The sequence below is a fragment of the Neisseria sp. 19428wB4_WF04 genome, from assembly GCF_015235335.1.
Lineage (GTDB): Bacteria > Pseudomonadota > Gammaproteobacteria > Burkholderiales > Neisseriaceae > Neisseria > Neisseria musculi.
This window is the reverse complement of record NZ_JADGLG010000014.1, coordinates 1-46,615: the sequence shown is the minus strand read 5'-3', so window position 1 is coordinate 46,615 and position 46,615 is coordinate 1. Positions and strand designations below refer to the sequence as shown.

Sequence of the window (46,615 nt, the reverse complement as noted above, 5' to 3'; positions counted from 1 at the left end):
TGCCAAACGGCAGCGCGGTTTCCATGGCAAGTCAAAGCGTGGCAGAGGAACGCTTAAACAACCCGTCTTTGGTATTTTCGAAAGAGACGGCAGGGTTTATACCGAAATCGTTCCTGATTGTAAAAAGAAAACACTTCAAGCTGTTATATTGGGAAAGGTCTCTCTGGGGAGTGTTGTTTATTCTGATAGCCGGCGCGGTTACAGCGGCCTGGTCGATGCGGGCTACTCTAAACATTTGCGCGTTAATCACGGACAAAATGAGTTTGCAGATGGTACCGGGCACATCAATGGTATTGAAAGCTTCCGGAGTTTTACCAAACAAAGGCCCGCCAAATTAAACGGCGTAACCAAAAACTTTGATTTGCACCTGAGGGAATGCGGATGGCGATGGAATCGAAACTCTGATGAACTGAGTTACCAACTTTGGGGGCTTTTAAAGTAAATTTATATAAAGCTGCCAGTCTAGAGCCTTAATTATTAAGCAACTGAAACAGCCATAGAACCGGTTCCATGCTGCCTGTGCGGCAGGCGGTTTGCTGCCTTGTGGTGAAAATAAAGTGGGTTCGCGATATATCTTAACCGTTTTCGGAAAGCAATCAGATAACCAAACTTGTGTTTCTGTTTGTTTCGGCCGGCTGTCACGGCTCTGCGGCTGAAAGCCCCGGCGGTTAATGGTGTTCGCGGGCGTGGTTGATGGTGTATTTCGGAATTTCCACCACCAAATCTTCACCTGCTACTTTGGCCTGGCAGCTCAGGCGCGACTCGGCTTCCAAGCCCCATGCTTGGTCGAGCAGGTCTTCTTCGATTTCGCCGGGTTCTTCCAAACTGCCGAAGCCTTTGCGCACAATCACATGGCAGGTGGTGCAGGCACAGGATTTTTCACAGGCGTGGTCGATTTCGATGTCGTTGGCAAGCAGCAGGTCGCAGATGGTTTGCCCCTGCGGCGCGTTTTCTATGGTTTTGCCTTCGGGGCAGAGTTCGGCATGGGGGAGTATGGTTACTTTCGGCATGGTGTGTCGTTTCTTTCTGATAATAATGTTTTTGATTTCAATCGGGTAAAGTGGTGTTTTCAGACGGCCGGACGATTTGGCTGCACCGGCAATTTAAAATTTAAATTGACAGGCTTGCAAGGCCGTCTGAAACAGTCAGAGTTCTTCCACGTTTTTGCCCGCCAACGCCCGTTGGATGTTGCGGTTCATGCGTTTGGCGGCAAAATCATCGGTTGCCTGACCGAGCGCGGATACGGCGGCGCGGATGGTTTCGGCGCTGCCGGAGCGTATTTGGTTTTCCAATTCGGCAACGGCCGTCTGAACGGTTTGCAGGCTGTTTTTGTCGAGCAGATCGCCGTCAAGTTCGAGCGCGGCTTTCACGGCGGCAGCCAAGCCTTCGGCCTCCACCACGGCTTCGGCACGGGCGCGGGCGGCCATATCGTCCGAAGCGTTGGCCATGCTTTCTTTCAGCATGCGGGTGATGGTTTCATCGTCCAGCCCGTAAGAAGGCTTCACTTCGATTTGCGCCTGCACGCCGGTGGACTGTTCGCGGGCAGACACCGAAAGCAGGCCGTCTGCATCCACCTGGAAGGTAACGCGGATGCGCGCGGCGCCCGCTACCATCGGCGGAATGCCGCGCAGGGTAAATTTGGCGAGACTGCGGCAGTCGGCCACCAGCTCGCGCTCGCCCTGCACCACGTGAATGGTCATGGCGGTTTGGCCGTCTTTAAAGGTGGTGAAATCCTGTGCGCGGGCGGTGGGCAGGGTGCTGTTGCGCGGGATGATTTTTTCTGCCAGCCCGCCGTAGGTTTCCAACCCCAGCGACAATGGGGTTACATCGAGCAGCAGCCATTGGCCGTTGCTTTTGTTGCCTGCCAGCACATCGGCCTGCATGGCCGCGCCCAGTGCCACCACTTCGTCCGGGTTGAGATTATTGAGCGGCGTCTGCCCGAAAAAGGTGGCAACGGCCTGCTGGACATGTGGCATACGGGTGGCGCCGCCTACCATAATTACGCCTTTGATGTCGGATTTGGCTGCACCGGCATCTTTCAACGCCTGCTTCACCGGCTCTATGGTTTTAGCCACCAGGTGTTGGGTGAGATTTTGGAATTCTTGGCGGGTAACGGTATGCTCTATTTCGCGGCCGTCTGAAAGCGTGGTGCGGATGGTGGTGCTGTTGCTTGCGGTTAATGCTTCTTTGGCGGCGCGGGCAAGGCTTAACAGCAATTGGCTGTCCTGCTCGTTGAGCTGCGAAAGTTGGTTTTGTTCGAGCAGGTGGCAAAACAGGCGCTGGTCGAAATCATCGCCGCCCAGCGCGCTGTTGCCGCCGGTGGCTTTCACTTCAAACAATCCCTTCGATAATTGCAGCACGGATACGTCAAATGTGCCGCCGCCGAGATCGTACACCACAAACATACCTTCGGAGGCATTGTCCAAACCGTAGGCGATGGCGGCGGCAGTCGGCTCGTTCAGCAGGCGCAAAACATTCAAACCTGCCAGCCGCGCGGCATCTTTGGTGGCTTGACGTTGGGCATCATCAAAATAGGCAGGCACGGTAATCACTGCGCCGGTAAGTTGGCCGCCGAGTGCGTTTTCGGCGCGTGTTTTGAGGGTGCGCAGAATTTCGGCGGAAACGTCTATCGGTGTTTTTGCGCCTTGGCGGGTCTGCATCTCGATAATGCGCCCGTTGCTGCCGAAACGGTACGGCAGATAGTGGCTGCCCCGGCCGAGATCGGCCGGCGTGCGGCCGATTAAACGCTTGACCGATGAAATGGTGTTGAGCGGGTCGGTTTTCTGGGCTTTGAGCGCATCGTGGCCGGTTTCGGTGCGCGCTTCTTCGCAATAGCGCACCACCGAAGGCAAGGAAACCCGGCCTTGTTTGTCGGCAATGCAGGCGGCACTGCCGCTTTTTACAGTGGCAACCAGGCTGTTGGTGGTGCCCAAATCGATGCCTGCGGCCAAACGGTGCTGGTGCGGTGCGGCCGACATTCCGGGTTCGGCGATTTGCAGAAGTGCCATGTTTTGTTTGCCTTTTGGATAATCTGTTTTTTTAACCGGCGCATATTCTAGCAGATTTAGCGCAGGTAGTTGAGTGAATCTGTCAGGAATAGCCGGCCACTATTTTTCAGACGGCCACGGCTTCAAATATTTTTGAAATTTAACGATTGCCTAACCGCCAAAACTTTTCTATTTATAATTTACTTTCTTCATACATTACTGCGCATTTCTTTACACGAAACCCAAATAATCCCCAACAACTTTAGAATATCAAACAAACATTATTGTTTGGCAGCAAAAGCGGTGTAGCAAGCCGCGGCAACATATTGATATGAGTCAAGATTTATCCGTAGAAATACTACTATTATTTTTGTTGGAAAATTACTTATTTTACCCAGGAGAACCAATATGGCGGAACATCAAACCCCGTCTTCCAAACAAGGGCTGCCCGATCTCTCCAAAAGCATGATTTGGATGCTCAGCTTCGGTTTTTTGGGCGTTCAGACGGCCTTTACCCTGCAAAGCTCGCAAATGAGCCGCATCTTTCAAACACTTGGTGCAGACCCGCACGATTTGGGCTGGTTTTTTTTATTGCCCCCGCTGGCGGGCATGGTGGTGCAGCCCATTGTGGGCTATTACTCCGACCGTACATGGAACCCCAAACTGGGCGGCCGCCGCCTGCCTTATTTGATCTACGGCACCTTGATTGCCGTTATCGTGATGATTTTGATGCCCAATTCAGGCAGTTTCGGCTTCGGTTACGCTTCTTTGACGGCGCTACTGTTCGGTGCGCTGATGATTGCTTTGTTGGACGTTTCGTCAAATATGGCGATGCAGCCGTTTAAAATGATGGTCGGCGACATGGTTAACGACAAGCAGAAAAGCTATGCCTACGGTATTCAGAGCTTTTTATCCAATACCGGTGCGATTGTGGCGGCCATCCTGCCTTTTTTGTTTGCCTTTTGGGGCTTGGCCAATACGGCGCCCAAAGGCGTGGTGCCGCAAACGGTGGTGGTGTCGTTTTATGTGGGCGCGGTGCTGCTGGTGGTAACCAGTGCATTAACGGTATTCAAAGTAAAAGAATACGACCCTGAAACCTATGCGCGCTACCACGGCATCGACCCGCAGGCCAATCATGGGAAAGTGAGCTGGGTGCAACTGCTGAAAGAGGCACCTAAAGCGTTTTGGACGGTGTCGCTGGTGCAGTTTTTCTGCTGGTTTGCTTTCCAATATATGTGGACTTATTCCGCAGGCGCAATTGCCGAAAATGTGTGGCAGACCACCGATGCTTCTTCTTTGGGTTATCAGGAGGCGGGCAACTGGTACGGCGTTTTGGCGGCGGTTCAGTCTGTCGCTGCGGTAGTGTGTTCCTACGTTTTGGCCAAAGTGCCCAACCCATACCACAAACCGGCTTATTCGCTCTGCCTGGCACTGGGCGCTGCCGGCTTTTTCTCGGTGTTTGCGGTAACGAATCAATATGCACTGGTTTTGTCGTACATTTTGGTCGGCATCGCTTGGGCAGGCATCCTCACCTACCCGCTGACTATTGTTACCAATGCCTTGTCGGGCAAACACATGGGCACCTATCTGGGGCTGTTCAACGGCTCAATCTGCCTGCCGCAGATTGTTGCCTCCCTGCTGAGCTTCGCTTTGTTCCCCATGCTGGGCGGCCATCAGGCGAATATGTTTCTGGTGGCGGGCGCAATGTTGCTGGCCGGGGCGTTGTCGGTATTTCTGATTAAAGAAACGCACAGAGTCTAGGAAGCCGCCATGACTGCCGCACCTGTTTTTTTCGGCCGTGCCGGCGGCCGCGAGGTTTACAAATATGTGCTGCGCAACGCCCGGGGCACGCAGGCCGCCATTTTGACTCTGGGCGGGATTATTCAGGAATTTTCGATATGGCAAAACGGCGTGCGCCGCCAACTGGTAGTGTCGCTGGATAATGCCGAAAGCTATGTTTGCAACCCCTTTCAGATTAACAAGCAAATCGGGCGGGTGGCCGGACGCATTCAAAACGCATCTTTCGAAATCAACGGGCAGGTTTACCGGGTACCGGCCAACGAAGGCAGACACGCCCTGCACGGCGGCGCCAACGGCCTGGGGTCGCAAATATTGGAAGCAAGTGCCGCCGACCCGCAGGAGCTGGCGCTCTCTACCGTGCTGCAGGAGGCAGCAGACGGTTATCCGAACAACCTCAAACTGACTATCCGCTACCGCCTCACCGATGATAACCGTTTGGAAGTGCATTATCAGGCCGAAGCGGAAGGTGATACAGTTTTCGACCCCACCGTCCATATCTACTGGCAGCTTGCCGAAGGTTTGGGAAACGGCCGTCTGAACATACCGGCAGGCCGGCACATTCCCGCCGACAGCGAAAAATTACCCGCCTACCCGCCCTACCCCGAAAACGCGCTGTTTGATTTTTCAGACGGCCGCCAACTTGACGAAGCCGTTGCGCAACTGCGGGCAAACATGCCCCGGCAGGGGTTTGACGATATTTATCAGGTCGAGCCCAACCTAAACCGGCCGGCCGCTGTTTTAGAGATGGTCGATGGCTGCCGCATCAAAATTTTCAGCGACCGCAACGGTTTAGTGCTGTTTACCGCCTGCCCGGCCAATCCGGCCAAACACAACCAAGGCATTTACGATGCCTTGGCCACCGAAGCACAAACGCTGCCCAACAGCCTGCACCGCCCCGAATTCGGAGAAATCCGCATGCGCGGCGGCGAAACCAAACAAACTACCATTGTTTACCAAATCGAAACCCATTGAACGGAGAAAACCGCTATGTATACCCGAATCATGGACGTGCACCCTTGGAAAATCCAGTCTTCGCGCTTGGAAAAAGAACACAAACGCCTGCAGGAAAGCCTGACCAGCCTCGGCAACGGCTATATGGGCGTGCGCGGCAATTTTGAAGAAAGCTATTCCGGCGACAGCCACTTGGGCACCTATATCGCCGGTGTGTGGTTTCCCGACAAAACCCGTGTCGGCTGGTGGAAAAACGGCTATCCGAAATATTTCGGCAAAGCCATCAACGCCGTCAACTTCTTCAAAGCCAGAGTTTTCGTTGACGGGCAGGAAGTTGATTTGGCGGCAAACGATGTTCTGGATTTTTCTGTATGCCTCGATATGCAGACGGGCGTGCTGCGCCGCACGTTTACTGTGTCCGGCGTGAAATTTACCGTTACCAAATTCTTGTCGGTGGCGCAAAAAGAGCTGGCATTCATCAAATGGGAAGCAGTTTCCGCCGACGGCGGCAGCCATCAGGTGAAAATCCAAGCCCTGATTGATGCCGATGTCCGCAATGAAGACGCCAACTATGAAGAGCAATTCTGGCAGGTGCTCAACCACGCGGCAGAAACCGGCGGCGCGCATCTCGCCGCGCAAACCGTTGCCAACCCGTTCGGCGTGCCTCAGTTTATCGTGAACGCACAGCAATCGTTTGCCGGCAACTTTAACGAAACAGGCCGTCTGAAAACCGATTGGGAAGTGGGCAACACCTTTGAAGCGGAAGTCGGCACCGGCGTGAAAACTCTGGAAAAACGCGTAATCGTCACCACCAGCCGGGATTATGCCGGCCTGGCCGAAGCAGAAGCCGCCGCAGACAAATTGACCGCACAAATCCGCAACACTCCGTTCGAAGATTTGCTCAAAGCACACGAGCAAGGCTGGCTGCACCGCTGGGAAATCGCCGATGTGGTTATCGAGGGCAGCGATGAGGCGCAGCAAGGCATCCGTTTCAACCTGTTCCAATTATTCTCCACCTATTACGGTGAAGACGCGCGCCTGAACATCGGCCCCAAAGGCTTTACCGGCGAGAAATACGGCGGTGCCACCTATTGGGACACCGAAGCCTACGCCGTACCGCTCTATTTATCGCTGGCCGAGCCGGAAGTTACCCGCAACCTGCTCAAATACCGCCACAACCAACTGCCTCAGGCGCAGCACAATGCCCGCGAACAAGGCTTGGCCGGCGCACTGTATCCCATGGTTACCTTTACCGGCATCGAATGCCACAACGAATGGGAAATCACTTTTGAAGAAATCCACCGCAACGGCGCCATCCCCTACGCCATCTACAACTACACCAACTACACCGGAGACGAAAGCTACCTTGCTAAAGAAGGTTTGGAAGTGTTGGTGGAAGTGTCGCGTTTTTGGGCAGACCGGGTGCATTATTCAAAACGCAACGGCAAATACATGATACACGGCGTTACCGGCCCCAACGAATACGAAAACAACATCAACAACAACTGGTACACCAACACCTTGGCGGTTTGGGTACTCGACTACACTCTCAAAGCACTGGAAAAACACCCGCGCCCCGACTTGAACGTTACCGCCGCAGAAGTCGCCAAATGGCAGGACATTATCGCCAATATGTATTACCCCTACGATGAAGAGCTGGCCGTTTTCGTACAGCACGACGGCTTCCTCGACAAAGACATCCGCCCTGCGGCCGACCTGAAACCCGAAGATTTGCCGCTCAACCAAAAATGGTCGTGGGATAAAATCCTGCGTTCGCCGTTTATCAAACAGGCCGATGTTTTGCAGGGCATTTATTTCTTCGGCGACCGTTTCAGCCTTGATGAAAAACGGCGCAATTTCGAATTCTACGAACCGCTGACCGTGCACGAAAGTTCGCTTTCCCCGTCTGTCCACGCCATTCTGGCCGCCGAACTCGGCATGGAGGCCAAAGCGGTGGAAATGTACGGGCGCACGGCCCGCCTCGATCTCGACAACTATAACAACGATACCGGCGACGGCCTGCACATCACCTCCATGACCGGTTCGTGGCTGGCCATCGTGCAAGGTTTCGCCCAAATGAAAACTTGGAACGGCAAGCTCAGCTTTGCCCCCTTCCTGCCGGCCGCATGGAAAGGCTACGCCTTCCATATCAACTACCGCGGCCGCCTGTTGAAAGTCGAAGTCGGCGGCAGCGTTACCCTCACCCTGCTCAAAGGCGAACCCATCGAAATCGAAGTGTACGGCAGCAAAGTGCTGCTCGAACGCAGCCACACCGCCCCTTTGGGCAGGAAAGGATAAAGCAATGACCTTCAAAGCCGTTTTATTCGATTTGGACGGTGTCGTCACCGACACTGCCGAGTATCACTATCTTGCCTGGAAAAAACTGGCCGACAGCCTGGGAATCACCATCGACCGCCGTTTCAACGAGCAGCTCAAAGGCGTATCCCGCGAAGATTCGCTGAAAAAAATCCTCGCCCACGGCGGCCTGCAAAACGCCTTTACGCCCGAAAGATTCGCCGGACTTCTCACGCAGAAAAACGACCGCTATGTCGAAATGATACAGGCCATTACCCCGGCCGATGTGTATCCGGGCATACTGGTGCTGTTGCAGAGCCTGAAGGCTGCCGGCAAAAAAATCGCTTTGGCCTCTGCCAGCAAAAACGGCCCCTTCCTACTCGAAAAAATGGCGCTGACCCCATACTTCGATGCCATCGCCGACCCTGCCAAAGTCGCCCTGTCCAAACCTGCACCCGATATTTTTCTGGCCGCGGCCAAAGGCACGGGCACGGCCATCGGAGAGTGTATCGGCATCGAAGACGCTGCGGCGGGCATCGCGGCCATCAAAGCGGCCGGCGCCCTGCCGGTCGGCGTGGGCAGCCCCGAACATTTGGGCAGCGATATTGCCGTGGTTGCCGACACCCGCAGCCTGACTCTCGACTATCTGCAACAGGTATGGGATAGCGCCTGCAGATTATAAACCTGCCTGCATACCGCAGGCCGTCTGAACACTGTTTTCAGACGGCCTTTATGCATGGTACACAGCAGCCCATCCCTTGACATACAGAAATACAAACACCTTTATGGCAGCGGGTCAGGCCGTCTGAAACCGTTCACAAATTTGCATACCTTTGCCATATTGTATCTTTGCGGCATCAAAGCTTTTTGAGACAATAACCGCGTTCTTCGGAACGAAACCGAAAAACAACACAAACCGCACTATCAAAGGAAAACCTGTGAAACGCATCTTTCTGTTTTTGCTGACCAACATTGCCGTTTTGGTCGTTATCAGCATCATTCTGAGCATACTCGGGGTGAATGCCGCCTCCAACGACATGAGCAGCCTGCTGGTTTATTCGGCAGTTGTCGGCTTTACCGGTTCGATTATTTCGCTGTTGATGTCGAAAACCATTGCCAAACGCTCGGTCGGTGCCGAAGTCATCACCCAACCGCACAACGAAACCGAAGCATGGCTGCTGCAAACCGTTGAAAACCAAGCCCGCCAATGGAACCTGAAAAACCCCGAAGTAGCCATCTACCACTCGCCCGAACCCAACGCCTTTGCCACGGGCGCCAGTAAAAACCACTCTTTGGTAGCCGTGAGCACCGGCCTGCTCGACCATATGACCCGCAACGAAATAGAAGCCGTGCTCGCACACGAAATGGCGCACATCGGCAACGGCGATATGGTTACGCTCACGCTGATTCAGGGCGTAGTCAATACTTTCGTGGTATTTCTTGCCCGCGTGGTTTCCGGCATCGTGGCACGCAGCGGCAACGGCGAAACCTCGCAAGGCACTTATATGCTGGTGAGCATCGTTCTGCAAATCGTGTTCGGCTTTTTGGCCAACTTTATCGTTATGTGGTTCAGCCGCCAGCGTGAATACCGTGCCGATGCGGGAGCCGCCCGCCTGGTGGGCGCTCCCAAAATGATTGCCGCCCTGCAACGCCTGAAAGGCAATGCCGGCGACCTGCCCAAAGAAATGACCGCCATGGGCATCGCAGGCGGCACGCGCGATTCTTTGATGAGCACCCACCCCACTTTAGACAACCGCATCGCCCGTTTGAAACAGCTGTAACCCCAACCGCCCGCGCTTGGGCATGATAACCAAGCCCTTAAGTCCGACATTGAAATTTCAATGGGATGTGGAACTTAAGGGCTTTGTCATGACCCGTTCCGGCAATCAATAAAAGCCACGGTTTTTTTACTATACAGATGATTTATCCGGCTCAAACAGGTTTATCCGCCCCACGCCTGAAATACCCCAAATTACCCTTATTCTCCCGCCAACGTTTATCAAAGCAAACACACTTTTGATTGAATTTTTGATTGAATACAGCACGGGGCTGCAGGCTGTCTGAAAAACAGGTTTTCAGACGGCCTGTTTGAATACCGGCCGGATTAACCGTATTTTTATAACCGGCCAATCAAAATAGGTGTCAGACGGGAAGCCGAAGGCAGAAAAACGGTGCCACACAACACGGTGCCGTAATGAGTTTAAAGCGGATCAGCCATGCAGCGGATAATCTGCAGGCTGCAAGCCCCCCTATAGCCACCAGTTCACTTCATGTTTGCTGCCAACCCTCAAGCCTCAGCCAATGCAGCAATGTGCGGCAACAAAATTGTAAACCCCTGTCTCTTGTGCCAAAATCTCCGCCACCCTCCCTACACAGGAAAACCCATGTTCCGGCATATCGATTTCTACCCCGGCGACCCGATTTTGGGTTTGCTCGAAACTTATCACAACGATCCGCGCAGCCACAAAGTGAATCTCGGCATCGGCATTTATTTCGATGAAAACGGCAAACTGACGTTGCCGGATTCGGTGCGTGCCGCCGAGGCAAGGCGTACCGCTGCCGCGCTACCGCGCCCCTATCTGCCGATGGAGGGCTTGGACGGCCTCCGCCGCGCGGTGCAGAAACTGCTGTTCGGCACCCACTGCGCGGCTTTGAAAGAAAACCGTATCGCCACCATTCAAACCCTCGGCGGCTCCGGTGCGCTTAAAGTGGGTGCCGATTTTCTGCGCCGCTGGTTTCCCGAAGCCAAAGTTTATGTGAGCGATCCCACTTGGGACAACCACAAAGGCATTTTCGAGGGTGCAGGTTTTGAAGTCGGCACTTATCCTTACTACGATTCCGAAACCGGCGGCGTAAAATTCGAGGAAATGCTGGCGTTTTTCTTGAAACTGCCCGAACACAGCGTGCCGGTATTACACCCCTGCTGCCACAATCCTACCGGCGTGGATTTAAGCCCCGTACAATGGGACGCACTGCTCGAAATCGTGCAAACCCGCAAGCTGATTCCGTTTATGGACATGGCTTATCAGGGCTTCGGCGAAAATTTCGACAGCGATGCCTATGCTGTGCGCAAAGCCGCCGACATGGGCCTGCCGCTGTTGGTCGGCAATTCTTTTTCCAAAAACCTTTCACTGTATGGCGAACGCGCCGGCGGCCTGAGTGTGGTGTGTTCCAGCCCCCAAGAAGCCGCCCTGGTGTTGGGCCAGCTCAAATTTACCGTACGGCGCATTTATTCCAGCCCGCCCGCACACGGCGGCTGTATCGCGGCAGAAGTGATGAATACGCCCGAGCTTTTCGCGCAATGGGAGCGCGAGGTGTGCACCATGCGCAACCGTATCCGCGCCATGCGGCAAAAACTGTATGAAGTGCTTTCTGAGAAAGTGCCGGATAAAAATTTCAATTATTTCATCACCCAACGCGGAATGTTCAGCTACACCGGCCTTTCTCCCAAACAGGTGCAGCGCCTGCAAAGCGAATTTGCAGTTTATCTGGTTGCCTCCGGCCGTATGTGTGTGGCAGGGCTCAACGGAAGTAATGCCGATTATGTGGCCGATGCCTTTGCCGCCGTGTTAACCGGCCGGAAACCCGCCTGATTGCCGGTAAAAATATCGAGGCCGTCTGAAAGCAAAATGTTCAGACGGCCTCGATTATCTTTTTAACCCGGTTGCCCCAATCAGACCTTAACGCCAATAACGCCACCACGGAATACTGTTGCTTTCGCTCCACGGTTTTTGCAGATAGGGGCTGTTGGGAAAGTTTTGCGCCAAAATGCGGCGGGTATCGTCTGCCAATTGCGTTTTGTTCATTTTGCGGTAAGAAGATTCCATAATCGCCAGCGATTCTTCCACGAAACGGGTATTTTGATACCGTTCGACAATTTTCTGCGCGCGGTTGGCAGCGGCCAAATAGGCACCGCGCTTCATATAATAGCGGGCCACGGCGATTTCGTTGCCGCCCAAAGCATCCACCAGCTTCGCCATACGCTCGGTGGCATCGGGCGCGTATCTGCTGTTGGGATAGCGTTCCACCAACCCGGCAAATGCCTGATAGGCCTCGCGGTTGGCTTTCGGGTCGCGGTCCGACCAATCTTGCGAAGCCAGCTTGTTTAAAAATGACTGGTCTTCGTTAAACAGCACCAAACCTTTGAGGTATAAGGCATAATCCATATTCGGATGCTGGGGGTGGTTGCGCTGGAAGCGTTCGATGGCAGCCAGTGCTTTTTCGGGCTCATCGTCTTTATAATAGGCATAAGCCGTGTCTAACTGCGCCTGCTGGGCGTAGCGGCCGTTGGGAAAGCGTGATTCTAAAATTTCATATAACTTGATGGCTCGCGTATAATTATTGCTGTTTAACTCATCATGAGCCTCGGCATACAGTTTTTCAACCGTCCAATCCTGAGTGATTTGGGCATCTTTATCAATGGTGCCTTTGGTGCCGGCGCAGCCGCCCAAAGCCAAGCCTAAAGCAGCCACTAAAAGAATTTTTTTCATGCAGAACTCTTCCTTTGAAAATGAAGCCGATTATAACGATGATTTAGGGTTTTCGGCAGCCCCCGATGCAGAAACTTGCATTAATTTAACCGTCCCTCTCGATTTGGCTGGGGTGCGGCTCGATGCGGTATTGGCCAAACTGCTGTCCGATTACTCGCGCAACCGCCTGACCGCATGGATAAAAGAAGGCGCGGTAACGGTAAACGGAAAAACCGCCCAACCCAAAGACAAAATGATAGGCGGCGAATATATCGCGGTAACGGCGCGCCCGAGCGCAGAAAACCTGGCGTTTACGCCCGAACCCATGGATTTGGACATTATCTATGAAGATGCTTCAGTGATGGTGTTAAACAAACCCGCAGGCCTGGTGGTACACCCCGCCGCCGGCAACTGGACGGGCACCCTGCTCAACGGCCTGCTGGCGCACTGCCCGGGGCTGGCGCAGATTCAGCGCGCCGGCATCGTGCACCGTTTGGATAAAGACACCAGCGGCCTAATGGTGGCAGCCAAAACCCTGAGCGCGCAAAACCATTTGGTGCGCCAATTGCAGGCGCGCACGGTCAAACGCATTTACCGCGCAGTAGCCAACGGCATCGTGCCGTTTGACGGAAAAATCGACACCCTTATCGGCCGCGACCCGCACAACCGCCTGAAAATGGCAGTGGTGAAATTCGGCGGCAAGCCGGCAGTTACCCATGTGAAAGTGTTGGAGCGTTATGCCGCGCACAGCTATATAGAATGCTCGCTCGAAACCGGCCGCACCCACCAAATCCGCGTGCATATGCGCGAAGCCGGCCATCCGCTCGCGGGCGACCCGGTTTACGGCAACCTGCGCCATCCCTGCTCCGACACCGCCAAAGCAGCCGTCAAAGACCTCTCGCGCCAAGCCCTTCATGCCTACCGCCTGAGTTTCGAGCATCCTGCCACAGGCGAAACCGTATCGTTTGAAGCGCCGATTCCGCAAGATATGTACCGCCTGTTATCCGTGTTGCGCTTGGAAGCCGGGCTGGATTCCCCGCTCAGCCGTGAGGCTGCATGGCAGGAAACACCTGATAACGGCGGAGACTGGAATGAAGACGATTACGATGTGGAAACCGTGTATCTGCGCGGTTAAACAAAACCGTACCCACAGCTTTTCAGACGGCCGGAACACCGAAAACGCAGGCCGTCTGAACCTTTCCATGCCGGTAAACCGCCGCATCGATTTAGGCTATAATCCGCCTGCCCTTCCCTGCCACACATCACGCGCGAAACCATGTTTAATCTGCCCCACAGCGGCCTGCCGCTTCAAAAAACCAGCGGGATACCGCATTTCCCGCCGGATTGGTTTGACCGTTATCGATTTATCCTGCAATTGCCTGCAAGCCGCCCCGCCCATACAAACCGGCTCCAAACCACCGCCGCGCCGTTTGCGGCAGCAGCATTGTGCCTTTGCCGCCCTATTCTGCAGCCGCGCCGTGCAAGCCCGCCTGTTTCAGACGGCCTCAGCCTCGTGCCATGGCCGGCACACTTTATTGCCAACACCCGACAATGAAAACCAACATAACCGACAAACCGCCCAAAATACCTGTTTCCGTATTGGTAGTGTTGCACGACGGCAACGGTAACATATTGCTGATTGAGCGTGCCGATTGTAAAAATTTCTGGCAGTCAGTAACCGGCAGCCTGGAGCCAAATGAAACACCCCAAGCCGCAGCAATCAGAGAAGTTTTAGAAGAAACAGGAATTTATCTTTCAGACGGCCAACTGAAAAATTGGCACGAAAGCACCGAATACGAAATCTACCCCCACTGGCGCCACCGCTACCCCCCGGGGATTACACACAATACCGAACACATATTCTCCGCCGAAATAAACCGCCAAACGCCAATAAAAATCAGCCTCTGCGAGCATACCGCCTACGCATGGCTGCCGCAGGCCGAAGCCGCCGTAAAGGTTTTTTCACCCTCAAATAGAGCGGCAATTTTAAATCTGCATAAGCATTTGTTTTAATATCCGTTTTATAGGATAATTTAAGTTATGTAAATCAAGCCGCACGCATTTGTAAACGGATTTGATTATATTGAAAGTTTTCATGGCACAATATTTTACTTTATTTGAATTGGAACCCACGTTCGACATCGACATCGAAGCATTGGAGCAAACCTACCGTTCGCTGGCCGCCCGGTTCCACCCCGACAAATATGCTTCCGCTTCCATATTCGAGCAAAAACAGGCCGTTATGATGGCTTCGGCCGTAAATGAAGCCTACCGCGTTTTAAAGAATCCCACCGAACGCGCCGCCTACCTGCTGCTGCAACACGGAATCGAAGCCGATGCGCCCGAACACACCGCTTTCGCGCCCGAATTTCTAATGCAGCAGATGCAGTGGCGCGAAACTTTGGAAGAAGCCCGAGCCTGCAGCAACTCCGCTGCCCTGGCAGAGTTAGATGGGGAAATCGCCGCCGAACAGTTAAACCTGCAACAGCAACTGCGCCGTGCTTTTTTAAAGCAAAGTTATGATGAGGCCGCCTCCTTAGTACGACAAAGCCGCTTTCTCGACAAACTGCGCCAAGAAATACAGGCCGCCTCCTGACAGGCCGTCTGAAACCACCCATAAAAACACGATAACAATCTATTCAGCACTGCAACTTTTATCCACCGCAACCCGAACCCTTTGCTCACTCACCTAACCTTTTGACAAAAGAAAAATATGAAACGGATCAGCCTATTAATTAGCGCATTGCTGCTCACGGCCTGCCAGATTCACAGCGATGAGGGCCGCCGCAACAAAATTCTCAAATTTACCGCCAAACACCCCGTAGCCGCGCAGGCTATCGGCCTGCCCGGTGAAGATGCCGTCAATATTACCGGCAATGCCGCCCGCTTTGCCCTCAAAACCGGCCTCGACAACGAAGCCAACGGCAGCGAAGGCTTGGGCACCCAGGTTAATGCCGTGCGCCATGCGCTTTGGCAGGCAGCCATCACCGCCCGTTTCGGCACCGAAATCGCTGAAAAAATCGGCAACGCCTACGAAGACGACACCACCATACGCGAAAACAAAACCCAATATTTCAGCCGTGCCGCAGCCGATCAGGCTGTTGATTTGCGCAACAACCGCATCGGGCGCACCATAGGTGCCGCCAACCCCGATGCCGAGATGAAAGTGTTGGTTCGCGCCGTTATCAACCATTATCAAAAAGAGGGTTTGTGGACGGCGCGCCCTGCCGCAGAAAAAGGCCGCAGCATTTGGCGCATCAGCCGCACCAAAATCAGCCGCGCCGAGCAGCAGGCCGTGTTGGAACAGATCAAAACACTTGATGAAAACGGCTTTGCACCCGAAGATCAGGCCGACAACACGCCCCCCACAAATTAACACGCTGAGCGAAAGCCCCCCCGAGCACCTACCAAACGGAGCAGCCCATGAGTGAAAAAATCCGCCTGATTATCGACACTGACCCCGGCCAAGACGATGCCGCCGCCATTCTGATGGCACACGGTCTGGCCAGGCGGGGGCTGATTGATTTCCTAGCACTCACCGTTGTGGCCGGCAACGTAGGCCTGCACCACACCGCCACCAACGCCAGAATCATCTGCGACTGGGCGGGCGCAACCGATTTTCCAGTTTATGCCGGCGCAGGCAAACCCTTATTGCGGCCGCTGGTTACCGCCGAAGAAGTGCACGGCAAAACCGGGCTGGACGGCGCACAACTACACGACCCGCAATGCCCGCTGCAACCCGTTCATGCGGTTCCCTATCTCATCGACACCCTGCGCAAAGCCAAAGAAAACGGCATCACACTCTGCCCCATCGGCCCGCTCACCAATATCGCGCAGGCCATCAGCCTTGCTCCCGACATCGTGGGCGGCATCAAAAACATTGTATTGATGGGCGGCAATTATTTTGAAGCCGGCAACATCACCCCCGCTGCCGAATTCAATTTCTATGTAGATCCCCATGCCGCGCAGATTGTGCTCGAAAGCGGCGTGCCCATCACCATTTTGCCGCTCGATGTTACCCACAAAGCCTGCATCACCACCCCGCGCATGAATGCTTTGCGCAAACAGAATAACGCCAACGGCAAACGCTTGGCCGATATCCTGCAAAGCTACGAACGCTTCGACACCCAAAAATTCGGCCTTGAAGGCGGCCCGCTGCATGACCCCTGCGCCGTTGCCTGCGCCGTTTTCCCCGAACTCTTCAGCGGCAAACCCTGCCGCGTTGATGTAGAAACCCAAAGCAGCCTCACTTTAGGTGCCTGCGTGGTGGACTGGTGGGGCACCACCGGCAAACCCGCCAATGCCCGCTGGATCACCGAAGTCGATGCAGACCGCCTGTTTCGGGAATTGGCCGCCTCCATCAACGAGCTGCCCTGATTCTCTGTCATACGCAGAAGGCCGTCTGAAAACAGGTGCAGCGCAGTTTCTGCCTCCCGAAACTTTTCAGACGGCTCCAACACCAACCCAAATCTGCCGACACCATGTCCAAAAAGCCCGATGCCTTCACCCGCCTGATCAATGCCTTGAAAATCCTGCCCAATGTCGGCCCCAAATCCGCACAGCGCATGGCCTACCAACTGTTGCAGCACAGCCGCAGCGGTGCGCAGGAACTGGCAGAAGCCCTGCAACAAGCCTTAGCGCAGGTTCACCACTGTCCCCGCTGCAACACCTTTTGCGAAGGCGGGTTGTGCGGCATATGCGCCGACCCCGACCGTGACCCGCACCGGCTGATGATTGTGCATATGCCTGCCGATGTTTCCGGCATGGAAACCGCCAACTGCCACGACGGGCTCTATTTCGTGTTGATGGGGCAGGTTAATCCCGCACAAGGCATGGATTTAAACCATGTTGCACTGGACAAGCTGATACAGCGCCTGCAAAACAGCGAAGTGGAAGAAATCATCATCGCCACCAATTTCACCGCCGAAGGTGATGCCACCGCTTATGTGTTGTCGGAATTATTCAAAAACCTGCCGTATAAAATCAGCCGCCTCGCCCGCGGCATCCCTCTCGGCGGCGAGTTGGAATATGTGGATGCCGGCACGCTCGCGCAGGCGGTTTACGAACGTAAAATATTGAAAGAATAGCCGCCTCGGGCAGTTTGCATCGCGCTCGCGCAAAAAAACACCGCGTTCGGCACAAACCGCTTTATCTGCCGTTAAAAATCCCATATGTTCACAACCGCAAGCCCACATTTTGCCTGATTGATTCAGACGGCCTGCCAAACGCAAACACCGGCCGTCTGAAAACCTGCCGCCAGATACACCATGAGCCTGATTACCATACTCCGCCCCGCCGCCCCGCACGACTGCGAACATATCTACAACGCCCACCGTTATTCCGTGCAATACACCTGCACCCGCAGCTACAACAACCGCGTGCTTGAAGCCTGGAGCCGGCTGCTCAGCCCCGAGGGCTATCTCGACACCATGGGCAATGCCGACAAAGCCTTATGGGTAGTGGAATACCGCGGCCACATCCAAGGCTTTTTCCAACTCGATTTCAAAGAAGCGCAGCTTGATGCACTTTATGTCCACCCCTTCGTACACAACCACGGCCTGGGCACGGCTCTGCTGCAACGCGCCGAAGGGCTGGCCGCCGCCGAAGGGCTGAGCTTTATCAAACTCTACGCCTCGCTCAATTCGGTGGCGTTTTATAAGCTCAACGGCTACGAATCGCTCGGTGCCGCCGTTTTGCCGCTCAACCGCCAGGTAACGGTTGAATGCGAATTGATGCGCAAATATCTCTAGGGTGTTTCCGCCTCTGGGTTCTCTCCAACCAAAACCATACATAATCCCTCAGCCGCCGTTTTCCCCGAATCCGGCAGCTTTTGGCACAACCGTGCAGGCCGCAGATAATGCCGGCGCAATCTTGAGAAAACCGGGCTGTTTGCATTATTTGCACTTTTTATACCGGCCACTTTATTTTCCACACAAAATCAACGATTTCATGTTTTTTTATCATACCAAAAAAACCACGCGGCCTGCCTTCGGGCATTTTTGAATACCGCCAACCCCTGTTATTTCCATTACTGCATTGCCAAACCCAAATCCCGAGACAACGGTTCGGCAAACCAAGCGGCAGCAGAGATAGTTCTGCGGCCGCTTTCTGCCCGTTGCCGAAAATAAAGGGAAATAATGGCTCAAACCTCAAACGGGGTATCAGGGAAAATAAACGATGTCAGCAGCGCCGGGATTTTCTGCGGGATTTTCTGCAGGATAGCGGCCGCATTTTCCTAACCACGGCTTAACGCCTGCCGGTAGACCGTCTGAAGCGGCGTGATTTTTTCCAACCGCGCCTTATCGATGGCTTGGGCGGTTTGCTGCGGATTATCCGCACAGGCCGCAGCAATGGCGGCGGTGTCGGTTTCGTTGGCGGCAGCCAGCAGCGCCAGCCAGTGCGCACGCTGCGGATAGGGTTCGTTTTCGCGGTGCAGACGGCCTTGCGCATCGGCCAAGCACACGTTTAAGGCCGTCTGAAAACGCCCCGGGCGGCGGAACGCATCGGCTTTTTTCAAAGTTTCCAACACGGTTTTCGGCCTCAACTCGCCCACGCTGTGAAACATGATGTGCCAACGGCACACCAATTCGGCCAGCTCGGCGCAGGCTTTCGGCACTTTGAGGCGGGCATTGACGGCACGCACGGGTTCTACACCGGCAATATCGTGGCCGTAGTGTTTGGGCAGAATATGCGCCGGCGTACGTGCCTTGCCCAAATCGTGCAGCAGCGCGGCGTAACGCTCGGGCAGGGTCAGCCCCATATCGGCAGCGCGCTGCAGCACCATCAGCGTGTGGATGCCGCTGTCGGTTTCGGGGTGGTAGTCGGCGCGCTGCGGCACGCCGAACAGCGCGTCCACTTCGGGCAGCAACACTTCCAACACGCCGCATTCGTGCAAAATTTCCACCATACGGCGCGGCTGCGTCTCCATCAGTCCTTTGGCCAACTCCTGCCACACCCGTTCGGCCACCAGCGCGCCGGCCTCGCCGTTTTCTACCATCTGTTTCATCAGCGTCATGGTTTCGGGCGCAACCTCGAAGCCGTAGCGGGCGGCAAAGCGGGCGGTGCGCAAAATCCGTACCGGGTCTTCGGCGAAGGCGGGCGAAACATGGCGCAGGATTTTATCGCGCAAATCCTGCCGTCCGCCGAAAGGGTCGATAATCCGGCCGTCTGAATCTTGCGCCATCGCATTAATGGTTAAATCGCGCCGCTGCAAATCCTGCTCGAGCGTTACGCTTTTGTCGGCATAAAAGGCAAAGCCCGCGTAGCCTTTGGCGGTTTTGCGCTCGGTGCGCGCCAGCGCGTATTCTTCGCGGGTTTCGGGGTGCAAAAACACGGGGAAATCCCTGCCCACCGGCCGGAAGCCGTGCCCGGTCATGGTTTCGGCATCCGCGCCCACCACCACCCAGTCGTGGTCAGTAACGGGCAGCCCCAGCAAAGCATCGCGGACTGCGCCGCCGACAAGATAAATCTGCATAATCAGGCCGTCTGAAAAAAAATAAACGTGATTGTACCGCAAAAGAAAACTGCAACGCTGCCGCGCCTTGCCGGGCCGTGCGGCGGGTGCCGTCTGAAGATTCGGTTTTTGTTTTATTGTTTCCTGCATCAAGCAGCAGGCTGCAAAATGTGCTGAGCCGACTCTCTCCAATCGGCTGGCAAAACCGTTTTTTTAACCTCGGGCCCAACAATGCCGTAACGGAAATCAAGGGAATCTATACCCTGCAGCCAGCCGCCCCACCCTGCTTTTTTCAGACGGCCTGCGGGCAAACCCTGTATAGCGGAAACCTTATTTCTGCCACGGCGTTGCTGCGCCTTAGCTCAAAGAGAACGACTTTGTAAGCCGCTAAAGCGGCAACAGAAGCGGTTCCGTACTTGTACTGTCTGCGGCTTGCTGCCTGGTGCAAAAATAAGTTTTTCCGCTATATAATGCCGTCTCTAATCTTCAGCAGAAGCAGAATTATGGCCAATCAGCGACTTATCTACGGTTTCCATGCCGTGAACGCCCGTTTGTGGCAAAACCCCAAAAGCATCACCGGGCTTTATATACAGGAAGGCCGGCAAGATGCGCGCACGCGCGAAGTGCTGGAAAAAGCGGCTGCCGAAAACGTGCCGGTGCATTTTGCCGATGCCGCGCGGTTGGCGGCCATTGCCAAAGGCGCGCGCCATCAGGGAGTGGCCGGCTTTATCGATGCTTCTAAAAACCACGTTCATTTGGAAGATGTTTTGGAAAACCTGCGCGAGCCGGCACTGCTCTTGGTGTTGGACGGCATCACCGACCCGCACAATCTCGGTGCCTGCCTGCGCACCGCCGATGCCATGGGCGTGCACGCCGTGATTGCGCCGAAAGACAAAAGCGCGGGGCTGAACGCCACCGTGAGCAAAGTGGCCTGCGGTGCCGCCGAAACCGTTCCCTATATCACCGTTACCAATCTCGCCCGCACCCTGCGCGAGCTGAAGGAATACGGCATCTGGGTAATCGGCACCGATATGGGGGGCGAAACCGACCTGTATCACGCCAAGCTGCCCGAAAGCATCGCTTGGGTGATGGGCAGCGAAGGCGCGGGTATGCGCCGTCTCACCCGCGAGCATTGCGACATGCTGGTTTCCGTGCCGATGTTCGGCACGGTGGAAAGCATGAATGTGTCGGTAACGGCGGGCATGGTATTGGGCGAAACCCGCCGGCAGCGGATGTTAAACGCCGGATAACGGATAAATATCATGCTTGGTGCCAAAAACAGGCTGCTTATTGCCTTAGTGTATGCCCTTTCCCCGTTGGCAACCGCTTTTATCGTTTCGGTATCGGCGGCTCCGGAGCCGGTGTGGTTCATTATGGCGTATGCTGTTTTGCTGTTTTCGATACCTGCCTTTATCGTGGGCTGGATTCAGACGGCCGTATTGCATCGAAGCCGTTTGTTCAGAATGGCTGTGTCGGGTGTCAGCGCGTTTGCATTGTGTTTGGTTTTTTCTGTTTGCTTTAACCCCCTTGAATCAGGGCAGTCTTTTACAGACTCGTTTGGGGATCTGGGCCGGCCGCCTTTGCCGCATCTATAATTTGGGCATTTACGGCGTATTGACGGCCTGGCTGCTGAACTTTCTGATTACCGCCGCTTTAAACAGAAAGGCCGTCTGAAAACGCCCGGCCCAAACCGTTTCAGACAGCCTTTTACCGCTCAGGCAGCAAACATTGAATTTCTGCCGGCTGCCTTTATTATTCATTCAACTGAAACAACAAAGGGGCAAACCCATGATATATTGGCTTATCGCTGCGGCATTGGTGCTGATTCTCGAGCTGTTTGCCGGCACGGTTTACCTGCTGGTGGTCAGCGCCGCACTATTCGGCGCGGGCTTGGCGGCTTTGCTGTTTGACAATCACGCCGTCAGCACCACAACCGCCGCTGTGTTGGCTACAGCCGGCATCGTTTGGGTAAACCGCCGGCTGAAAAGCCGCCGCAAAACCGGCAACGGCGAAACCGCGCTCGATGATTTGGATGTCGGCCAAACCGTACACATCAACCGCCGTCTGCACGGCAACAGGTATGAAGTGCACTACCGTGGCGCCGTTTGGCAGGCCGAGGCCGCCAACGCGCCGGCCGTTTCCCAGCCGCAAACCGCCGTCATCACCGGCAAAAACGGCAATGTTCTCCTGATTCACCTGCATTAACTCCACTCAACCCGAAGGAAAAACCATGGATTTCAGCCCTTTTCTCAGCTTTCCCATTCTGCTTTTTATCGCCGTTATCGTGTTCGGTTTCAAGGCGTTTGTGGTGGTGCCGCAGCAGGAAGCCTATGTGGTCGAGCGGCTGGGGCGTTTTCACAAAGTGCTCACGCCCGGCCTCAACATTCTGATACCGTTTATCGACCGTGTGGCCTACCGCCACACCCTGAAAGAAATCCCGCTCGATGTGCCCAGCCAAGTGTGCATCACCCGCGACAACACCCAGCTCACGGTGGACGGCATTATTTACTTTCAGGTAACCGACCCCAAACTCGCTTCATACGGCTCCAGCAATTATATTTCCGCCATCACCCAATTGGCGCAAACCACGCTGCGCTCGGTTATCGGCCGCATGGAGCTCGACCGCACCTTTGAAGAGCGGGACGAAATCAACAGCACGGTGGTGGCCGCGCTCGATGAAGCCGCCGTATCGTGGGGTGTGAAAGTGTTGCGCTACGAAATCAAAGATTTGGTGCCGCCGCAGGAAATTTTGCGCGCCATGCAGGCGCAAATTACCGCCGAACGCGAAAAACGCGCCCGCATCGCCGAGTCGGAAGGCCGCAAAATCGAGCAGATTAATCTCGCCAGCGGCCAGCGTGAAGCAGAAATCCAACAGTCCGAAGGCGAGATGCAGGCCGCCATCAACGAATCAAACGGCCAGAAAATCGCCCAAATCAACCGCGCACAAGGCGAAGCCGAAGCCCTGCGGCTGGTGGCCGAAGCCAATGCCGATGCCATCCGCGCCGTGGCCGAAGCCCTGCAAAATCCCGGCGGCAGCGAAGCCGTGAACCTGAAAGTGGCCGAACAATATGTGGAAGCCTTCGGCAAACTGGCCAAAGAAAACAACACCCTGATTATGCCCGCCAACATCGCCGACATCGGCAGCCTGGTAGCCGCCGGTTTAAAAATCGTTGAAGGCAATAAAACAGCGGCCAAATAAAAATACGCCGACCGCAGCCGCCTGCATAGATAAGCAGGTTTCCGACAGCAAACCGCAGGCGGCACCATAATGCAAAACCGACTCTGCCGCTTTGGCGGCTCTGTTTGATGGGAGTGTCCGATAAAAACAAACGCGGCAGTCTGCGGGCGGCGGAAATAGGGCTGCCCGGCTGCAACCGTGAGCGTGCCGGTCCACCTTGTGCCGCTCTTCTGTCTGCCCCGCCGTTTCGTGCGTATTTTACGGACTGTTGCCCGACAAGACGGAGCTGTGCCGCATCAGCTTGCATTGAGCCTGCTATAAAAAACGCACCCTTAAGCCCGGGCAAAACACCGCAGCAGGCAAGTATCCGCGATAAAGAAAAACAGGCCGTCTGAAACGTTTCAGACGGCCTGTTTTTCTTATAAACCCGGCAAGCCCGTTATTTGTTGGCTGACAATTGATCGACCATGCGGCCGTCTGCAAAATATTTTTTCATGATTTCCTCCCAAGTGCCGAACACATCATCGGGCTTAAACGTTTCGATATCGGGAAAATCAGCTTGATGCTTTGCCAACACCGCAGTATTGCTCGGGCGCAGATAGAGTTTGGCCGCCAGCTCCTGCGCCGGTACGCTCCATAAATAGCCCAAGTATTCCCCTACCGCCACGCGGGTGCCTTTTTTCTCCGCCACGCCGTCCACCACCGCCACAGGGCTTTCCGAAAGAATGGTATAGCGCGGATACACGATTTCAAACTGCTCGGGCGCCAACACACGGCTCACATGGTTGGCTTCGCTCTCAAAAGTAATCAACACATCGCCGATATTGCGCTGTGTGAACGTGGTTGTAGCCGCGCGGCCGCCGTTTTCAAACACAGGAGCGTTTTTCAGCAGCTTGGCAGCAAACTCTTTGGCTTTGGCTTCGTTACCGTTATTGGCTTTCAGCCCATAACCGAATGCACCGAGAAAGGCATAACGGCCGTTGCCGGTGGTTTTCGGGTTGGCAATCACAATTTGCAGATTGTCTTTGGCCAAATCCGCCCAATCGCGCACCTGTTTAGGGTTGCCTTTGCGCACAAGAAAAACCGTGGTACTGGTAAACGGCGCGGCATTATCGGGCAAACGGCTGCGCCAACCTGCCTTCACCAGCCCTTTTTTCTCTAAAAGCTCGATATCCGAAGTTTGGTTCATGGTTACCACATCAGCCTGCAAACCGCTGGACACTGCCAAAGCCTATTTGCTCGAACCGCCGTGCGACTGCTGCACGCTGATTTCCCCGCCCGGATGCCGGGCTTAATATTCTTTGATAAACAGAGGGTTGTATTCCTTATAAAAATCACGCGCCACATCGTAAGACACATTCAGCAACTTGATGCCGTTACGGCAGCGTTTTGCCCCCCCGCAGCTGATGCAGCATACTGCCCTTCGGTTTCCGGAGAGCAGGCCGACAAAGCCAAAACAATGCCAAACAAAGCAGAGAAAGAGAACAAACGGGTTGCGACCATGATGATTGAGATAAAAAATGGAAACATGGCAAACTGTAATACAAGCCGTCGGAAAAAGAAAGAATAACTCACTGGTCACGAAGCCTTTACCCACCAGCAATCCAACCCGACCGAATACATAACTGACATCCAGCCGGCGGTCAGATTCTTTTATTTACAGCATACCACTTTCAGCGGCAAAACCATCGACCAGTATTTCGACACTTCCACCACAGGCATAAGTTTAAAGCAGCCGACATCGCAGACCGTCTAGAAAGCCGAACAGCAACGACTTAATGGTATATCGAAAGCGAGCTGTGGAAAAAATGCTTCAAGCGCTACGACAGCCCCCCAATGCCTTCTTCTACACCAAACCACCTTATTGGCAGTTTGCAGGTTACAACCGCACGTTTGATTGGGCACAGCAAGGACTGCAGGCCGATGCGATAGTATACACCAGCGACAAAATCATACTATCCATCAACGAACTACCCGATAATCCAGGATCTATTCAAAGACTTCAGCATCACTGCCTTGAGCCTATATCAAAGCCGCACGGATAAAAGTAACAACGTTGGACTTTTATCTTAATTCAGTGGTTGTAGATGGGGGATCACCACTAGTCTCTGCGTTTTATCACGGCTGAAGGTATATTTGCATTCTTTTTGTCATGTGCGACAAGCGGAAGAGTATGACTGAAAAAATAAAAAATCATGACAAAACGCACGTTAGCTTACACAAATTTTTCCGATGGAATTCAGTCATTGAAAGCGGCAGTTGAGATTCTGGCAAAGCCGGCACGCCCACGGGGATTTGAACCTTGGTTACTGCTGTGAAAGGGCTGCTCTAACCGCTAAGCGATATACGGGTACATAAACCGTGACGTACCCGGAGCAACCGAATGCTTGATTCTTTGGCTCGTAACCAAATACTTTATCCAATTGAGCTAAAGCTTCGCTGCCCCGTGTTGACCGTGAATCAAGAATGCGGATATGGAAACGTGTTTTTGCTTGGCCTTTTTCTAAAAAAGTTTTATTTTTTGATTTGGCTCTAGACTAGCAGAATAGCTCTGTTAGCCTGGAAAAATGAAATATAACACCAAGTTAAGTGACCATCAGCTCAAAAAATTATCAAGCATTTTTGTGTCGGTATAGAAGCCTCAAAAACCGCTTTGCCGACAGGCTTCAACCGCAATACCATCAACCACCGGTATCGCATTTTCAGGCACGAAATATACCGCTGCCAAAGCGGGCAAAAAGACCTGTTATACAGCAGCATAGAGGTTGATGAAAGCTATTTGTAGCGCGGTTTCCATGGCAAGTCAAAGCGTGGCAGAGGAACGCTTAGACAACCCGTCTTTGGTATTTTCGAAAGAGACGGCAGGGTTTATACCGAAATCGTTCCTGATTGTAAAAAGCAAACACTTCAAGCTGTTATATTGGGAAAGGTCTCTCTGGAGGGTGTTTTTATTCTGATAGCCGGCGCGGTTACAGCGGCCTGGTCGATGCGGGCTACTCTAAACATTTGCGCGTTAATCACGGACAAAATGAGTTTGCAGATGGTACCGGGCACATCAATGGTATTGAAAGCTTCCGGAGTTTTACCAAACGAAGGCCCGCCAAATTCAACGGCGTAACCAAAAACTTTGATTTGCACCTGAAGGAATGCGGATGGCGATGGAACCGAAACTCTGATGAACTGGGTCACCAACTTTGGGGGCTTTTAAAGTAAATTTATATAAAGCTGCCAGTCTAGAGCCTTTAAATTTTGTGAAGCGCTCAGGCCGTCTGAAAATATTAATAGAAAATATTTTCAGACGGCCTGAGCGTTGATTTTGCTATCGCTGTGCCAAACTGTATGCATTGAAAATAATGAACCGGCCCGGCTTGGGTTTAGAACGGGATGTCATCATCAATATCGTCCACCGGTGCGGCAGGCGCAGCAGGTGCTTGGCGGCGGGGTGCAGCGGGCGGTGTGTTTTGGGCTTCCTGCTGGTAAACGGGAGCGTTTTGGTAATTCTGCTGTTGGGTCGCCGGCTGCGGATAAGCGCCTTGGGCTTCACCGCCGTATTCCGCCGTGCCGCTGCTGCGCGAACCGAGCATTTTCATTTCGTTGCCGATGATCTCGTATGCGGTACGCTCAATGCCGTCTTTGCCCATGTATTTGCGGCTTTGAATGCGGCCTTCGATATAAACCGAGCTGCCTTTGCGCAGATACTGGCCGGCTACTTCTGCCAAACGGCGGTAAAGTGTGATGTTGTGCCATTCGGTGCGCTCTTGGCGTTGGCCGCTTTGACGGTCGTTCCACACTTCGCTGGTGGCGATGCTGAAATTGCAAACGGGCTCGCCGTTGGGCATATAGCGTACTTCGGGGTCGCGGCCGAGATTGCCGATAAGGATAACTTTGTTTAACGATGACATCAATTTGCTCCTGAAATAATTTGTTCGGCGGCATTTTGGTCGAAACCTTTTTGCAATGCCTTGATAAAAACGGTTTTTTTGTCGGCACTGAAGCTGACGGCCTCTACGCCTTCCAATGCGGTTAAGGCAGAGTGTAATTGCTCCGCTCTGCCGCGCCAAGTTTCCGGTACCGAAAAATTGAGGTTTTTAACCGGTTTGGGGGCGGGTGAGCACACGGCAACGGCCAGCCACAACAAAATCAGGCCGCTGCAAAAAGCGAACACGCCGTTGAAACCGTAGTGTTGGAACAACACGCCGCCGGCCGCTCCGCCGGCAAACAGGCCGACCGACTGCATGGTGTTGTACACCCCCATAGCGGTGCCTTTTAAATCGGAAGGGGCGATTTTCGACACCATTGAAGGCAGGCTGGCTTCCAGCACATTAAAGCCGATAAAATACACAGCCAGTAAAACAGCTGCCGCCCAAACGGAATCCTGCACAATCAGCAGGCCGGCCTGGGCAGCGGCAATGCAGACAATGCCGCACACAAATACTGCTTTGAGTTTGTTGCGGGTTTCGCCGACAATAATCAGCGGCACCATCAGCACCAATCCGGCCAGTGTTGCCGGCAGATAGATTTGCCAATGTTGCTCTTTCAGCAGCCCGAGTGCCACCAGGGCAAACGGTAATGCGGTAAACAGGGCCATTTGCGCAGCATGCAGGGCAAAAATGCCGAAGTTGAGCGCAAGCAGCCGGCCGTCTTTCAATACTTCGCCCAAACGCGAAGGCTGCGCCTGGGCATCTTCGTGCAGTTTCGATGCTGAGGGGTTGGGGGTGATGTAGGCCACCACGGCGATGCCGGCAAGGCTGAGCACGCCGGTTAGGGCAAACAGTCCGTCTACACCTATACGTGCGGCCAGCAGCGGTGCCAGCACAAGGCCGGCCGAGAAAGTCAGCCCGATACTCAGCCCGATGACGGCCATCGCGCGGGTGCGCACTTCATCGCGGGTAAGGTCGGCCAACAGGGCGGTAACCGCCGCGCTCACGGCACCCGCCCCCTGCACCGCCCGTGCCAGCACCAGCATCTCAAGCGTGTCGGCAGCCGCAGCCATAAAACTGCCGGCGGCAAACACAATCAGACCGAAATAAATTACCTTTTTACGGCCGAATTTATCGGAAGCCATGCCCAACGGCAATTGCAACACCGCCTGCGTCAAACCGTATATGCCCATCGCCATGCCGACCAGCGCTTTGTTGTTTTCTGCGCCGGGCAAAGTGGCGGCATAAAGTGCCAATACGGGCAGCACCAAAAACATGCCGAGCATACGCAGCGCATACACGCCTGCCAGCGATACGCCCGCGCGCCACTCATGCGGATACATCTGTGTGCGGTTTTCTGTTGCCATAATTCGGTTAAGTGTTTTCAGACGGCCTGTTGCGGCCTACCTGCGCCGCAGGCCGTCTGAAAAAATCATCGTGAAAAATCTGCTCAGCTCCACTGCCAGCGGTTGCGCCACGCGCCAAGCACGGCATCGGGATATTTGCTGCTGCCCAGGCTGCCGTTAAAACGCGCCAGCGCACGCACCAGATTGCCGCGTTCCACATTGTTATAGTGGCGTAGGATGGTGCAGCCGTAACGCAGATTGGTGCGGATATCAAACAGATTGTGTGAAGGTTTGCCGATATGGTTTTTCCAAAACGGCATCACCTGCATCAGCCCGCGCGCACCTACATTGCTGATGGCGTATTGGCGGAACGCACTTTCCACTTGGATCAGGCCGAGCACCACCTGCGTATCGAGCCCGGCGCGGCTGGATTCGTATTGGATATTGACCAGCAGCCGTTTGCGCTCGCCCTCATCGGCCACATAGCGCGCCAGCCGTGCCGACATATCGCGCAGCCAACGTTCGCCGTCTTCAGCGCGGTCGAACACCAGCCGTGCGGGATTCACGTTGTTGATGGAACTGCGCATCACCGATGCCACATCATCAGAGAGGGTTTCTTCGCGTTGCGCCCCGGCATGCAGCAGGCGGGGGCTGAGCAATAATGCGCCGCCCGCCGCCAACAGGCGGCGGCGCAGCAGACATTCGGCAGGAATCAGGTTGTCCGGTTTCATAGTGCATGGTTTGAAAATTTTATTGCTATGTTTTTCAGACGGCCTCTCTTTGCCCAAAACTTCAGGCCGTCTGAAAAACTTAATCCAAATGCCCGCCCCCCTGCGCCAATACCGTGCGGTTGCCGTTGGCCTCGGGGGCGGACACAATGCCGTCCGCCTCCATCCTGTCGATCAAACGGGCGGCACGGTTGTAGCCGATGCGCAGATGCCGCTGCACTGATGATATGGTTGCTTTGCGGGTTTTCACCACGCAGGCAACGGCATCATCATACATCGGATCAAGCTCTTCTTCGCCGCTGCGCTGGCCGTTGGCGTTACTGAACAGGTCATCGCTGCCCACACCTGAAGTGAGAATATCGTCAATATAGTCCGGTTCGCCGAATTGTTTCAGATATTCCACCACGCGGTGCACTTCGTCATCGGCTACGAATGCGCCGTGTACGCGCTGCGGATAGCCCGTGCCGGGCGGCAAAAACAGCATATCGCCCTGCCCCAGCAGGTTTTCTGCGCCCATTTGGTCGAGAATGGTACGGCTGTCCACCTTGCTCGACACCTGGAACGCGATGCGTGTGGGAATATTGGCTTTAATCAGGCCGGTAATCACGTCCACACTGGGGCGCTGGGTGGCCAAAATCAGGTGGATGCCGGCGGCGCGGGCTTTTTGCGCCAAACGGGCAATCAGCTCTTCGATTTTTTTGCCCGCCGTCATCATCAAATCGGCGAATTCGTCCACCACCACCACGATAAACGGCAGTTTTTCCAGCGGCTCGGGGTCTTCGGGCGTGAGCGTAAACGGGTTGGCCAATTTCCCGCCGTGTGCCGCCGCTTCGGCCACTTTCTGATTGAAGCCCGCCACATTGCGCACGCCCATATGGCTCATCAGGCGGTAGCGTTTTTCCATTTCGTTCACACACCATGTAAGCGCGTTTGCGGCCAGTTTCATATCGGTTACCACGGGGGCGAGCAGGTGCGGAATGCCTTCGTAAATCGACAACTCCAGCATTTTCGGATCGATCATAATCATGCGCACTTCATCGGGCGCGGCTTTGAACAGCATCGACAGAATCATCGAGTTCACCCCCACCGATTTGCCCGAACCGGTGGTGCCCGCCACCAAAAGGTGCGGCGCTTTGGCCAAATCGGCCACAACCGGCTCGCCGGTGATGTCCTGCCCCAGGGCCAGCGTGAGCTTGGATTTGGATTCCCGAAACGCCTGCGAATTGAAGATTTCGCTCAGGCGTATCATCTGCCGCTTGGGATTGGGCAGCTCCAAACCCATGCAGGTTTTGCCCGGAATGGTTTCCACCACACGGATAGATGCCACCCCCAGCGAGCGCGCCAAATCTTTTTCAAGGTTCATCACCGCATTGCCGCGCACACCCACATCGGGTTCGATTTCGTAACGCGTAATCACGGGGCCGGCATAAGCGTCCATCACCTTCACTTTCACCTTAAACTCGGCCAGCTTCTCTTCAATGGTGATGCTGTTTTCCAGCAGGGCTTCTTCGGTTTGGGTGGCACCGGGGTCGAACTGCGGCGGCTGCAGCAGTGCTGCGGTAGGCAGGTGCGGCACGCCTGAAACCGCATGGTTCTTTGCGCCGTCCGCCGTGCCTGCCGGCAGCGTTTCAGACGGCCGCAATGTTCCGGCTGCCGGGTTTTGGAGGGTGTGTTCGAACACCGCCGCCGTGGTTTCATCGGCATGGTTTAACGCCGCGAGATCGACCGTCTGAAAAGAAAGCGGCGGTTCCGCCTCTGATGCAGACTCCTGCAGCAGCCGGTCGGTAATCGACCCGTTCGGGCGGCTGCTGATGTGCGCAACGGCCTGCCCGGCATATTCGTCAACACGCGGCGGGAAGGTTTGCAGCGGAGCGGTATCGTGCCGGAATACGGGCGGTTCGGGAATATCGATCACCTGCCGCTCCACCTCCGGCACAGAGGGCTGCTCAATCACGGCGGCTTGGGCGGCCGGCACGGCGGCAAACGGGGTAAACCGTGTAGAAATCGGCGGCGGAACGGCAACAGGCCTGCCCGGCGGCTGCAATTGTGCCGAATGGCTCTGCTCCACCCTCGCAGCGTCAGGAATCACACTTTCGCGTATGGCAGTATTGATGCGGCGGATGCGTTGGCGGCTGACCGGCGAATCGGTTTTGGCGAGATTGGCAAACACTTCGCCCTCCGGAATCACTTTGGGCTGCAAAACCTGCACCGGCGTTTGCGCCGACACTTGGCGGCGGCGCGCCAAACGCTGGCGGAGCAGGTTGGAACGGATATCGTCTTCGCCGATGGTTTCGGGGTTTCCCAACGCCTGCGCCACCGGCTGCGTCATCTCGGTGCGCGGCACGGAATGGGAAAGCCGGCGCAATTCCGAAAACACGCGTTCGCGTGTGCGCACCAGCGCAGGGTCGTCCAAACCGATAATTTCCGGCTCGACAACCGGTTTGGGCGGCGCGGCTTCTTCGAGCGCGGGTTTGAACCGCCAATTAAGCTCCACCACCTCCATATCGGGCGGGGGGTTGGAAAACCGTTTCGGTTCAGACGGCTCCGCTCTGTTTGGCGCTTGGTCGGCAAGATGGGTTTCGTGCAGCGAACGGGTGGCTTCTTCCAGCGTGATCACGGGCAGCGAAGCATCGACAGATCCGCCCGCCGGGCGGTATTCGTTGCCGTCAAACGGCACATAAGGCGCAATACCGATGGCTTTGCCGGTGAGACTTCGGCTCTTTGGCTCATTTGCCTTCCCGCCTGCCGCCTCCCTTTCCGCTTCTGCCGATAAAACTGTGCCGAACATGGGAATACCGCCGCCCTCCTGCATTTGGCCGTTTTCGTTTTCAGACGGCCTCTGTTGCATTTCGGGCTGCGCCCCTGCATTGTCGGGCAGCGGTTCGGCGGCCTTCGGGGCGCAGGCGGGGGCTTCGGTGTTGTCGGTGCTGCTGCCTGCTTCGGCAAATTCGGAGTCGGGATCAGCTTCTATTTTCGGTGCGGCGGCAAAAATCGGCAGCTCTTCGAAATCGTCATCTTGCATTTCGCGCCTGCCGCCCGAAGTGGCATCAAGTTTGCGGCTGTGTTTCGGTGAGAGTGCGCGGAATTTTTCAACGGTTTTGTCGTAAACGGCTTTGGCTTCTTCTGCCGCCCGATAACTCTGGCGGGTGTTTTTCAGGTTGGGATCCACGCCGCGCAGGGCTTTGGGCGGTTTGGAGCCGCCGGCTTCCGGCTCAGGCGCGGCTTCGGCATCAGCCTCGTGGCGGCTCAAATAGGCCAACTCGCGCAGCCATTCCTGCTCTTGGCGGTGGCGCACCCATAACGCGCCCGCAATCGCAAACAGCAACACAATCAGTAAAAATGTCCACAACATAAATACAAACAGCCCGTTTGGTTTCGGCAAAGGCGTTATTCTAACGTGTTTCAGCCGTGAAAAGAATAATTTTCACGCCGGCACGGGGCTTTTGACGATAATAAAGATTCAGACGGCCGCTGCCGTGGCAATCAGGCTTTGAATCTGCCCGATGCCGGCCAGGCCGTCTGAAAGCCGCTCGCGCCGGCAGCCGGCTTAAAAACGGTTTTTCCATTCCCTTAGGGCAGCGAACACAGCAGCTCCGTCTGCCAATTTTCCGCCGCTGTATTCCGCCGCTTTCTGCGCCACCTGCCGGCAGCCTGTGCGCAGAAACGGGTTGATCCGAAGCTCGTGCGCCAGGCTCACCGGCAATGTGGGCGTGTGTTCTGCGGCGGCTCGGGCGGTGCGCACGGCGGGGTTGTCCGGCTCGACACAGGCAGCAAAGCGCAGGTTGGCAGCGGTGTATTCGTGTGCGGGGTAAAACAATGTGTGCCCGGGCAGGCCGGCATAGCGTTGCAGCGAGGCATAAAGCTGCCCGGCGGTGCCGCAAAACACCCGTCCGCAACCTGCCGAAAACAGGGTGTCGCCGCAGAAAACGTGCAGGCCCTCTGCATCGTGCAGCAGATAGCTCAGATGCCCGGCGGTATGGCCGGGCGTGTGCCAAACTTCAACGCGGCAGCCGCCAAACAGCCACTGCACGCCTTCGCCTGCATACCGGTCGGCGGCGGCGATGTCGCGGTTGCCGTATACCGTGCATTGCGGGAAAACCTGCTTCAGCCCGGCGATGCCGCCCGTGTGGTCGTGATGGTGGTGGGTAATCCATATTTCGGCCAAACTCAGGCCGTGGCGGTGCAGATAGTCGAGCACGGGCCCGGCCTCGCCCGGGTCGATGCAGACGGCCTGCCCGTTGCGGGAAACCGTCCAGATATAGTTGTCGTCCAACGCGGCAACGGGATGGATAGTAAACGCCTGCGCAGCCATTTTTCATCACCTTTGTTTTTTCAGACGGCCTTGATTATATCCTGAGGCAGGGGTATAAATCAGGCCGTCTGAAAATTTGCTGTTTGACTGTTTATGGATTTTTCGGCTGCCTGGTTTCCCCCTGCCCTGCTCTATGCCGCCCTGCTGCTGTGGGCGGGTATTTTGCTGGCCGCCAAATCCGCGCTGCCTGCGCTGTGCCGGCACAACGGTGCCGCAATGGTCGCGGCGGCTTATATGGCGGTGCTGTGGGGATTGAATGCGGGTTTGGGCAGCGGGCAGTTGGCGGGCATGAGCTACCACCTTCTCGGCATCAATTTGGCTGTGCTGATGCTCGGCCTGCCCGCCGCTTTATGGCTGGGCACGCTGCTGCTGGCAGCCTACACTGCGCTGCACGGCGGCGGAAACTGGGCGGCACTGGGGCTCAACGCGCTGTTTGTGCTGCTGCCTGCCGCTGCCATTAATGCTGCATTCCGCCGCGTTGCCGCACGGCTGCCCGACAATCTGTTTGTTTATATTTTTGTCAACGGCTTTCTCGCTGCCGCAGCGGGAATGCTGCTCACAGGGCTGCTGGTGTCGGTGCTGTTGCAGCTTGCCGGCGTGTTTGCTGCCGATGCGTTGTGGCAGTCGGCATTTCCGGTGTTTTTTCTGCTCTCTTGGGGCGAAGCCTTTCTCAGCGGCATTTTCACGGCCGTTTTCGTGGCTCTGCGCCCGCGCTGGTTGAGCACTTTTGACGAGCGGCGTTTTTTGCGCGCCCGAAACAGCATTTGGACATAATGCCGCCTCACCCAAATATCCTCCGTACACCGCAGCGGGCAGACCTCAGCCCCACGGTATCAGGCCGTCTGAAAACCTGCCTGCCGCCGCCCTGCGCTTTCATTGATATGAAGCAAAACCTTGCACCGAAAGCAGATGACAATCCGGCGGCTGCGGGGTAACATTCGCGCTCTTTATAATATGTTTCCGATTCCGTGTTATGAATGCTCCCAACCTTCTTGCTTCCGTGGATTTAGGATCCAACAGTTTCCGCCTGCAGATCTGCGAAATCCACAACGGCCAGTTGAAAGTCATCGATTCGTTTAAACAGATGGTGCGCTTCGCAGCAGGTTTGGACAGCCGCAAAAATCTTGACGAAGCCTCGCAGGAGCGGGCGCTGGAATGCTTGGCCAAATTCGGCGAACGCCTGCGCGGCTTCCAACCCGGGCAGGTGCGGGCGGTGGCCACCAACACCTTCCGCGTGGCGAAAAACATCGCCCAATTCATGCCCAAAGCCGAATCCGCGTTGGGCTTTTCCATCGAAATCATCGCAGGCCGCGAAGAAGCCCGCCTGATTTACACCGGCGTGGTGCACACTCTGCCGCCCAACGGCGACAGAATGCTGGTTATCGACATCGGCGGCGGCTCCACCGAATTCGTTATCGGTTCCGAGCTCAAACCCACTTCCACCGAAAGCCTGCCGCTGGGCTGCGTAACCTACAGCCTGCGTTTTTTCCAAAACAAAATTACCCAAAAAGATTTTCAGGCGGCCGTTACCGCCGCACGCAACGAAATCCAGCGCATCAGCAAACTGATGAAGCGCAGCGGCTGGGATTTCGCCGTGGGCACTTCGGGATCGGCCAAATCCATACGCGATGTGATTGCCGCCGAAAACCCGCAGGAACACGACATCACCTACGCGGGCATGAAAAAGCTGGCCGACAAAATCATTGCCGCCGGCAGCGTGAAAAAAGCGCGCCTGGAGGGCATGAAACCCGACCGCATCGAAGTGTTTGCCGGCGGGCTGGCCGTGATGACGGCCGCGTTTGAAGAGCTGGAAATCGAAAAAATGACGGTAACCGAGGCCGCCCTGCGCGATGGTGTGTTTTACGATCTGATCGGCCGCCAGCTCAACGAAGACATGCGCGACCAAACCACCGCAGAATTCCAAGAACGCTATCATGTGAGCAAAAACCAGGCCGCCCGCGTGGCCGCTGCCGCGCAAAAGTTTATGGAAAGCATCGGCCACGCCCAAAACATGCCCGTGCAGGAGCTGGCCTATTGGCAGCAATACCTCAACTGGGCGGGGCTGCTGCACGAAATCGGTGTCGATATCGCCCACACCGGCTACCACAAACACTCTGCCTATATTCTCGAAAACGCCGATATGCCCGGCTTTTCGCGCAAAGAGCAGAATATTTTGTCGCAGCTGGTGCTCGGCCACCGGGGCGATGTGCGCAAAATGATGCCTTTGGCCGGCAGCAGTGCCATATGGCCGGCCATTCTTTCGCTACGGCTGGCCGCACTGTTCTGCCGCGCCCGCCTGCCGTTGGATCTGCCGCCCTTCACCCAGCTGCGCAACAGCGATGGGGGCAAAGGCTTCGTGTTGCGCATCAACCGCAACTGGCTCGACCGGCACCCGCTGATTGCCGGCGCGCTCGAATGCGAAAGCGAACAATGGCAGCGGGCAGGCATGCCCTTTACCGTGCAGGCACAATAATGCCCGCGGCTTCGGCCGTCTGAAATCCCCCCGGCCTGTTCAGACGGCCAACCAACTTAATGCAACCCGTTTAGGAAACCGCAATGGATCTGCACCATATCCGCGAAGACTACAGCAGGCAGGAACTCTCGGAAGCCGAATGCGGCGACAACCCGATTGCCCAGTTTGACCGCTGGCTCAACGAAGCCATCCGCGCCAAAGTAAACGAACCCACCGCCATGAACGTGGCCACCGTCAATTCAGACGGCCGCCCCGAAGGCAGGCAGGTGCTGCTTAAAGAAACCAACCCGCACGGCTTTGTGTTTTTCACCAACTATAAAAGCCGCAAAGGCCGCGCGCTGGCAGCCGTGCCGTTTGCCGCACTTACCTTTTTCTGGCCCGAACTGGAGCGGCAGGTGCGCGTGGAAGGGCGGGTAGAAAAACTCGATGAGGCCGCATCAGACGAATATTTCGAAAGCCGCCCCTACACCAGCCGCATCGGCGCATGGGCCAGCGAGCAGAGCGAAGTGATTTCTGGCAAAGCGGCGTTGGTGGCGCGCGCTGCCGCCGTGGGGCTGCAACACCCGCTGCACGTGCCCCGCCCGCCGCACTGGGGCGGCTACATTGTTCTGCCCGACCGGGTAGAATTCTGGCAGGGCCGCCCCAGCCGCCTGCACGACCGCATCCAATACCGTTTGCAAAACGGCATCTGGCACAAAGAAAGACTGTCGCCCTGAAAGCGCAGGCCGTCTGAAAATATTGCAAAATATAATATTGTATCGGGCGTTGAACATTGCCCGCCGACGCTTTAGCTCCACGGCCTGCCCGCCCCGCTTTCAGACGGCCTCCAAACAGAAAAACAGCACAACGGCGCAAAACTACCGCGCCCGAAACACAGGCAACGGCGCAAATTGGTTTACAATCACCCGGCCTGCTCCGACAGGTTTACCCGAAACCACAGGAAAAAACATGTTAGACATCCAACAACTCCGCAACCACACCGCCGCCGTGGCCGAGCGTTTGGCCGCACGCGGCTACCCGCTCGACACCGCCCGCTTCGAAGCACTGGAAAACAAACGCAAGCAACTGCAGGTTCACACCGAAGAGCTGCAGGCAGCACGCAACAGCGAGTCGAAAAAAATCGGCGCCCTGAAAAGTTCGGGCAGGCACGAAGAAGCGGAGCAAACGATGGCGCAGGTGGCGCAGATTAAAGCAGATTTGGAACAGGCCGCCGCCGACTACGAAGCCGTGCAGGCCGAGTTGGATGCCTGGCTGGCCGCCATTCCCAACCTGCCGCACGAGAGCGTGCCGGTGGGCGCGGACGAAGGCGGGAATGTGGAGGTGCGCCGCTACGGCGCGCCGCGCGTGTTTGATTTCGCCGTCAAAGACCACGTTGATTTGGGCGCGCCGCTGGGTTTGGATTTTGAAACGGGTGCGCAGCTTTCCGGCGCGCGCTTTGCCGTGATGAAAGGCCGAATCGCCCGCCTGCACCGCGCGCTGGCGCAGTTTATGCTCGACACCCACACGCTGCACCACGGCTACACCGAGTATTACACGCCCTATATTGTCAGCAGCAACACCCTGTTCGGCACCGGCCAGCTGCCCAAATTCGGCGAAGACCTGTTTCACGTTACCCGCGGCGGCGATGAAACCAAGCTTGTGCAATATCTGATTCCCACCGCCGAAGTTACGCTCACCAACACCGTGGCCGAGAGCATTGTGCCGTCTGAAACACTGCCGCTGAAACTCACCGCCCATTCGCCCTGCTTCCGCTCCGAAGCGGGTGCCTACGGCAAAGACGTGCGCGGCCTGATCCGCCAGCACCAGTTCGACAAAGTGGAAATGGTGCAGATTACCCGCCCCGAGCATTCCTATGATGCGCTGGAAGAGATGGTCGGTCATGCCGAAAAAATCCTGCAACTGCTCGAGCTGCCCTACCGCGTGATTGTGCTGTGTACCGGCGATATGGGGTTCGGCGCGGCCAAAACCTATGATGTGGAAGTGTGGGTGCCGGCGCAAAACACCTACCGCGAAATTTCGAGCTGCTCCAACTGCGAAGACTTCCAAGCCCGCCGCATGAAAGCGCGCTTCAAAGACGAAAACGGCAAAAACCGCCTGCTGCACACGCTCAACGGCTCCGGCCTGGCGGTCGGCCGCACGTTGGTAGCCGTGCTGGAAAACCACCAGAATGCAGACGGCAGCATCAACATCCCCGCCGCGCTGCAACCCTATATGGGCGGCATTGCCAAGCTGCAACCCTAGCGGAGCCCGGCAGTGCGGCGGCCTTGCGGTGGGCGGCATTGCGCAACGCCCGCAGGCGCAACCCGCCCCTTTAAATTCCACTCTGCCGCGATATGCTGAAGCCCCCGGCATGATGTGTCGGGTTATGTGTGAAACCTGAGGATTGCCTGCCGCGCCACATTGGAAGCTTGGCACTCTGCCGCCTTGCTGCGAGAGCGGCGCGGGTTTTGCAGAGCCTTAGGCCGTCTGAAAGCAGGCGCAGCTTTTTTGCCGCCCTGCTCCCGTTTTATCTTAAACCCGGAAAACGTTTTATGTTTGTTTTATGTTTAAGGTTTAAACGTTTATGTTTGCAGTCAATCCGCACATTTTCAGTGCCAACCGGCAAGCCGCAAACCATTCGGGCGGCACTCAAAACGCTCTGCGCCTTAACGGAAATGCAGCGGATTCACGTTGAAAAATCTTTTCAGACGGCCTGAAGCCGTCTGAAAAGCTTAAATGCCGTTATCCCCGCTCAGGGAAATGCAAATAAAAATATTGAAGTATCGGTTAAACCCATACCGGGATGCTAAACATCTGAATGTCTGCCTGCGCGGGAATAACAGCAAATAACGCCTGTGATGTTTGTGAATCGTTCAAAGGTTACGGCCTGTATCAGCCTGCCGAAGGCCGTTTGAAACAGCGGTGATGCCATGCCCAAAGCCACTTTCTACACCCATGTCGGCGATCCTGCCGCTTTCGTTTGCCGCTTGGCGGAACGCGCCGTGAAAAGCAGCAGCCGTGTGCTGCTGTGGGCAGATTCGCCCGAAGCAGCCGAGCGGCTGGACAGGCAATTGTGGCAGTTTGATCCGGCAAGTTTTCTGCCGCACGAGTTGTGGGTTCACGGCCGGGCATTGCCGCAAAACGTGCCGCTGCTGGTGTCTTACGGGGAAGCGCTGCCTGAAACCGCACCCGGCACGATAGTGCTGAACGTCTCTGCCGATTTTTGGTGTTATGCCCCTGCCCGACCCGCACGCGTGCTGGAAATCATCGGCACCGGCCTGGAAGATCTGGCCGATGCCCGCGAGCGTTTCAAGGCCTATCGTAAACAGGGCTTTGAAATCGAACACCACAATATGCAGGGCAAAGCCTAAAGTATTTTCAACACTATAAATATAATAAACCCGAAATATAATAAACCCGCTTTACCGCCGGCAGGACGCTCTGTGCCTCAGCTCAAAGAAAGCGGTTGTGCAAGCCGTTGCAGCGGCAGCAGAATCGGCTCGGTATGGTCTGCGGCTTACTGTTTTGCGCCGGTATCCGGCCGTCTGAAACACCCTGTGGCAACCAACCTTTCCATGCCGGCTGCCCAATTCAACCAACTCCCTGTTTCTGATTTATATCAAGAAGTTTCAAACTATTATTTATAGATTAACAGACTGAATTGAGTATTTTGCTGAAAAGTATTAGCATGATATTGCAATCAAATAAGAACCAATACTAGTTTATTTGCTGTTTATCCGTCTTGCCGCTTTCCGATTGTTACCGTCAAACAAGAAAGTAAGTTTCTTATGGCCGTGGTTCCGCTCTCTTCTCTCAGCAAAGGCACATATGCCCATATTGATTCTATCCGGCCGCAAGCCATTTTCGGCGGGTTAGATGATTTGGTCGGCCGCCGTTTGGCCGATTTGGGTTTTTCCAACGGTATGCCGCTGATGGTGGTTGCCGTGGGCGCATTCGGCAAGGGGCCGTTTGCCGTGCGTTTGGGCAATCAGTCGCAATTTGCCCTGCGTGCGCCCGAGGCAGCCAAAATCATGTGCCGCGTGGTAACCGAACATTTCTAAACTGCTTTCAGACGGCCTTTGTTCCGCTCAATCTGTGTGGCCGTCTGAAAAATTAAAAAATCATTCCCATCATCTGCAAGGATACGATATGCAGGCCGATGCCGTTTCTTTAAGCTATTTTGCGCTGCTTGGCGCGCCCAATTGCGGCAAAACCGTTTTGTTCAACGGGTTAACCGGCTCCAACGCCAAAGTGGCCAATTATCCGGGGGTAACGGTCGATAAACGCGAGGGGGTATTTATCGATGATGCCTCCATCCACATCATCGACCTTCCCGGCACCTACAGCCTGCGCACCACCAGCCCCGATGAGGCGGTGGCGCGCGATATGGTGCTGGGCAAACTCGGCCGGCAGCCCGATGCAATCATTGCCGTAGCCGATGCCACCAATCTGCGCATGACCCTGCGCATGATGCTGGAGCTGAAAATACTGGGGCTGCCGATGGCGGTGTCGCTTAATTTAAGCGATGTCGCCCGCTCGAGAGGCCTGCAAATCGATGCGGTCAAACTCAGCAAACTGCTGGGGGTGCCGGTGTTGGAAACAGTGGCGGTGAGCAAAGACGGCATCAGCGGCGTGCGCGAGGCGGTTGCAAAACTGCCGCGCCGCGCGGGCAAGCCCGTGGATATGGAGGCGGTCGAACACCTGCTCAACAATCTCGACAGTAACGCGCTGTATGAGCAGGTGGAAGACATTCTGCGCCAAGTAGTGCGCACCGAAATGAAGCTGCCCGAATGGCACCGCCGCTTAGATGCACTGGTGCTGCACCCGGTTTGGGGCTTCGTTATCTTGACGGCGGTTTTGTTATTGGTGTTCCAAGCCGTTTATTCGTGGTCGGAACCATTAATGGAGGCCATCGAAGGCGGCTTCGGCGCATTGGGCGAATGGGTGGCCGCCGTGATGCCCGCCGGCATATTGCAGGATTTGATGGTGAACGGCGTGATTGCCGGCATGGGCAGCGTGCTGGTGTTTCTGCCGCAGATTACCATTCTGTTTGCATTTATCCTTCTGCTCGAAGATTCAGGCTATCTGCCGCGCGCCGCTTTTCTGCTCGACAACCTGCTCTCGAAAAGCGGGCTTTCCGGCCGCTCGTTTATTCCGCTGCTCTCCAGCTTTGCCTGCGCCGTGCCCGCCGTGATGTCGGCGCGCACCATTCAAGACCCGCGCGAACGCCTGGCAACGATTATGATTGCCCCCATGCTCACCTGCTCGGCGCGGCTGCCCGTTTACGCGCTGATTATCGCTGCAGTGATTCCGCAGCAAACCGTATGGGGCGTGTTTAATCTGCAAGGCCTGACCCTGTTTGCCCTGTATGTGGCGGGCATCGCTTCGGCGGCATTAACAGCTTTCGTGCTGAAACGTTTTGCCCGCAGGCAAAACGGCATCCGCCAGTTTCCGCTGCTGATGGAGCTGCCCACATTCCGCATGCCCAATTTCAAACACATCGCCACCAGCCTGTGGGATCGCGTGAAAGCATTTTTAAAACGCGCCGGCACCGTGATTTTCGCCTTAAGCGTGGTGTTGTGGGCTTTGGTGAGCTTTCCTGCGCCGTCTGAAGGAGCAACCGGCGCGGCCATCGATTACAGCTTCGCCGGCACCATCGGCCACTTTATCGAGCCGCTGTTTGCGCCGCTGGGCTTCACCTGGCAGATGTGCATTGCCATGATTCCCGGCATCGCCGCCCGCGAAGTGGTGGTGGCCGCGCTGGGCACAGTATATGCCGTGGGCGCAGGCTCGGAAGACGCGGTGCAAAACGCGCTGGTTCCGATTGTGGGCAGCAACTGGGGGCTGCCGACTGCGTTTGCTTTCTTGGCCTGGTATATCTACGCCCCGATGTGCATGGCCACGTTGGCGGTGATTAAGCGCGAAACCAAATCCGCCCGCAAAACCCTGATGATTACCGGCTATCTCTTTGCACTGGCCTATTTGTTTGCCTTTATCGTTTATCAGCTAAGCTCGAGGATTCTCTGATGGAACAATATATTATCGTTGGCATTATCGTAGCGGCGTGCGTGCTGTATATACTGCGCAAATTTGTGTTCAAGCCCAAAAACAGCAATTCTGCCTGCGGCGGCTGCGACCGCTGCGGCGGCGGTAAAGGCTGCGGCTAGCCTTGCTGCAAACCGGAACCTTTAAAAACCGACACAGGCCGTCTGAAAAGTTTCAGACGGCCTGTCCGCACAAAAACAGCGGCAAAGCCGGTACAGACGCGGCTACTTTCAAAATATCTGTTCCCGCTGCAGCCGCTTAACCGGAAAACCATGCAGATATTCAATACTCTGCTGTGCAAAAAACTTGAGGCCGTCTGAAAAGTTTCAGACGGCCTGTCAAAGCAAATTGAGTGCCAAACCCGCTCTCCCGGCAAACCGGACACTAAGGCACGGCTTTCGCCCCGTATTCACACAAATCGTTGATAATGCAGCGCGCGCACAATGGCTTTTGCGCCTTGCAGGTGTAACGGCCGTGCAGAATCAGCCAATGGTGGGCATCGAGCAGAAATTCTTTCGGCACACACTTCATCAGTTTGTCTTCCACTTCGCGCACGTTTTTGCCGGGCGCAATTTTGGTGCGGTTGGACACTCGGAAAATATGCGTGTCCACCGCCATCGCCATTTGGCCGAAAGCCGTATTCAGCACCACATTGGCAGTTTTTCGCCCCACGCCTGGCAGGGCTTCCAGCGCTTCGCGGGTTTGCGGCACTTCGCCGTTGTGTTTGTCCAACAGGATACGGCAGGTTTCGATAATGTGTTTCGATTTGGTTTTATAAAGGCCGATGGTTTTGGTGTATTCCATCACGCCTTCCAAGCCCAGATCCAGCATGGCTTGAGGAGTGGCGGCAACGGGAAACAGTTTCGCCGTGGCCTTGTTCACACCCACATCGGTAGCCTGCGCCGAAAGCAGCACGGCAATCAGCAGCTCAAACGGGCTGTTGAAGTTTAATTCGGTGGTCGGATGCGGATTGGCGGCGCGGAAACGCTCGAAAATTTCTTGGCGGATCAGTTTGTTCATTTTGGGGTTGGGTTGCAGTTTGTGCGGTTGGGGCAGGCATTATATAACACCGCGCCGTGCGTGGATTCAGAAGAGGAACATTCTTTGCCCACTCGAAAAATGATGGCGGCACCGGCCTGCCCCGCCATACTGCCGGCACTCTTGCGAGCCGCCGCCCTGCCTTAACGGCGCGGGTTGCTGCAAAAGTTCAGGCCGTCTGAAAGCATCTGCCTGCCGTTCCGCCTGTAAGCGGGCTTGCGCGGCATACAACGGCAGCTTTTTTCAGACGGCCTCTATAATAAATCGCCAATGCAGGCGGAAAGCGGCGCGGGTTGCCGCTGCGGCTTGCAAAACCGATGTGTTCGGGCGAAAGCGCGGCAACCGGGTCATTGGCTTCGCTCTATCGGCTTAACGCAAACCTTGCGGCACTTCGGGTGCAACCAAACGTTTCAGCCCGGTGCCGCCCAAATCTATTTCTGTGCCGAAACGGCTGCTGCCGCTGTTCCAGTCGGCCACGGCCTGTTGCAGGGCTTCGCGGCTGTCGGCAACGAAATTCCACCACACCACGGTGGGATGCGGCAGCGGTTCGCCGCCGAGCAGCATGATGTGGCTGCCGGCTTCTCCTTCGAGTTCAAACGATCGGGCATCGGCGGTTTCGATAAAGGCCAGCTCATCGGCAGTGAAAGTCTGCCCGCCCGCCTTGATGCTGCCCGCTATCACCAATACGCCGTATTCCCAGCCCGCTTGTGCGGGAATGCTGATGCGCGCGGCCCGGTCAAACTGTATATCCAAACCGATCAGCGGGCTGTGTTGCGCAGTGGGGGCAGTATGGCTGCCGAAGCGGCCGGTGGTCAAGATATAACGCACGCCGTTTTCCTGCCATTCGGGCAGCTCGGGATAGTGTTGGAAATCGGGATCGATTTCCTTGTGCATCGGCAAGGCTATCCACAATTGCACGGCGTGAAGCTGTTTGATGCCCTCGGGCGTTTGCTCGGTGTGTGCGATACCGCGCGCGCCGCCTGTGCCGGCCGTCATCAGATTGACCTGTTTGGGGCGGATAAGCTGGCGGAAGCCTAAACTGTCTTGGTGCCACACCTCGCCCGAGAGCATCCAGGTAAAGGTTTGCAGATTGGTGTGCGGGTGTGAGCCGACTTGCAGGCCGTCTGAATTTTCTGCAAATTCGGCGGGGCCGACGTGATCGAGAAAGCACCATGCGCCGATGGTGCGGCGGCTGCCCTGCGGCAGCAGGCGGGCAACGGGAATGCCGCCGACGTCTTTGGTTTTGGCGGTGAGTTTTTCGGTGTTCATCAATATGCCTTTAATTGGGTTGGCTGTCGGACAGCCGGTTAAAACAAACCGGGGTTTCTTGGTGCGGCTCACTTGGGCCGTCTGAAATATCGGGCTTCCGTTTCTTTCTGTGCAAGCTGAAACCTGATTCGTTTTTTAACGCTAGAAATAAAACTTGTGGTTTTGAGCCGGATTCCCGCCGTTGCGCAAACAACGGGAAACGGATATTTCATACGGCCTCAGTAGGTTTTGCAAAGGCATCAAACCGCTGTTATTTCAATAAAGCGGCTTTTTCGCCTTCTGTGTTTTCAGACGGCCAAGCCGTCTCGTCTGCATCGGGCCACTCCACCGCTTCGCCGCGCATCAGCGCCTGTATCATGGCTGCGGTTTCGGTGTCTTCCTGCTTGGCCGCGTTGAGCATTTCCTCGTTTTGGAAGATTGCGTCTTCGGGGTTGTAGAGCGGCACCATTCTGGCTACGCGGGCACGGTCGCGGTGGAAATAGAAGCGGCTGATTTCATCGGCCCTGCCTTTTTCCATGCCCAATACTTCCAGCGCGGTGCGGCCGGTGCGCACGGCAGAATCAAAGGTTTCGCGTATGGCAAACTCCACACCGGCACGGTGGAGCTTGAAGGTTTGGATGCGGTCGTAGGCACGGGCGATGATTTTAATGCCCGGGTTGGTTTTGCGGGCAAATTCGATGATGTGCAGCGCCTGTTCTTTATCGTCTATCGCCACCACCAGCAGTTGCGCTTTTTCGATGCCGGCGGTAAGCAGCAGTTCGGGGCGGGAGGCATCGCCGAAATAGGTTTTAATGCCGTATTTGTTCATGCCGTCCACCATCACCGGGTCTTTGTCGATAATGGTCAGCGGGTAGCCGCACATGCGCAGAATATCGGTGGTAATCTGCCCGAAACGCCCCATACCGACCACAATCACCGCTTTTTGTTCGTGAATTTCATCGTCTGCCCGCCCGGCGCCGCCCTGTTTCAGGCGCGGGGCGAGATATTTGCCGTGCAGAATCAGAAACAGCGGCGTCAGCGCCATCGAGAGCACCACAACCGCCGTCATATTGGCATTAACGGTAGCATCAATCACTTTTTGTGAAAACGCAGTGGTAAACAACACAAAGGCAAATTCGCCGCCCTGAGCCATCATCACCGCACGCTCTGCCGCTTCGGCACGGCTGCTTTTTGCCGCCCGCGCCACCAGATAAATCACTGCTGCTTTGGCCGCCATCAGCGCCACCACGCCCGACACGATAATCTGCCAGTTTTCCGCCACCACGGTCAGATCCAATGCCATACCCACCCCGAGGAAAAACAGGCCGAGCAGCAGGCCGCGGAAGGGTTCGATATCGGCCTCAAGCTGGTGGCGGAAACTGGATTCCGACAGCAATACGCCGGCCACAAACGCCCCCATCGCCATAGACAGCCCGCCTTCTTCCATCAGCAAAGCCGCGCCCAACACCACCAACAGCGCCGCCGTCATCACTTCGCGCGCTTTCGATTTGGCCAGCACGCGGAACAACGGGTTCAGCAGCCACAAACCCGCCGCCACCAGCACCGCCACCGACAATGCCGCCGCCCCCAGTTTCATCCACACGGAACCCGCTTCGGCGGCATTTACCGGATCATGCGGAGCAAGAAACGACACAACAGCCAGCAGCGGTACAATCAGCAAATCTTCAAACAGCAAAATCGACACCATGCGTTGCCCGCTGCGGCCGGCAAGCTCGTTGCGCTCGCCCAATACCTGCATCACAATCGCCGTGGAGGTCAGCACAAACCCCGAAGCGCACACAAACGCCACCTGCCAGGACGCATCGAAACCGAAAATGCCCACCAGCGTGAGTATAAAGGCCGCCAGCACCACTTGCAGGCTGCCCAGGCCGAAAATCTGCCGGCGCAGTGCCCACAAATGCGAGGGTTTCATTTCCAGGCCGATGATAAACAAAAACATCACCACGCCCAATTCTGCAATATGGATCACTGCCTGCGGGTCGTCAAACAGTTTCAAACCAAACGGCCCGATTACCAAGCCTGCCGCCAGATAACCGAGCACCGAGCCCAGCCCCAACCGTTTGAACAAAGGCACGGCAACCACTGCCGAGCCGAGCAGGGAAACCACTTTAATCAGTTCGCCCGCGCCTTCTGCTGCCATAAATCTCCGGAAAATAAAATAAGGGGCTGAAGTAGATTAGCCCTAAACACCACACCAAAGCCGCAAAGTTTTTAACTGCTGCTTTGGTGTCCCGAAGTTAAAACGAAACTCACATTCTTTCAAGAACAGAGGAAAAGATTTTCGGTCGATTCCGTTGTATTTGCGCAAGACACGTTTCGCCTGATTCCAAAAATTCTCAATGCCGTTGATATGGTTGTGTCGGTCGGCAAAC

38 protein-coding genes and 3 pseudogenes are annotated in these 46,615 nt (G+C 55.6%); 27 read left to right on the top strand and 14 right to left on the bottom strand.

The features are described from left to right. The coding region (locus IR141_RS05035) for an IS1595 family transposase (protein ID WP_135034565.1) at positions 1-442 on the top strand (442 nt) is incomplete at its 5' end. A 226-nt stretch (positions 443-668) separates the two neighbouring features. On the opposite strand, the gene fdx is transcribed toward IR141_RS05035, so the two are convergent. Beyond that, entirely contained in the window at positions 669-1,010 is a 342-nt protein-coding gene (fdx, locus tag IR141_RS05030; RefSeq protein WP_135034564.1) for an ISC system 2Fe-2S type ferredoxin, read from the bottom strand. Positions 1,011-1,145: 135 nt separating this feature from the next. Next, on the bottom strand, positions 1,146-3,008 hold the full coding sequence (gene hscA, locus IR141_RS05025) for a Fe-S protein assembly chaperone HscA (RefSeq protein ID WP_135034563.1): 1,863 nt from the start codon (positions 3,006-3,008) through the stop codon (positions 1,146-1,148). A 387-nt stretch (positions 3,009-3,395) separates the two neighbouring features. Here hscA and IR141_RS05020 point away from each other — a divergent pair, with 387 nt between their 5' ends. From IR141_RS05020 to IR141_RS04995, 6 genes are all read left to right on the top strand, one after another. Continuing rightward, positions 3,396-4,748: an SLC45 family MFS transporter gene (locus IR141_RS05020; protein WP_135034562.1), complete on the top strand. Its 1,353-nt coding sequence runs from the start codon at positions 3,396-3,398 to the stop codon at positions 4,746-4,748. Between the two features lie 9 nt (positions 4,749-4,757). Beyond that, positions 4,758-5,759: a galactose mutarotase gene (locus IR141_RS05015; RefSeq protein ID WP_135034561.1), complete on the top strand. Its 1,002-nt coding sequence runs from the start codon at positions 4,758-4,760 to the stop codon at positions 5,757-5,759. A gap of 15 nt (positions 5,760-5,774) precedes the next feature. Next, entirely contained in the window at positions 5,775-8,036 is a 2,262-nt protein-coding gene (locus IR141_RS05010; protein ID WP_135034560.1) for a glycoside hydrolase family 65 protein, read from the top strand. A 4-nt stretch (positions 8,037-8,040) separates the two neighbouring features. Next, the gene (gene pgmB / locus IR141_RS05005) at positions 8,041-8,715 is read left to right on the top strand and encodes a beta-phosphoglucomutase (protein ID WP_135034559.1); all 675 of its coding nucleotides are present in this window, start codon (positions 8,041-8,043) and stop codon (positions 8,713-8,715) included. A 256-nt stretch (positions 8,716-8,971) separates the two neighbouring features. Continuing rightward, positions 8,972-9,814 (top strand): protease HtpX, encoded by an 843-nt coding sequence (htpX, locus tag IR141_RS05000; RefSeq protein WP_135034558.1) that lies wholly within the window; start codon positions 8,972-8,974, stop codon positions 9,812-9,814. Positions 9,815-10,417: 603 nt separating this feature from the next. Beyond that, positions 10,418-11,626, top strand: a complete 1,209-nt coding sequence (locus tag IR141_RS04995) for an amino acid aminotransferase (RefSeq protein WP_135034557.1) — start codon at positions 10,418-10,420, stop codon at positions 11,624-11,626. Positions 11,627-11,713: 87 nt separating this feature from the next. On the opposite strand, the gene IR141_RS04990 is transcribed toward IR141_RS04995, so the two are convergent. After that, a complete protein-coding gene (locus tag IR141_RS04990) occupies positions 11,714-12,523 on the bottom strand; it encodes an outer membrane protein assembly factor BamD (protein ID WP_135034556.1) in 810 nt (269 codons plus the stop codon). Between IR141_RS04990 and rluD the strand changes: the two genes are divergently transcribed. The 8 genes from rluD (at position 12,522) to IR141_RS04950 (ending at position 18,252) form a co-directional block, all read left to right on the top strand. Next, positions 12,522-13,637: a 23S rRNA pseudouridine(1911/1915/1917) synthase RluD gene (gene rluD, locus IR141_RS04985; RefSeq protein ID WP_135034555.1), complete on the top strand. Its 1,116-nt coding sequence runs from the start codon at positions 12,522-12,524 to the stop codon at positions 13,635-13,637. The genes IR141_RS04990 and rluD overlap by 2 nt on opposite strands. A gap of 141 nt (positions 13,638-13,778) precedes the next feature. After that, positions 13,779-14,057 (top strand): hypothetical protein, encoded by a 279-nt coding sequence (locus IR141_RS04980; protein ID WP_135034554.1) that lies wholly within the window; start codon positions 13,779-13,781, stop codon positions 14,055-14,057. Beyond that, positions 14,054-14,515: a dihydroneopterin triphosphate diphosphatase gene (gene nudB / locus IR141_RS04975; RefSeq protein WP_135034553.1), complete on the top strand. Its 462-nt coding sequence runs from the start codon at positions 14,054-14,056 to the stop codon at positions 14,513-14,515. The genes IR141_RS04980 and nudB overlap by 4 nt, the downstream gene beginning before the upstream one ends. An 82-nt stretch (positions 14,516-14,597) precedes the next feature. After that, on the top strand, positions 14,598-15,098 hold the full coding sequence (hscB, locus tag IR141_RS04970; protein ID WP_135034569.1) for a Fe-S protein assembly co-chaperone HscB: 501 nt from the start codon (positions 14,598-14,600) through the stop codon (positions 15,096-15,098). A 117-nt stretch (positions 15,099-15,215) separates the two neighbouring features. Beyond that, the gene (locus tag IR141_RS04965) at positions 15,216-15,878 is read left to right on the top strand and encodes a hypothetical protein (protein WP_135034552.1); all 663 of its coding nucleotides are present in this window, start codon (positions 15,216-15,218) and stop codon (positions 15,876-15,878) included. Positions 15,879-15,925: 47 nt separating this feature from the next. After that, on the top strand, positions 15,926-16,879 hold the full coding sequence (locus tag IR141_RS04960) for a nucleoside hydrolase (protein ID WP_135034551.1): 954 nt from the start codon (positions 15,926-15,928) through the stop codon (positions 16,877-16,879). 104 nt (positions 16,880-16,983) lie between these two features. Continuing rightward, a complete protein-coding gene (gene recR, locus IR141_RS04955) occupies positions 16,984-17,589 on the top strand; it encodes a recombination mediator RecR (protein WP_135034568.1) in 606 nt (201 codons plus the stop codon). Positions 17,590-17,769: 180 nt separating this feature from the next. Further along, the gene (locus tag IR141_RS04950; protein WP_135034550.1) at positions 17,770-18,252 is read left to right on the top strand and encodes a GNAT family N-acetyltransferase; all 483 of its coding nucleotides are present in this window, start codon (positions 17,770-17,772) and stop codon (positions 18,250-18,252) included. A gap of 485 nt (positions 18,253-18,737) precedes the next feature. Here the strand turns inward: IR141_RS04950 and IR141_RS04945 are convergent, their stop codons facing one another. After that, positions 18,738-19,976 carry a multifunctional CCA addition/repair protein gene (locus tag IR141_RS04945; RefSeq protein WP_135034567.1) on the bottom strand — a complete coding sequence of 413 codons (1,239 nt, stop codon included), beginning with the start codon at positions 19,974-19,976 and terminating at the stop codon, positions 18,738-18,740. A gap of 482 nt (positions 19,977-20,458) precedes the next feature. Here IR141_RS04945 and rlmB point away from each other — a divergent pair, with 482 nt between their 5' ends. From rlmB to IR141_RS04930, 3 genes are all read left to right on the top strand, one after another. Next, a complete protein-coding gene (rlmB, locus tag IR141_RS04940; protein ID WP_135034549.1) occupies positions 20,459-21,205 on the top strand; it encodes a 23S rRNA (guanosine(2251)-2'-O)-methyltransferase RlmB in 747 nt (248 codons plus the stop codon). A gap of 538 nt (positions 21,206-21,743) precedes the next feature. After that, positions 21,744-22,160 carry an NfeD family protein gene (locus tag IR141_RS04935; RefSeq protein ID WP_135034548.1) on the top strand — a complete coding sequence of 139 codons (417 nt, stop codon included), beginning with the start codon at positions 21,744-21,746 and terminating at the stop codon, positions 22,158-22,160. A gap of 25 nt (positions 22,161-22,185) precedes the next feature. Further along, the gene (locus IR141_RS04930; protein ID WP_135034547.1) at positions 22,186-23,154 is read left to right on the top strand and encodes an SPFH domain-containing protein; all 969 of its coding nucleotides are present in this window, start codon (positions 22,186-22,188) and stop codon (positions 23,152-23,154) included. Positions 23,155-23,572: 418 nt separating this feature from the next. Here the strand turns inward: IR141_RS04930 and IR141_RS04925 are convergent. After that, positions 23,573-24,636, bottom strand: a pseudogene (locus tag IR141_RS04925) (sulfate ABC transporter substrate-binding protein). 1,064 nt (positions 24,637-25,700) lie between these two features. On the opposite strand from IR141_RS04925, the pseudogene IR141_RS04920 reads away from it, so the two are divergent. After that, positions 25,701-26,346: pseudogene (locus IR141_RS04920) on the top strand (IS1595 family transposase). Positions 26,347-26,507: 161 nt separating this feature from the next. Here the strand turns inward: IR141_RS04920 and IR141_RS04915 are convergent. From IR141_RS04915 to gloB, 5 genes are all read right to left on the bottom strand, one after another. Beyond that, the gene (locus tag IR141_RS04915) at positions 26,508-27,035 is read right to left on the bottom strand and encodes a single-stranded DNA-binding protein (protein ID WP_135034546.1); all 528 of its coding nucleotides are present in this window, start codon (positions 27,033-27,035) and stop codon (positions 26,508-26,510) included. Continuing rightward, complete coding sequence (locus tag IR141_RS04910) at positions 27,035-28,420, bottom strand: MFS transporter (RefSeq protein ID WP_167743053.1); 1,386 nt, start codon at positions 28,418-28,420, stop codon at positions 27,035-27,037. Before IR141_RS04910 ends, IR141_RS04915 begins: the two co-directional genes overlap by 1 nt. Positions 28,421-28,503: 83 nt before the next feature. After that, complete coding sequence (locus IR141_RS04905; RefSeq protein WP_135034544.1) at positions 28,504-29,130, bottom strand: lytic transglycosylase domain-containing protein; 627 nt, start codon at positions 29,128-29,130, stop codon at positions 28,504-28,506. Between the two features lie 79 nt (positions 29,131-29,209). Further along, the gene (locus IR141_RS04900; protein WP_135034566.1) at positions 29,210-32,479 is read right to left on the bottom strand and encodes a DNA translocase FtsK; all 3,270 of its coding nucleotides are present in this window, start codon (positions 32,477-32,479) and stop codon (positions 29,210-29,212) included. A gap of 195 nt (positions 32,480-32,674) precedes the next feature. Further along, positions 32,675-33,439 (bottom strand): hydroxyacylglutathione hydrolase, encoded by a 765-nt coding sequence (gloB, locus tag IR141_RS04895; protein WP_135034543.1) that lies wholly within the window; start codon positions 33,437-33,439, stop codon positions 32,675-32,677. A 93-nt stretch (positions 33,440-33,532) separates the two neighbouring features. Here gloB and IR141_RS04890 point away from each other — a divergent pair, with 93 nt between their 5' ends. The 8 genes from IR141_RS04890 to IR141_RS04855 all read left to right on the top strand — a co-directional run bounded on the left by IR141_RS04890 (position 33,533) and on the right by IR141_RS04855 (position 42,058). After that, positions 33,533-34,213, top strand: coding sequence for an energy-coupling factor ABC transporter permease (locus tag IR141_RS04890; protein ID WP_135034542.1), 681 nt, complete (start codon positions 33,533-33,535; stop codon positions 34,211-34,213). A 199-nt stretch (positions 34,214-34,412) separates the two neighbouring features. After that, positions 34,413-35,912, top strand: coding sequence for an exopolyphosphatase (ppx, locus tag IR141_RS04885; RefSeq protein ID WP_135034541.1), 1,500 nt, complete (start codon positions 34,413-34,415; stop codon positions 35,910-35,912). Positions 35,913-35,995: 83 nt separating this feature from the next. Next, positions 35,996-36,628, top strand: coding sequence for a pyridoxamine 5'-phosphate oxidase (pdxH, locus tag IR141_RS04880; RefSeq protein ID WP_135034540.1), 633 nt, complete (start codon positions 35,996-35,998; stop codon positions 36,626-36,628). A gap of 232 nt (positions 36,629-36,860) precedes the next feature. Then, complete coding sequence (serS, locus tag IR141_RS04875) at positions 36,861-38,153, top strand: serine--tRNA ligase (RefSeq protein WP_135034539.1); 1,293 nt, start codon at positions 36,861-36,863, stop codon at positions 38,151-38,153. Between the two features lie 668 nt (positions 38,154-38,821). Further along, positions 38,822-39,262, top strand: coding sequence for a DNA polymerase III subunit chi (locus IR141_RS04870; RefSeq protein ID WP_135034538.1), 441 nt, complete (start codon positions 38,822-38,824; stop codon positions 39,260-39,262). A gap of 417 nt (positions 39,263-39,679) precedes the next feature. After that, positions 39,680-39,952 carry a FeoA family protein gene (locus tag IR141_RS04865; protein WP_135034537.1) on the top strand — a complete coding sequence of 91 codons (273 nt, stop codon included), beginning with the start codon at positions 39,680-39,682 and terminating at the stop codon, positions 39,950-39,952. An 88-nt stretch (positions 39,953-40,040) separates the two neighbouring features. Continuing rightward, positions 40,041-41,918, top strand: coding sequence for a ferrous iron transporter B (locus tag IR141_RS04860; RefSeq protein ID WP_135034536.1), 1,878 nt, complete (start codon positions 40,041-40,043; stop codon positions 41,916-41,918). Then, positions 41,918-42,058, top strand: coding sequence for a FeoB-associated Cys-rich membrane protein (locus IR141_RS04855; protein ID WP_135034535.1), 141 nt, complete (start codon positions 41,918-41,920; stop codon positions 42,056-42,058). The genes IR141_RS04860 and IR141_RS04855 overlap by 1 nt, the downstream gene beginning before the upstream one ends. A 262-nt stretch (positions 42,059-42,320) precedes the next feature. Here the strand turns inward: IR141_RS04855 and nth are convergent, their stop codons facing one another. The 4 genes and pseudogenes from nth to IR141_RS04835 all read right to left on the bottom strand — a co-directional run. Then, positions 42,321-42,956, bottom strand: a complete 636-nt coding sequence (nth, locus tag IR141_RS04850) for an endonuclease III (protein WP_135034534.1) — start codon at positions 42,954-42,956, stop codon at positions 42,321-42,323. Between the two features lie 387 nt (positions 42,957-43,343). Further along, positions 43,344-44,243: a pirin family protein gene (locus IR141_RS04845; RefSeq protein WP_135034533.1), complete on the bottom strand. Its 900-nt coding sequence runs from the start codon at positions 44,241-44,243 to the stop codon at positions 43,344-43,346. A 250-nt stretch (positions 44,244-44,493) separates the two neighbouring features. After that, on the bottom strand, positions 44,494-46,383 hold the full coding sequence (locus IR141_RS04840; RefSeq protein WP_135034532.1) for a monovalent cation:proton antiporter-2 (CPA2) family protein: 1,890 nt from the start codon (positions 46,381-46,383) through the stop codon (positions 44,494-44,496). Between the two features lie 42 nt (positions 46,384-46,425). Continuing rightward, positions 46,426-46,615 (bottom strand): annotated as a pseudogene (locus tag IR141_RS04835) (IS1595 family transposase); the annotation flags it as partial.

Excerpts from the sequence above, each read along its gene's own strand:
- fdx (WP_135034564.1), bottom strand. The coding sequence starts at position 1,010 with ATGCCGAAAGTAACCATACTCCCCCATGCCGAACTCTGCCCCGAAGGC.
- hscA (WP_135034563.1), bottom strand. The coding sequence starts at position 3,008 with ATGGCACTTCTGCAAATCGCCGAACCCGGAATGTCGGCCGCACCGCAC.
- IR141_RS05020 (WP_135034562.1), top strand. The coding sequence starts at position 3,396 with ATGGCGGAACATCAAACCCCGTCTTCCAAACAAGGGCTGCCCGATCTC.
- IR141_RS05015 (WP_135034561.1), top strand. The coding sequence starts at position 4,758 with ATGACTGCCGCACCTGTTTTTTTCGGCCGTGCCGGCGGCCGCGAGGTT.
- IR141_RS05010 (WP_135034560.1), top strand. The coding sequence starts at position 5,775 with ATGTATACCCGAATCATGGACGTGCACCCTTGGAAAATCCAGTCTTCG.
- pgmB (WP_135034559.1), top strand. The coding sequence starts at position 8,041 with ATGACCTTCAAAGCCGTTTTATTCGATTTGGACGGTGTCGTCACCGAC.
- IR141_RS04995 (WP_135034557.1), top strand. The coding sequence starts at position 10,418 with ATGTTCCGGCATATCGATTTCTACCCCGGCGACCCGATTTTGGGTTTG.
- rluD (WP_135034555.1), top strand. The coding sequence starts at position 12,522 with ATGCAGAACTCTTCCTTTGAAAATGAAGCCGATTATAACGATGATTTA.
- IR141_RS04990 (WP_135034556.1), bottom strand. The coding sequence starts at position 12,523 with ATGAAAAAAATTCTTTTAGTGGCTGCTTTAGGCTTGGCTTTGGGCGGC.
- IR141_RS04980 (WP_135034554.1), top strand. The coding sequence starts at position 13,779 with ATGTTTAATCTGCCCCACAGCGGCCTGCCGCTTCAAAAAACCAGCGGG.
- nudB (WP_135034553.1), top strand. The coding sequence starts at position 14,054 with ATGAAAACCAACATAACCGACAAACCGCCCAAAATACCTGTTTCCGTA.
- hscB (WP_135034569.1), top strand. The coding sequence starts at position 14,598 with ATGGCACAATATTTTACTTTATTTGAATTGGAACCCACGTTCGACATC.
- IR141_RS04965 (WP_135034552.1), top strand. The coding sequence starts at position 15,216 with ATGAAACGGATCAGCCTATTAATTAGCGCATTGCTGCTCACGGCCTGC.
- IR141_RS04960 (WP_135034551.1), top strand. The coding sequence starts at position 15,926 with ATGAGTGAAAAAATCCGCCTGATTATCGACACTGACCCCGGCCAAGAC.
- recR (WP_135034568.1), top strand. The coding sequence starts at position 16,984 with ATGTCCAAAAAGCCCGATGCCTTCACCCGCCTGATCAATGCCTTGAAA.
- IR141_RS04950 (WP_135034550.1), top strand. The coding sequence starts at position 17,770 with ATGAGCCTGATTACCATACTCCGCCCCGCCGCCCCGCACGACTGCGAA.
- IR141_RS04945 (WP_135034567.1), bottom strand. The coding sequence starts at position 19,976 with ATGCAGATTTATCTTGTCGGCGGCGCAGTCCGCGATGCTTTGCTGGGG.
- rlmB (WP_135034549.1), top strand. The coding sequence starts at position 20,459 with ATGGCCAATCAGCGACTTATCTACGGTTTCCATGCCGTGAACGCCCGT.
- IR141_RS04935 (WP_135034548.1), top strand. The coding sequence starts at position 21,744 with ATGATATATTGGCTTATCGCTGCGGCATTGGTGCTGATTCTCGAGCTG.
- IR141_RS04930 (WP_135034547.1), top strand. The coding sequence starts at position 22,186 with ATGGATTTCAGCCCTTTTCTCAGCTTTCCCATTCTGCTTTTTATCGCC.
- IR141_RS04915 (WP_135034546.1), bottom strand. The coding sequence starts at position 27,035 with ATGTCATCGTTAAACAAAGTTATCCTTATCGGCAATCTCGGCCGCGAC.
- IR141_RS04910 (WP_167743053.1), bottom strand. The coding sequence starts at position 28,420 with ATGGCAACAGAAAACCGCACACAGATGTATCCGCATGAGTGGCGCGCG.
- IR141_RS04905 (WP_135034544.1), bottom strand. The coding sequence starts at position 29,130 with ATGAAACCGGACAACCTGATTCCTGCCGAATGTCTGCTGCGCCGCCGC.
- IR141_RS04900 (WP_135034566.1), bottom strand. The coding sequence starts at position 32,479 with ATGTTGTGGACATTTTTACTGATTGTGTTGCTGTTTGCGATTGCGGGC.
- gloB (WP_135034543.1), bottom strand. The coding sequence starts at position 33,439 with ATGGCTGCGCAGGCGTTTACTATCCATCCCGTTGCCGCGTTGGACGAC.
- IR141_RS04890 (WP_135034542.1), top strand. The coding sequence starts at position 33,533 with ATGGATTTTTCGGCTGCCTGGTTTCCCCCTGCCCTGCTCTATGCCGCC.
- ppx (WP_135034541.1), top strand. The coding sequence starts at position 34,413 with ATGAATGCTCCCAACCTTCTTGCTTCCGTGGATTTAGGATCCAACAGT.
- pdxH (WP_135034540.1), top strand. The coding sequence starts at position 35,996 with ATGGATCTGCACCATATCCGCGAAGACTACAGCAGGCAGGAACTCTCG.
- serS (WP_135034539.1), top strand. The coding sequence starts at position 36,861 with ATGTTAGACATCCAACAACTCCGCAACCACACCGCCGCCGTGGCCGAG.
- IR141_RS04870 (WP_135034538.1), top strand. The coding sequence starts at position 38,822 with ATGCCCAAAGCCACTTTCTACACCCATGTCGGCGATCCTGCCGCTTTC.
- IR141_RS04865 (WP_135034537.1), top strand. The coding sequence starts at position 39,680 with ATGGCCGTGGTTCCGCTCTCTTCTCTCAGCAAAGGCACATATGCCCAT.
- IR141_RS04860 (WP_135034536.1), top strand. The coding sequence starts at position 40,041 with ATGCAGGCCGATGCCGTTTCTTTAAGCTATTTTGCGCTGCTTGGCGCG.
- IR141_RS04855 (WP_135034535.1), top strand. The coding sequence starts at position 41,918 with ATGGAACAATATATTATCGTTGGCATTATCGTAGCGGCGTGCGTGCTG.
- nth (WP_135034534.1), bottom strand. The coding sequence starts at position 42,956 with ATGAACAAACTGATCCGCCAAGAAATTTTCGAGCGTTTCCGCGCCGCC.
- IR141_RS04845 (WP_135034533.1), bottom strand. The coding sequence starts at position 44,243 with ATGAACACCGAAAAACTCACCGCCAAAACCAAAGACGTCGGCGGCATT.
- IR141_RS04840 (WP_135034532.1), bottom strand. The coding sequence starts at position 46,383 with ATGGCAGCAGAAGGCGCGGGCGAACTGATTAAAGTGGTTTCCCTGCTC.